This window comes from Clostridium sp. MCC328 (assembly GCF_018785465.1).
Taxonomy (GTDB): domain Bacteria; phylum Bacillota; class Clostridia; order Lachnospirales; family Lachnospiraceae; genus Pilosibacter; species Pilosibacter fragilis.
The window spans coordinates 62,390-120,060 of sequence record NZ_WQPW01000141.1 but is presented as its reverse complement, the minus strand read 5'-3'; the positions used below and the strand labels follow the sequence as shown (position 1 = coordinate 120,060).

General features: G+C 48.7%; 27 protein-coding genes (2 of these 27 running past the window's edge). 3 read left to right on the top strand and 24 right to left on the bottom strand.

Annotated features, from left to right (window positions below):
- The 16 genes from GPK83_RS16365 to GPK83_RS16290 all read right to left on the bottom strand — a co-directional run.
- Positions 1-71: the 5' portion of a hypothetical protein gene (locus GPK83_RS16365; protein ID WP_215705311.1), read on the bottom strand. It extends 754 nt beyond the left edge of the window; the window shows 71 of its 825 coding nt (coding positions 1-71); it begins with the start codon at positions 69-71; its stop codon lies beyond the left edge, outside the window.
- Positions 72-151: 80 nt separating this feature from the next.
- Positions 152-433, bottom strand: a complete 282-nt coding sequence (locus GPK83_RS16360) for a hypothetical protein (RefSeq protein ID WP_215630918.1) — start codon at positions 431-433, stop codon at positions 152-154.
- A 123-nt stretch (positions 434-556) separates the two neighbouring features.
- Entirely contained in the window at positions 557-1,156 is a 600-nt protein-coding gene (locus GPK83_RS16355; RefSeq protein ID WP_215705310.1) for a TerD family protein, read from the bottom strand.
- 85 nt (positions 1,157-1,241) lie between these two features.
- Positions 1,242-1,820 carry a TerD family protein gene (locus tag GPK83_RS16350; RefSeq protein ID WP_215630916.1) on the bottom strand — a complete coding sequence of 193 codons (579 nt, stop codon included), beginning with the start codon at positions 1,818-1,820 and terminating at the stop codon, positions 1,242-1,244.
- 108 nt (positions 1,821-1,928) lie between these two features.
- Entirely contained in the window at positions 1,929-2,507 is a 579-nt protein-coding gene (locus tag GPK83_RS16345) for a TerD family protein (protein WP_215705309.1), read from the bottom strand.
- 79 nt (positions 2,508-2,586) lie between these two features.
- Complete coding sequence (locus GPK83_RS16340) at positions 2,587-3,729, bottom strand: toxic anion resistance protein (protein ID WP_215630914.1); 1,143 nt, start codon at positions 3,727-3,729, stop codon at positions 2,587-2,589.
- 2 nt (positions 3,730-3,731) lie between these two features.
- Positions 3,732-5,990: a YceG family protein gene (locus tag GPK83_RS16335; protein WP_215705308.1), complete on the bottom strand. Its 2,259-nt coding sequence runs from the start codon at positions 5,988-5,990 to the stop codon at positions 3,732-3,734.
- Positions 5,991-6,119: 129 nt separating this feature from the next.
- The gene (locus GPK83_RS16330; RefSeq protein ID WP_215705307.1) at positions 6,120-8,717 is read right to left on the bottom strand and encodes a calcium-translocating P-type ATPase, PMCA-type; all 2,598 of its coding nucleotides are present in this window, start codon (positions 8,715-8,717) and stop codon (positions 6,120-6,122) included.
- A 112-nt stretch (positions 8,718-8,829) separates the two neighbouring features.
- Positions 8,830-15,381 (bottom strand): hypothetical protein, encoded by a 6,552-nt coding sequence (locus tag GPK83_RS16325; protein ID WP_215705306.1) that lies wholly within the window; start codon positions 15,379-15,381, stop codon positions 8,830-8,832.
- Positions 15,382-15,507: 126 nt separating this feature from the next.
- Positions 15,508-20,247, bottom strand: a complete 4,740-nt coding sequence (locus tag GPK83_RS16320; protein ID WP_215705305.1) for a hypothetical protein — start codon at positions 20,245-20,247, stop codon at positions 15,508-15,510.
- Between the two features lie 58 nt (positions 20,248-20,305).
- Positions 20,306-20,566, bottom strand: a complete 261-nt coding sequence (locus tag GPK83_RS16315) for a hypothetical protein (protein WP_215630909.1) — start codon at positions 20,564-20,566, stop codon at positions 20,306-20,308.
- Entirely contained in the window at positions 20,547-21,332 is a 786-nt protein-coding gene (locus GPK83_RS16310) for a class B sortase (RefSeq protein WP_215705304.1), read from the bottom strand. Before GPK83_RS16310 ends, GPK83_RS16315 begins: the two co-directional genes overlap by 20 nt.
- A 117-nt stretch (positions 21,333-21,449) precedes the next feature.
- Entirely contained in the window at positions 21,450-23,600 is a 2,151-nt protein-coding gene (locus tag GPK83_RS16305; protein WP_215705303.1) for a type IV secretory system conjugative DNA transfer family protein, read from the bottom strand.
- Positions 23,601-23,656: 56 nt separating this feature from the next.
- Positions 23,657-25,048, bottom strand: a complete 1,392-nt coding sequence (locus GPK83_RS16300) for a type IV secretory system conjugative DNA transfer family protein (RefSeq protein WP_215630906.1) — start codon at positions 25,046-25,048, stop codon at positions 23,657-23,659.
- A 47-nt stretch (positions 25,049-25,095) separates the two neighbouring features.
- Positions 25,096-25,602: a signal peptidase I gene (gene lepB / locus GPK83_RS16295; protein WP_215630905.1), complete on the bottom strand. Its 507-nt coding sequence runs from the start codon at positions 25,600-25,602 to the stop codon at positions 25,096-25,098.
- A 133-nt stretch (positions 25,603-25,735) separates the two neighbouring features.
- The gene (locus tag GPK83_RS16290) at positions 25,736-27,262 is read right to left on the bottom strand and encodes a hypothetical protein (RefSeq protein WP_215705302.1); all 1,527 of its coding nucleotides are present in this window, start codon (positions 27,260-27,262) and stop codon (positions 25,736-25,738) included.
- 289 nt (positions 27,263-27,551) lie between these two features.
- Here GPK83_RS16290 and GPK83_RS16285 point away from each other — a divergent pair, with 289 nt between their 5' ends.
- The 3 genes from GPK83_RS16285 (at position 27,552) to GPK83_RS16275 (ending at position 29,296) form a co-directional block, all read left to right on the top strand.
- Complete coding sequence (locus GPK83_RS16285; RefSeq protein WP_215705301.1) at positions 27,552-28,166, top strand: hypothetical protein; 615 nt, start codon at positions 27,552-27,554, stop codon at positions 28,164-28,166.
- Between the two features lie 236 nt (positions 28,167-28,402).
- Positions 28,403-28,603: a cold-shock protein gene (locus GPK83_RS16280; RefSeq protein WP_215630902.1), complete on the top strand. Its 201-nt coding sequence runs from the start codon at positions 28,403-28,405 to the stop codon at positions 28,601-28,603.
- A gap of 69 nt (positions 28,604-28,672) precedes the next feature.
- Positions 28,673-29,296, top strand: a complete 624-nt coding sequence (locus GPK83_RS16275; RefSeq protein ID WP_215705300.1) for a hypothetical protein — start codon at positions 28,673-28,675, stop codon at positions 29,294-29,296.
- Positions 29,297-29,452: 156 nt separating this feature from the next.
- Here the strand turns inward: GPK83_RS16275 and GPK83_RS16270 are convergent, their stop codons facing one another.
- The 8 genes from GPK83_RS16270 to GPK83_RS16235 all read right to left on the bottom strand — a co-directional run.
- Positions 29,453-30,952 carry an RRXRR domain-containing protein gene (locus GPK83_RS16270; protein WP_215705299.1) on the bottom strand — a complete coding sequence of 500 codons (1,500 nt, stop codon included), beginning with the start codon at positions 30,950-30,952 and terminating at the stop codon, positions 29,453-29,455.
- A gap of 197 nt (positions 30,953-31,149) precedes the next feature.
- Positions 31,150-31,470, bottom strand: coding sequence for a hypothetical protein (locus GPK83_RS16265; protein ID WP_215705298.1), 321 nt, complete (start codon positions 31,468-31,470; stop codon positions 31,150-31,152).
- Positions 31,471-31,486: 16 nt separating this feature from the next.
- Positions 31,487-32,725 carry a hypothetical protein gene (locus GPK83_RS16260; protein ID WP_215705297.1) on the bottom strand — a complete coding sequence of 413 codons (1,239 nt, stop codon included), beginning with the start codon at positions 32,723-32,725 and terminating at the stop codon, positions 31,487-31,489.
- 684 nt (positions 32,726-33,409) lie between these two features.
- The gene (locus tag GPK83_RS16255) at positions 33,410-33,694 is read right to left on the bottom strand and encodes a hypothetical protein (protein WP_215630898.1); all 285 of its coding nucleotides are present in this window, start codon (positions 33,692-33,694) and stop codon (positions 33,410-33,412) included.
- Between the two features lie 22 nt (positions 33,695-33,716).
- Positions 33,717-34,748 carry a sigma-70 family RNA polymerase sigma factor gene (locus tag GPK83_RS16250; protein WP_215705296.1) on the bottom strand — a complete coding sequence of 344 codons (1,032 nt, stop codon included), beginning with the start codon at positions 34,746-34,748 and terminating at the stop codon, positions 33,717-33,719.
- 212 nt (positions 34,749-34,960) lie between these two features.
- A complete protein-coding gene (locus GPK83_RS16245; protein WP_215705295.1) occupies positions 34,961-36,340 on the bottom strand; it encodes a hypothetical protein in 1,380 nt (459 codons plus the stop codon).
- Positions 36,318-48,914: a prealbumin-like fold domain-containing protein gene (locus GPK83_RS16240; protein WP_215705294.1), complete on the bottom strand. Its 12,597-nt coding sequence runs from the start codon at positions 48,912-48,914 to the stop codon at positions 36,318-36,320. Before GPK83_RS16240 ends, GPK83_RS16245 begins: the two co-directional genes overlap by 23 nt.
- 102 nt (positions 48,915-49,016) lie before the next feature.
- Positions 49,017-57,671: the 3' portion of a zinc ribbon domain-containing protein gene (locus GPK83_RS16235; protein ID WP_215705293.1), read on the bottom strand. The gene runs 24 nt beyond the window's last position; the window shows 8,655 of its 8,679 coding nt (coding positions 25-8,679); its start codon lies beyond the right edge, outside the window; the stop codon is at positions 49,017-49,019.

The window sequence follows — 57,671 nt, the reverse complement described above, 5'->3', positions numbered from 1 at the left end:
GCTTCCCGATACGCAACAATTTCCATTTGCAAATTTTTGTATGTACCGGTTTCGTGCAGTCGCGACTTCATTTTTTTCTCCTTTTTTCTCCAATTACGAATATGAGAAGCTCAGGCATAACCCAGGCTCCCCATATGTAAGATTGAACGGTTTAATTCCAAATATCTGCTTCCTGATCACTGTAAAAATCATAGCCGTCACGAAGCCTGTCTTTTTCCAGCTCCCGCAGCATTTCATTGTCTTCTTTTGAACGCAGACCGTATGCCGGAGCATGGTCGTAATCCAGTCCAAGTACTTTTTTATGGATTGCCGCAACCTCATCATCGGTATATTCTTCTTTGTCAGAACTTTCGATTTTCTTGATTGCTGCAATCACAGACTTTGTCTGTTTTTGTACCTTTAAGCTGTACAGTACTTTGTACTTACTTAACATTGTTTTATCCTCCTTATACTCGGATGCCTCATCATTGTTTCGTGAAAATTATGGCAGTGGATAACCGTAAAAAGAGCCGCCGGGTTTCCGGCGGCCCTATAGCAACACTTGTGCGCAAGCTGTTTAATAGATGTGGTTTGCCAAGGCATTGATAGAATTATCCTTGGTGCCCTGTCCGATGGCATTAAACTTCCACTCACTGCCTTCACGATAGATTTCGCCGAAGATCATTGCGGTCTGATTTGGGTAGGAATCAGTTAAATTGTATCTGCACATTTCCTCGTGTCTGTGCTCGTCCACCAGGCGGCAGAAAGCATTTTTGATCATGCCGAAATGCTGGTGACGCTGGGCTGCCTGGTAAATGTTTACCGTAATGACAAGACGGTCGTACTCCGGCGGCAGTTTGCTCAGATCGATCATGATCTGCTCATCATCGCCATCGCCGTCGCCAGTCAGGTTATCTCCCATGTGTTTGACCGCGCCTGATGCATGCTTCAGATTTCCAAAATATACAACATCCTTGCTGGATTCCAGGCGTCCGTTCTTTAATAAAATCACGGAAGCATCACAGTCGATGTTATGGGTACTACCTCCGCCGAACCCGAAAAGCCCGTGCTTCTTTACCTCCGCTGCGTCCCAGCCGAGTCCTACCATGATCTTACTTAATCCCTCACGATCCTTGGACAGGCTTACTCTCTGTCCCTTCTGAAGATTTACTGACATATCTTTTTCCTCCCATCAGTTTCTGTTTTTTATATAGATCCGCAGGATCCTGTTCGGTTCCTGCGGATAACTTTTTCTCTCTTTTTTACTCTACATCGATGCCGTAACGTCTGCACAGCCCAGCCAGGCCGCCCTGGTATCCGTCACCGATTGCGTGGAACTCCCATTCGCCATCATGACGATACAGCTCCGCCATGACTACCGCAGTCTCAATGGACGCTTCCTCATTCAGGTTATAACGGGTTAATTCTGCTCCGTCATTTTCATCCACAACGCGGCAGTAAGCATTTCTTACCATACCAAAGTTCTGACCGCGGCGCTCTGCATCGTCAATCGTGATCGTAAAGACGATTTTTTCGATATCTGCAGGAACTTTTGACAGGATCACCTTTACCTGCTCATCGTCGCCGTCTCCATCACCGGTGCGGTTATCACCCATATGGATAACAGAACCGGAGGGATGGTCAAGATTGTTATAAAAAACAAAATCCTTGTCCCTTCTGCATTTTCCGTTTGCGGCACACAGGAATGCAGATACATCCAGGTCAAATGCGTAGCCGCCTCCCTCCTGTGCATCCCATCCCAGGCCTACGGTTACTTCCTTTAATGACGGACGCTTCTTTGTCAGGCTGACTTTCTGGCCTTTTGATAAACTAACTGGCATATGTAATCTCCTTTCTATTCTTTCTATACAGACCCATACATAGAGTGGGTCGCACCCGCAGGAACACACTCGGTTCCTGCGGATAACTGTTTTTCCATTGTTGTTTCTTTATACTTCGAGACCGAAATGAGTGCAAAGTGCAGCCAGACCGCCCTGATAGCCGCTTCCGATCGCGTTAAACTTCCACTCGCCGTCATGACGGTAGAGTTCTGCCATGATAACGGCAGTCTCGATGGAGGCATCCTCGCCCAGATCGAAGCGCATCAGCTCCTCACCGTTATCCTCGTTGACGATACGGCAGTAGGCATTGGATACCATGCCGAAATTCTGGCCGCGGGTATCCGCCTGATCGATCGTTACGGTAAAAGCGATTTTTTCGATCTCTGCAGGTACCTTGGAAAGATCTACCTTTACCTGCTCATCGTCGCCGTTACCATCACCGGTACGGTTATCACCCATATGAATGACTGCGCCGGATGCATGCTCCTTGTGGTTGTAGAAAATGAAATCCTTTTCACCGCTGCACTTTCCATTTGCTCCGGTCATAAATACGGATACATCCAGGTCAAAATCATGACCGCCGTCATAGCGGTTAGTATCCCATCCGAGTCCTACAAGGATCTTTTTTAATCCCGGGTTATCTTTGGTCAGATTAATCTTCTGACCCTTTGCTAAACTGATTGGCATCTTTTAAAGCCCTCCTTTGTTCTTTGTACCGTAATTATGGAAGAGTTTCTGCCATTATTGGTTTTTTGCGGACCATACCTTATTTTTTCTGAAGCGCGCGGTATTCCTGTTTGATTGCATCCAGACGTTTTGCGTCCTCAACCCGTTTTGCCCTTGCGTTTTCCTGAATCTGTTTTGTTTCCTCAATGCCGTTTACAATGGTTCTCCAGGTGGTTTCCAGCGTCTCGATCTTAATAGAGCTGCCGGATGCGAGCTGTGTGGTCAGTTTGCTCTGCTCCACGGTATTCTGGGCATTTTTAATCAGCATTTCGTTTGTTTTAGCATCCAGCGCCGCCATGGATTCTGCCTGGATCCGCTGTCTCTTTAACATGATTGCCTGCGCCAGTGCCTGTTTGAATACCGGGAGGGTAATGATGAAGGCTGAGTTGATCTTGCGCACCAGGTTCATATTGGAAAATTCCATGGTCTTGATCATCGGAATGGACTGGATGGCTACGCTTTCCGCTGTCCTTAAATCCTGTGTTCTCTGTTCCAGGAGCATCAGTACCTGATTCAGATTGGAGATTTCAAACTGAATGGACTGGTCGCCGGATGCTTCCATGTCCTTTTTTCTCTGCTCAATATAAGCTTCGATCTCTTTACAGCCCTGCTCTCCTGCCAGAATGTACTTCACCAGTTCGTGGTAATAACCGACATTGGCTTCAAACAGCTGATTGAGTCTGCCATTGGAAGTTTTGATCTCCTCTTCGTACTGCTTCAGCTGCACATAAATCTTGTCCACTTCCCCACCCATGGTGTGATATTTGTCCAAGATCTTGTCGAGTTTCTTTTTGGCATTACCAAACCATTTTTCCAGAAATCCCGGATTGTCCTTGATCTCCTCGATATCAAACTGAGACATAATCTTGGATAACTCTGCAAGCATCTTGCCGGAATCATCAATCTGATTCATGCTCATGCTGTTTAAGACCACATCGGATGCTTTGGAGATCTCTTCGGCTACGGAAGCACCGAATGTCACGACGGATTCCATGTTGTTTACCTCAATGGTGCTGACGATGTCGTCCACCTCTTTGGAGCCGACCAGCGCTTTGGTCATATCCTGTCTGTCGGCCGCGATGTTATATTCCTTAACTTCCGGAAGTTCCGGGGCTGCCGGGGCGATTCCTGCTGCGGTCTGTGCCATGGTTTTTTCTGCTGTCTTACTGAAATCTACTGCCATTTTTAAAATCCTCCTAAAAATTTTCTAAACCACCCTTTTGTGGCTGTTTGCTGAAATGTTGTAAAATCCGGTATCCGCAGATCATACTGATATGGGCCGGACTGGTATTCCGTGATCTGAAAATCGTTCCAATATCGTTCCACACACCGGTATCCGGTCGGAATGAAAAACAAGATGTCGAATCCGATCAGATGAAGCAGTGCTGCCTCAATGGTGTCCCGAAGCGAAAGCTGTGTTTCTCCGGTGATCAGATAGATACGTTTCGGATTCTTTTTTGTAAAATCAAAATTCTGAATCAGCCGGAGTGTTTCCTTATCCAGACTGAGTGCTGATGCCACAATCGTATATTCTGTCCCGTTCTCCCATGTGCCGCGGATCCATCCGGTATCCAAAAGCTGCTGTGTCTTTTTTAAGATGTGGTTCTGCACTTCTTCTCGAAGAAACCCGTATGGGTAATCCGGGCTGTTTTTCATGGACTCTGTTCTGAGTTTCTTATTTTTTAAAAAAGCGGTGACGGGGATCTGCGCGCGTCCGGCTGTATCATCTGACATTTTGGGAATCTGCCGGATGACCTGTGTGTCCGCGGTGATGAGACGCTGGACCTTTTTCCAATACTCCTCCGTGTTGCTGTCCTTGACGCCGGAAATTTTTGCAAGGAAAACCGGCATCCGGACATTTCCTTCCGATGAAAATCCAGGGCGGTAACGAAGTTCCTGATCCCAGAGAATCGGGATTTCTTCTTCCATGGTCTGCAGGATGACGGAATCGGCCGTGGCAAACTGTTTTTCCCGGTACATACCGGTATCCTGGTACAGCCTGCTATCCAGTTCCTGTTCCGCGTGATACGCAACCGTTCCGATTTTCCCTCCTGTTTCTTCCGGGAACCATTCCATGCGTGCGGTATTGGGTAGGTGTACTTTAAAAAGTGCGCCGGATTCCGGCATTCCACCCTCTCCTGCTTCCGGGCGGAAAACAACCATGTCTACTGGAAGCATGGATAAAAGCCGAAAAAAGACCGCTTCTTTTTCATTTACGCTGCCGCCGAAACGATAAAAGGTTGCGACCTGCGGGAAGTGCATGTCTTTCCATAAGCGGTACGCATATGAACGAAGCCAGCAGATCATATAAACACCAAGAGCTGTCAGTCTGCCACCGTTCATTCCGCCAGCAGCCTCTTCTTCCATCGTGTGGCAGAACGCATCCCTCACCATTGTTTCCAACCAGTTGTTTTCCGGAAAACTGAAATTTCCAGCCAGAAGGCGGAATAAGGGACGACCGGAAAGTGCCGGGTCACGCTTGACTGCAGCAATCGCTGCGGCATCCGGTGTAGGGAGAGATTTATTTACAATAACCAGTCCATGTTTTTCTGACTTTCTGCCAGCAGCCAGCCTATAAAGCGTTTCCTGGTATGCGGCCGGAGAATCCACTCCTTCGATTTCACAGAATGCGTTGTAAAAGATGTTTTCTTCCTGACCACGTTCTTTGGCTGGTATAGAAAGATCGTGAAAAATATCTCCTGACATCCATGCGTTTGTGCATGGAGTGGGATACATGGATGATTGTGGTATGACTGTTGACGAAGGAACAGTAATTCTGCGCTTTTTCACAATTTCGTCCATGATGGAACGCACTCCGAATTTATCCGGGAACGGTTCTGGGTTGGTCGGGACTATCTCCAGCGTTTCGTCTTCTTTTGCACCGGATGTTTTAAAAAATGCATCACGGTCACGGGAAAGGATTACAACGCTACATCCTGCAAGGCACAATGCCCGCAAAAACAGAAATCCGTAGGTGGAAGGATCTCCCTCGTACAAAACCGCTGAGGCATTTCCATTCCGTTCCATCAGATTTCCAAGGCGGTAATACATCCAGCACATGAATTTCACAAACGTATTTTTTAATGCCCCTGCCGTCTTTCCTTCTTTTTGCAGCCTTGAAAAAATCTCAAGCATGGCATCTGTCAGCCGTTGCTTTTTCTCGGTTTTGCACCCCGGCAGCAATTTGCCGATTACACACTGGAAGAATTCCGCATCCATACGAAAGTCTTGTCCGGCCATTTCCGTATAATATTTCAGCTGTTCCGGCGTCGGGTTTGCCAAGCCTCCGGCAATGATGGCTCCGTTTTTCTGTGCTTCCGCACAGTATTCGGTAAGAAAACGGCGGATATCTTCCCCGTACCGGCATACCAGGGCAGGAAGTCTGCCGGAGGTGTTATCTACGGATATGAATTTTGTAAACTCTTCCGGTGTCATTGATGTCATCAGCCCTTTTCTCTCCTTTCTTTCTGATTGTTACGGTGTAATTATGGATAGGAAGCACCCGAAATTGGTTTTTTCTACCGTCTGGCAAAAAAAAGAAAGACACGGCCAGGCCGTGCCTTTCGAATATTTCTAATGTTTTCTGATAATCAGTTTGCGTGCTACATCGATCGGAATGACCATAAATGCCAAGATCAGACAGATCATCCAGGAATGGACACTCAGCCGTTCTACACTCAGTACTTCTCCACCGAATGTCACGAACACGAACTGCATCAGGAAGATTGCTCCCATGACAAGCAGGAAGTTTTTATTTCGTCCGATGTGCTCAAACGGGTTGATGTGCTCGGTTCTGGCATTGAAGCCATTGAAGGTAATTGCCATCATAAAGGTTGCAAACAGCGCAGATTTTAAATATGTCACATCCACATCGCCGAACAGATTCCGTACTGCCGGGACAAAAAGGATAGACAGACAGATGCCGGTGATATACAGGGCTCCGATCAGAATCTCCGTCATCATATTTTTGGTGATGATGCTTTCTTTTCTCGGAATCGGGCGGTCTTTCATATACTCTTCCAGCGCAGGCTCGCTTCCGAACGCGATCGCTGCCAGAGTATCCATGGCAAGGTTGATCATGAGCAGCTGGGTAACAGTTAAAATAGTATTTTCTCCAAGCAGAGGTCCGATAAAGCAGGTCAGGACAGCCGCTACGTTAACGGTCAGCTGGAAGATCAGGAACTTACGAATGCTCTTAAACATGGTGCGGCCATAAAGGATTGCTTTCTTGATGGAAGCGAAGTTATCGTCCAGAATGGTGATGTCACCCGCTTCTTTTGCTACTTCCGTGCCGCTTCCCATTGCGAAGCCTACATCTGCTTTCTTTAAAGCTGGAGAATCGTTGACGCCGTCACCGGTCATTCCAACAACTTCATCCAGTTCCTGAGCCAGTTTGACCAGACGGCTCTTATCCGTCGGCAGAGCTCTGGATACCACGCGCAGATGCGGCAGCAGAGCTTTCATTTCCTCATCGCTCTTCTCAGCCATTTCCGCAGATGTCAGGGCGATATCATCCGGATCCACAAGGAGTCCGGCTTCCTTTGCGATTGCAACAGCCGTTTCTTTTCGGTCTCCGGTTACCATAACAACCTGAATTCCGGCGCGCTGCACTTCGCGGATCGCATCTTTTGCTTCCATACGGACGTTATCACGGATACTGATAACGCACACCAGGGTCAAAGCACCTTCATCAGAATCACCGTTCCGTTTTGCCACGGCAAGCAGGCGCATGGAACGTTCAGCCTGTTCGTTCATATAGGTATCCAGATAACCGCGCTCTTTTAATTCTTTTTCTGTTCCGTTTTCATCCAGATATTTGTCGCAGCGCTCCAGGATCTTTTCCGGCGCGCCCTTGATATAGGTAACAGCCTGTCCGTTGCCACCGATCGTAACACTGGAATATTTCTTTGCGGAATCAAAGGAATTAAATTTAATGACATTTTCCTTATCCGCAAACTCAGTCTGCTTCGCATCAAGCAGGAAGGACATCAGCGCACGGTCCGTGCTGTTTCCGCCAATGACGGCATTATCAGAAATCGTGGCGCTGTTATTGATACCGATGCCGGTGACAATATCTTTTTTCAGAACATCCCCAACTTCTGACAGTTTTTTGAACTGCTTCACATCACCAGTGGCCATTTCCGTAACAGTCAGTTTGCCTTCTGTAATCGTACCGGTCTTATCACTGAAAAGAATGCTTAAGCTGCCTGCTGTTTCCAGGCCGTTGATCTTATGTACCAGAACATTATCTTTGATCATCCGGATGCTCTGGAAGGAAGACAGGATGGATGTTAATGACGGTAAGCCTTCCGGTACCGCGCATACAATGATGGTCACGGAAGTGGAAACGGCTGCGACAATTAAGAACATCCATGCGTGCCAGTTTTCCGGCATGTGTCCGGTCAGTACATTCTGCAGAATGATTGCAATCATAATACCGCAGGCGCCAACATAACCAAACTGGGAAATCTGTTTTGCAAGTTTGGCCAGTTTTACCTGTAACGGAGTCTGCCGGCTCTCCTCCTGCACTTCCAGTGCCAGCTGTCCAAACAGTGTCTGGTCGCCGACAACCTGTACATACATGTGGGCTTCGCCGCCGCACACAACAGTACCGCGGTATGCGTAGTATTTGTTTAACAGGTCTTTGGTGTCAAAAGACTCCCCGTTTTTGCGGGGCTCTTTGGTCGCTTCTTCGGTCTCGCCGTTTAAAGCTGCCTGATCCACTTTAATGCTGCCGTCAAGGATGATACCGTCTGCAGGAATTTTATCTCCGGCCTGCAGATATACGATATCTCCAGTCACTACATCGCTGACATGGATTTCCTTCATGTTGCCATCACGCAGTACCTTTGTTTTTTCCTTGGCAAGCTCCGCTTCTTTTAAGGCAGCTGCCTTTTTCTGCTGTTTGTTTTCACTGATGGATGAGACACCGTTGGAAAGAATGATGGCAATCACAATCCCAACCGGTTCATACCAGTCTGCTTCCCCCATGAAAAACATGACGATTTCCACAACCAGTGCCACCAAAAGGATCATGATCATCGGTTCCCTGAACCCTTCCATAATCTTTTTCCAGAGAGATTCCGGCGGAATCTGCGTAAGGGCGTTGCTGCCGTTCGTTTTCCGGCTTTCTTCCACTTCTTTTTCTGTTAATCCTTTGAGATCTGACATATTGTTTTTTCCTTTCTTATTTTTGATGTAAGAATTATGGATGTGATTTTGCAAAAATTGGTCAGAACAGGAAAATCCCCTTCCGAGAGGGAAGGGGATCCTGTTGAATCTATTATTTCTTTGTCTGTACAACACCGTTTACGGTCCACTGACCCTTTTCATTGACGGTATAGCCGTCCGGGGTTGTGGTTCCCTTATACAAGCGCCCACGTTTTCCGTCGGAAACCTCCTGGAAGTAATAGCATTCGGATACGCCGTCTCCGTTATCGTCAATCCAGGTCCAACCGGTGAGCATACGTCCAAGGGTGTTATCGGATACCGGGTTCAGATAGAAGACATCTCCGTTTGCGTCGGTGTACCAGCCGGTGGTCATAACGGAGTCCCTTCCGAAATGGAACCAGTCAAACTGAGACTGTCCCTTGGAAGTATCCGCATACGGATTCAGGATTGCGCCCCACTCATCCGTGTAGGTATGGTCAGTGGAGAAGAACCAGCGTCCCACGTTATCGCGGAGCCATGTACCGCCCTTGACTACATAGCCAGGCAGATTCGGTCCGGTTGCGTTTTTGGTTCCACCCGGTGTGGTAGATTTGGTGGAACCGCCACCGCCGCCACCACCACTGTGGGAACCGCCGCCTCCGCCTCCGCCGGAAGTGGTATAGGTGTTATCCACGTACTTGATGTTTAATTTCACGTTGCACTGATCGGCCATGCGTCCGTCCATGGAAGAAGCGGAAATCACAATAGCGCCGGAAGTGATCGCGTTGTTTGTGCTAGTCCAAGCATGCTTTAAAGCTTCCTTGATAAGTGCATGTGCATCACTTGAGAACTTACTGCCCTGTGCCTGTACCACTTTGCCGTTTGTATCCTTATCGGTCGGCAGTACCAGGGCCAGATGTCCGTTCTGATCTACAGATAACAGACCTGCGTCAGAAGTTGTCCACTTGAGGCCGTTCTCATTCGGGTTCGCGGAGTTTAAGACTGCAGACAGATCCGCTGCGGTTGCTCCGGTCACAGTGTAAGTCGGGTAGCTGCGGTTTCCGGTTGCGGTAATGGTTACGTCCATGTTCTTCGTATTCTCGGACATTTCCACATCCTCATACTGGAAGTTTACGGTTACATTGGCATGGTCTTTGGTTCCCATATCGCTGTTTGCCGCGATTGCTGCTACCTTCTTCTGGCCGCTGAACTGGTGTTTTGCAACGATATCAAGCTGCCACTGTGCGTCCACAACAGGCTGGATGTTTCCTGCATCATCCACGGTCAGGATACCGCTGTCTTCACTCTGCCAGGTTACCTTGTTGCTCTTTCCAGGCTCCACAAACGCTTTCGCATTAATCTTGCGGATATCGTTTCCGCTCCATACATAAGACGGATTGTTGGTTCTGGAAGTCTGGGTCATGATCAGGTTATAGGTTTCCGCAGTCTTATCCACGATGACCTTATCATAGCGGAAGTTTACCGTAATCTGGCATGTATCTGCAGTTGCTCCGGTGGTCGGGTGCTTTGCGGTTACGGTCACGGTTCTGCTGCCGGAATGAGTATCCTCATTGTAATCCTGTGCTTTTGCAATCATATCCGCAATCCAGGTATCCTTATTGACGCTGACGCGGCCGTCTGCATCCACAGTCACAATATCCGGATCGGAAGTTTCCCATACAGGAGTAACATCCAGACCGCTTTCATCGGAAATGTGTGCTTTCAGCTGAATCTTATCATCTCCGGTCCAATGGGACTTCACACTGTTGGTGCGGGAATCATCCGTGTACACCACATCAAAGGTTTCCTCGTTGGACTCCAGTACAGATTTATCGTAACGGAAGTTGATGGTTACCTTGTAGCTGTCGGATGTTGTCTTGCCGTCTACGGACTTGGTTGCAGTTACTACGCCGCTGACGCTGCCGCTTGTCTTGCCGGAGGCGATCACGTTATCCCACAGACCCTTGATCGGTACCAGATATCCATCCTTGTCTACTTTGCAGTAGTCCTTGATGTCTCCAGACAGTTCATATACAGCGTCGTCCGCCTTGACACCCTGGCTGGAATATGTGGTGTTGGAAAGCTTTGCGATACCATAGGACCATTTTCTGGTTCCCGGATTGTTAATGCTGTAGTTACCCTGAGTTGCCACAACACCGAGTGTGATCTGGCGATCCTTTACGGAAGCCTTTGCGGTATCGTAAGTATTTTCCGGTGTGGAAGCAGTGATCACATCCGGGGATGCCTCGTATCCTTCCGGCAGCGCGGAAACGGTTGCTGCGTCCATATCAACGCCGTCATAACGGAAGTTCACGGTTACCGGAACCTCGGAAACGGAAGAGCCGTTTGTGGTCTTTGCCTGTACCTTTACGGATACGCTTCCGCTGTTTCCGCTCTTGCGGTTTGTCATGATGTCCTTAATCCACTGTGCTCCCGTCTTGGCGGTAACGCTCTTGGTGTTCTTGTTGTCGGTATCTGACAGGGTAAGGATGGTGGTATTTACACTTCCGTCTTCATTCAGTACGGTAAAGCCTGGGACCTCACTGGTACCGGTTGCTGTTGCGGTTACGGTCTGCGGGTCGGTTCCGCTCCATCCTCCTGTTTCATTCACATCGGTGCCTGCCAGGCTGGTGCGTACGTTCTGGGTATAAACCAGATCAAAGTCCAGGTTCTCCTCGTCGCTGCTCATGGAGCCTGCGGTAAAGGTGACACGAATCGGTACATAATCTACCTTGCTGTTGTCGCGGGTGGACGTTGCGACCGCATTCAAGGTGACAGTCACGCCATTTAAGTTGCCTTTGGAGATCTGATCCTGAATCCACGGAGAGTATGCCATATCGGAAGAATCACCGCTCTCACCGTATCCGCGAACCGTAATCTGCCCGCTTACCGGGTCGATATCAAGTACATCATACGGGTCAAGGTTCGGCTGTGCGGTAATATCGCCATTCTGTAAGGACCAGCGCACCTGGTTGTCGTACGGAGTATGCACACCGTCTGCCGGATCGTAAACCGGGGAAACGGTTGCAGACAGCACCTCGCCGATACCGCCGGAAAGCTTGCTGTTTAAGCCGTTGGATACGGAATAGAGATTTCTTGCGGTTACGTCGGTTTTGGAATTACCCTTAAAGGTATAGATCACACTGTAATCTTTGACATTGCTCTTATTGTTGATCTCCACCTTTGCCGGCATGATCTCGGTCTCGTCCACAGTCTTAAAGTTGACGGTTACAAGGCAGGTGTCGGTTGCGGAGTTATTGTTCGCGTCCTTACCGGTTACCTTGATGAACTTCTGCATGGAATAATCCTTCTGCGGAATCTTTTTGTTTTCTTTTGTGTATTTACTGTCCTCGGTATCCGCGAGGTTCTTGATCCACGCATTATCGCAGGCGGAATCATGAACGCCCTTTAAGAATACTGCAGCATCTTTATAAGCGTTATCGCCGGTTCCGGTTACGGACACCTGGAGCGTGCCATCATCCTGTTTGTCACGGTCGCTGTCAACCGGTGACGCTTTTGCCTCAGCAGTCATTTCGCCACTTTCATCCAGATCATTTTCCTTTACCGCAGTCATATACCATGCTACATCCTGGTTGCTGAAATAGGACGGGTTGAAGGTAACGCCGAGTGCCGCGGTTGCCTCATCAGCGGAATCCGGACTTTCATTGTTGACCGTGTATTTGACGGTCGGATTTTTGCGGTCGCCGCTTAAAGTACGCACTACGTTGTAAGTGATCTTGTTTCTGGTCAGTGCCGCACCGGTGACGGATACGGAAGTCTGATCATCCACATTAAACTTAATGTCAACGTCAGTGTAGCCGATCGGAGGATTGGTTTTGTCCTCGGAATCATCGACCTGTGCTTTGGCACTGATAACGGAATGATACCAGTACGGAGATTTTGTGGACATATTGTCCTTGTAACCGCCGTCCTTCTGCTTATCCGCAAGCTCTTTTGCCTTATCTGCGATGGCGGAATCGGACAGGTTGAGGGTAAAATACGCTCTCTTTCCGTTGGTCAGTCCGCTTTCCACGGTCATGTTGGAAAGGATGTCGTTTGCTTCATCGTTGCTGGTGGACCAGCTTAAATTGAATTTATCGTTGTCCGCGCCGTTTACCAGGGAATTTAAGAAGAAACGGTCTTCCTGGTTTACATGCTCGGTGCCGTCCGGGTCCACGGTCATGATGACACGGTTCTCCCAGCGATTACCCTTTGCATCGGTAATGATGGAAGCGGAACCGTCTACGTCTTTGTTACCGTTATAAGCGGTTACCATGTACTTGATGGTCGGTTTTTCACGGCTTCCGGTACGCTGCTGGGTTACCTCGAACACGATTTTGGATGGGCTTAACGCAACAGCCTGCGATACCTGCTTATAGATAGCGCCAAGGGTTACGTCAGAATCCGGCATGGTGAAGTAATAGCCGGCGCCTTCGGTGATACCCTCTTTCACGGTATCGTCGGAATATACATAGAACTCGTCGTGCTTATGGTAATTGATGTACGGGTTATTTGCCTGGGTCTTATCCATCTGGAAGTATCCGGTGCCGTCTGACAGGGCCTGGAAAGATACATATACCTTATCGCCCGGTGCAAATGCACCCAGATCCTCGCTGGTCACATGCGGTTTATAGGAACCACTGATGTAAGCACTGATGTTCGCTGCCTTCGTGCCGCTTACGTGCGGGTCTTCGATCGTCAGAAGGAAACCTCTGGTCGGTTTACCCTGTGCATCCGCAGTAAAGTGGTTGATGGTATCAATGTTTCCATTCGGGTCTTCCTCACGGATCTTTAAGATTCCATCCTCCAACTCCTTATAGAAGTACTGTTCACCGCTGGTTACATTATCGCCGGACACGATAGTATAGTAATTGTCGCCCGTATGCCAATAACCGATATGGGCATCCTTTCCGAATTTGCCGTCATCCGCCACGCGGGAGCCGCAGATACCGGTATCGGCCTTTGTCTTGGTATCCGCGAACAGATACGCAAGATCGCCGTCAGCGCCATAGGTAAAGCCTGCGTTGTTGACGCGGGTTCCGATGAATGCTGCGGAATAGTTATTGGTGGAAGTCGGAATCAGTGCGGTTGCGGAGAAACAGGCTACCTTTACATGACCGTAGCAGTAACCGCCGACGATACCGCCGACTGCATAAGAGTTATTGGAGCCGATCTCGCCGTCGTGCACCTCGGTATTGTAAATATCGGAATGGTCGATTGCACCGGCAACGCCGCCGACGTACGCTCCGTTACCGTAAATATGGTTTCCGGAACCGGTATTGGTGCTGACGTAGGTATCGATAATGGAAGTGTTGGCTGCAAAACCGACAATACCACCCACACAGGAGTGGCCATTTAAAAACTCGGAGGTGAAAGTGACTGCTTCATTCGTGTAAGCCGCCACCTTATCCGCCTTACAATCCTCGATGATGGTGTTGCGATCGCCGGACTGCGTAGTGCTAGACTCCGCAAAGCCCACAAGACCGCCGACATAGCCCTTTCCTTTTACGACACCACTGACGGTACAGTTCTTAATGGTAGCATCCACCACATGTCCTGCAAGGATGCCTGCGTAGTCGCTGCCCTCAAGCGTATTGCGGCTGGTGTCGATGGACAGGTTGGTAATGGTTGCACCGGAGCCAACTTCACCGAAGAAACCGACAGCTTCCTGTTCCTGGATTTCTGCTACCATGGATGATGTAATGCCAAGCGTGGTATTAGCTTTGAAACCAAGGTTCCTGATGTTTGCCCCGTCTTCCGCTGTAATATGGCCATGGAACGCCACGGCATCACCGCCGCTGTTTCTCTGGAAACCTACCGGGATCCAAGAACCGTTCAGATCATAAGTACCATGCTCGATACGGTAGAAAGTATCCTCATTATGCAGGTTCTGTGCAATATTTGCCGCAAAGAAGCGGAGGTCTTCCACGGAATCGATGATGTACGGGCTTTCCTCAGTACCGTTACCGTGCTGATACAGGTCTGCACCTGCTCCGTAGTTATCCGGCCAGAGAGAACCGATTGCGGACAGAGTGGAAACGCCGCGCAGCATGTAAAGATTTAACACGAAGTTGTATGCGTCCTCTGTGTCCGCATGCTCGATCCAGTCCTGGATGATGTCGTTCTTATAGGAACGAATCTCGCCGTCCTCATTTCTGACAACCGCATTTTCCTCAAACCAATCCCAGAACTCATCACTGCCCTCTTCGCCACCGAAGGCAACGTATTCTTTTTCTGCGTCTGAAGCAGTGGCTACGCTGCTTTTTGCGATTGTGGCGTGCCATGCGAGGATTGCAGCTTTTGCATCCTCAGAAGTAAGATCTACATTTCCCTCCTCATCTTTATCGGTAAACAGGGAATCCATCCATGCCCAGAATGCAGAGGTACCGAATACCGGATAATCCGATTTCTTCTGTGTGCTGTCCGCAATCTCAACGTCAGCTATGATCTCTTCCGCATCGGACGGAGTCGCTTCTTCCTCATCTGGAAGAATATCACCATCTGCGATCAGGACATCTTCATCGTCCGGGTCCGCATCGCTTGGTGTTGCTTTTCCGGAGTCTGTCACATCTGCCGCTTCGCTCAGCTCCTTTGCAAAGACCTGAACAGCAGGTGCTGCCGCTGGCGCGGCCATGGACGCACTTAATGCTGCGGCCACGTAACGGCTGATTGCTCTCTTTCTCATAATAAATTCTCCTTTCACAGGCCTTTACCAGCCCGAATCTTTTTGACAGCGTAATTATGGAATTCTTTTTTGTAAAATTGGTAATAAAAAAGTACCGGCAGGATGATTCCTACCGGCACTTACAAGTCAGCTTCCCTGATACATTGCATACATCGGACGGATGCCGATATCACATAAATCATTGTTTTTGGTTGCTTTTACGGATCTCGGCTCAATGGCTCCGGTCTTTAAGTTGACGGTATAAACCATATCGTCTGTTCTGTATTCCGGAGTTCTCAGCCAATAAGAGCCGCAGTATTTTGTGATAATGCTTTCTGCATTATTTTCATTGGAATGATCCACTTTCCAAAGGTAATCTTTCATGGAAAGTGCCTCTTCCAGGGATGGGATGAAAAATCCCGAATAGAGTACCTGTGGGTTGGAACGGGCGTAACGTGAGAATGACTTCGCCGTCACACTGTCAAACAACCCTGTCGCGGAACTTCCGGTGTATTCATTCTTGATTCCGATATTCATGCGTACCAGATTATCTGTATCCGGGTTATTGGCTGTCAGCCATTCATGGATTGCGGAGTATTTATAGTTGTTCGTGCTTCCGAAGAATCTAGTTGACTGTGTGCCATCCGCTTCGTCAAACCCGAGTCCTTCATTGGACGGAATCACGGTGTCACAGAGGAACAGTGCCATGCTCTTGTCCGTAGAGGACTTATCCATATAGTTTTCATCCACGCAGCGGAACAGATAAAGTTTTCCGTTGATTTCACGTGCCTGCAGGTCGCCGACATTCCAGTGTTCCTCTTCCGCTTTCTGGTTTTCACCGGAACGATTCAGGAGGATGACCGGATGTGCTTCATAAGCAGATGCTTTTTCTTTGGAAACGGTTGTGCCATTTGTCAGGATTACTTCCGTATCTGAGTCTCCCTTTGTTAAGTAAATGCCTTCTGGGAAATCAAACTTGTTTTCTGCCTCTTCCCGGTAGTGATCATATTCTTCTTTGGTAAGAATGGAAACCGCATTCCCGTCGATCGAATTTAAGTTCAGACGGTTGGAAAGGCCATCCGCAAAGGCATCATCCAGGAACTGCTGAAGCATTGAGGATGTGTATGCTGCACTGTCGGCTGTTGTATAAGTTCCATACAGGTCGCTTCCGACTCCTTCGGATGCGATGAAGAGCATTTTCCCTGTACCGTTATAATCTGTGTCGATACAGGTAAAAGTATATTTCTTTGTGCCGAAGCCAAGAGAACCGGAATCCCAGGTTACTGCAATCGCATCTCCCAGGTTCTGCGATAACTGGACACCGCATGCGTCGCAACGTCCGTCATGGTCTTTATCTTTGTGCCCGGTGGCTGGGACCAGCACGGTCACTTCCTCGCCGCATTTGGCACATCGTACTGTATGGGAGGCTGTCGTTAAACAGTTGCCGCTCAGATCTTCCACGGCTTCCCAGTCATGCGTGCAGGCATTCTGTTCCCACTTACGGTAATAACGCACACGTGAAACGGTATAGGTTACGCCATCCAGTGTAAAGGTATCCACGACCTCATTGGAATATCCAGCGAGCCGGTATGCTGACATGGTGGCGCTGACTTCCGCCGTGGAGGTGTCGTATCCACGTCCGATTACATAGTATTCATGCTGGGAAGAATCATTGGTATGGGAAGCGAAATCATTTAAAATGCGGTTGAAACCCGTATTGTCTTCCACAATAAATTCTTCCTTTTTATTTACGTATGTTTTGTGGTAACGGACTGTCAGCTCATTTGCATCCATGGCACTCAGGACAAAATTCTTCGGGGATGTTTCGTCCGCTTCCCAACGGTTTCCGTCCGAATCCTGGAAAGATGACGGGAAATATACCGGGAAGTCAATACTTGAATTTCCCTTTACAAAAGCCGCATATCCGCTGTACGGATCAAACAGGTCATTGTCATCTTCGTCTACGATCCTGACTGTATATCCGCGCTTATTGTAATCCGATGATGTACCGCCGTTCGGTTTTTCATACTGGGCTGTTTGCGTTTTTCCGTCCGCATCCAGGGTAAAGGAACCAAGGTTTTCGGACGGAATATTCCATCCAGGGATATCTAGTGCTCCAATTTCTACCGTGGAATCTTTCGCTCCCATGCCGAACTGCAGTCCAATATCATTCCAGGAATTCTTTTCACGGTATGCGACAAAGAAATGGTACGGGGTCGTGCCGTAAAAGGTATCCTTCTTTTCCTGTGCCTTTGTTGTCCACTCATCCAGTTTGGTTTCAGATGTTTCTCCTGCCACATAGCGGATCACATACTGCTGGTATGTAGTCTGATCCGTATACTCGATATACGGTGACTGTGTCACGGCGCGGTATGTTACACCGTCTTTTTCAATGGTATCCGGATAGTCAAAACGCAGGCGGTCTCCTTTTACGGTAAAACCGCTGACGTTCGGCAGCAGCTGATTTCCATTATCATCCACAAAAAGGGCCAGCCATTCATATCCGTCATATTTCCCGGTGCTCGGATTTTTCTCCGGTCCCGGGAATTTGTTTCTTTTTAAAATCACTTCCACGGTGTTGCCGTCATCGGAAATTACATGATAGTTTCCGGATGTCTGTGCAAATCCATAGCTGTCCGAAGTATTCATATACGGGATCTGATCTCCTACATGCCCGATTCCAGTTGTGATTCCGAGCACGGAGCCGGTGTCTTCCGCCACGTATTTGATCGTGTATTTCCTTTCCGTATCGATCTCTTCTTGCTGTCCGGTCAGTTTGAATTCGATCGTAAAAATATTTGCTGCGCGGTCACTGACCGTAAAAATCTGCGGGCTGTCACCGATAGCGGTCCAGGTTCTTCCCTGCGCATCGTTGTAGACTTTGGCAAAATAATAAGGAAGTTTTTCACCCAATGTCCATGTTCCGGTCACATCGTTCATGACCATAGTATCGTTATCCCCATACGCACGGAACCGGATCGTATACGGAACCTCTTTTTTTACATCCGGCTTTTCCACAATTTTCTTATAATAAAGATAGATTGTGTTGTTGGATTCATTGGAAGAGATTGTGGCACTTTCTGGCAGTTCCCCGGCGGCTTCGTATCCGTCCGGGCAGATCCCGGCAAGGCTTACACTTTCTCCGGTATTTCCAGGAATTGTCTTCGTTTCAATGTCCGCCATTGTGTCGATGTCACGGCACACAACAGTCAGAGAACTGTTTGCGGTTTTCTTGTAACGGAGCGTAAAATTGTTTGCGCCATCCCTGGTTACGGTAATCTTTGCATCATCATCCAGTTCGTAGCCTTCCACATCATAAGAAGTTTTTACTGTGACCGGCTCATCCCCAACGGTGACGGTGCCGTGGAACACTTTTAATTCTGTCCCGTTTTCATCCACACAGGTCACGGTATATTTCACATCCTCGAAGTCCTCGTCTTCTCCTGTACGGATGAGATAGACCTTGAACATATTTTTACCGGTCCCCACTGTAAAGTGATAGCTGTCTGCATAACGGTATCCGTCAAAGTCCACGGACGGGATAATTTCTTCGTCCTCCTTAGCGGTACCGGTTTCTTTCATCAGGATTTCCCCAGTGTCGCGGTCGATATAGGATACGACGTAGGAGTATTCTTCCTTGTCCGCATTACTGTCTGTTGCTTTATGGTCGTCATCCACTTTATTTTTCCGGAACCGGATTACTGCTTCCGCACCGTTTTTGTCCACTTTCAGAGCGGAACGGTCCGTGATGCATGTATATCCGTCAAATGTTTTCTTTGGAATGGTGACGGAAGAACCTTTAACAGCGTTTCCGGATACAAGCTCCAGAATATTACCCGCTTCATCTTCATATCGGATCGTATAGGAACAGCTCTCTTCCTTCCGGTTAAAATAAAGCCGGATTACCATGCCGTCTCCGGTTACCGTGAAAGTCGGGGTATTGCCGGCAGCAGCCGTATATCCTTCCACGGAATTTCCTACGGATACTGTTTTTCCTTTTTTTTCACGGCCGGTGACGGCATTTAACGTATGGCCATCCTCGCTATCAATATAAAGCACAGTGTATGCACATTCGCTGCTTTCATCCGTGTTTCCGTTGTCTTTGTCACCATGGTCTGGCTGCCCTGCGGATTTTTTATAGGTCATCAGGAATGTAGCACCATCCTGTGTGACTTTCTGCGATCCGGGCTGGCCTTCGATGAACTCATATCCGTCAAACTGACGGGTGGCTATGGTAATGAAGGAATTGCGGACCGTTTCCCCTTCCGTGGTGGCCAGAAGATTGCCTTCCGTATCCAAATAACGTACCACGTAGGAATAATATACGGTTTTTGAAGAGGAACCACTTCCGGAACTGCTTCCGCCGCCACCGCCACCTCCACCGCCGGAGCTGCGCTTAACTGTTGCTGTCTGACCGGTTGCACTTCCGCCGGGTGATTTTGTGATGATGCCCTTTCCGGATACATATACTGCTTTCCCGTTTTCCATCCACTGTCCGTCGGCGTTTACAACGAAGCCGTCCGGAGTCGTGGTATTCGCATACATCTTTCCCTCCGCATCGAACAGATAGCAGTATCCATCAATCCACTGCCATTTTGATACCAGGGCACCTCCGAACGTGCCATCATGGACGGTATTAAAAAAATACCAGATGCCGTTAATCTGTTTCCAGCCGGAAAAGATCATTCCGTCATCATTAATATAGTATTTTTTCTTATCCGCAGGATCCGTGAACCATCCGCCCGGCTGTTTGGTACCGTCATCACGGACGTAGGACCACTGATTTTGCGGGGTTGAGACCCATGTACCTGCAAAAGATGTCATACACTGACTGGCGGCCAGCGCCAGCACCAGCGGTTTCACCATCTTTTTCTTTCTGATTCGCATTTTCCTTTCTCCTTTCTGTGATTTTTTTAATTATGTGTGCGGAACGCACATTTTTGGTTTAGCCAAGAAACCCAGCTTCCATAAAGAATGCGTGGAGCAGGTTCACAAAGACCTGCCTGAGCCCTGGATGAAGCATGGTCAAAAGCCCGATGGCTGCCAGAATACAGCACAGGGCCGTCCGCAGGATTCCGAGCACCGTCAGTATGGTCACGACCGGTCTTCGTTCCACAACCAGTTCTTCTTCCTGTTTCTTTTCATAACGGTCTTTTAAGCTCAGTCCGCTTTTTTGCAGCGCGGAACTAATCTGTTTTTGTGCCATCGGCAATTCCTCCTTTGATTTCTTGATATTTTTTGCACATCACATACAGGCGTTTATTTTTATCGCTTCCGGTACAGGTGGACAGCACCAGGAGTTTATCATCCCAGGTGAAATCTTCTCGGATCGCCCCGTTTTCCGTAATGTAAGTTTTCAGCTGATCAAATTCTTCCTGTGTGTACGGAATGGTACACTTCATCAGATCCAGATTCCGAACGGAACCATCATACACAGCACATACCTGGTAAATCTCCATGCCGTCCTTTGTGGTATACCGGACATTTTCATGGGAATTTGCGTATTCCGGGTCACGGTAGCGTTTTAAGCTTCCGAACATGGTACCGTTTTTCATGTTGTGTCCGTGCAGCAAAGTAACCGGCCCATTCTCATAACAGGCAGCGTCCACATAAATGCTGCCATAAACGGATCTGGTACCGTCAAAATCACGGGTCAGATAATATCCCGGTTCATCCGAGTGCATGACCGGGTAGGAAATGGCGGTATCCGGAATCTGTAAATAAGCGGCAACGTCCGGATTTACCCGCTGCAGACCTGCGATGTCTACAAGGTTTTCTGTATCAACAGAATACTGTACCTCATCGGACGATATCGGAACCGTGTAGGTATATTCTGCAATGACGGAATCCGCGTGTTTTAGCCCTTTGTCCGCTTTGGTATATCGCAACATTCCAAATGTCAGGCCAGCCGCAGAGACCACGATCAGTGCAATGGAAGCTGCGGATAACAAAATTCGGTATTTTTTCTGCAAAACTCTTTTCTCCTTTATCCACCAAAAAAGACCGCACCTGCCAGGACAGATACGGTCAATACAGGTTTCCCTGCAATTATGGAAATTTTTCTTTTGCAATTTGCCTATGTTTTGTCATTAGAACTCCACGTGGCTGAAGCGGTCAATCGCACTGCGTGCTCCCTCCATGCCGGACTGCGGCGGTGCAGTCGGTTTTGTGGCTGTATGTCCCACAACGGTACTTTTTCTGGAACTGGATGAATTTCTTTTTGCGACAGAAGCAATACCGTTCTTCACAGTCGTGATCGTAGCGCCCTTCGCGAGGGTGCTTTCCTTATCATACGCCATGGACGCGGTCTGTGCGGCAATCTGTTTTGCTTTTTCTGCCTGTTCCTCTGGTGTTGGCGGTTTGGTTTCCGGACGGGCTTCCCGACCGACGATTGGTTTTGCCCCCGGACGTTTTTCCTGCTCCGCTTTCTTCACGGCAGCTTCCTGCTTTGCTTTCAGTTTCCGTTCTTTGTCTGCTACGTTTTCCGGTCTGGTGTTACACTGATCAAATTGATACAGACCCACTCCACTTCCCAGATCTCCTAATAATTTTGCCTTTGGATGTTCAAAGGTGAAGTATTTTTCATCATAGAACGGATCCTCACCTTTAATTACCACGATGCAACAGCCTTTTTCCAGTCTTCTGATCTCATCCACAGTAAGCAGTTCTCGCTTGGTATACTTTATGGAATGGGAATCTGAACCGCCCTTGCCGCTCTTGGTATGGGAACTATCACGGACGCGGATCGTCTGCTGCCCGAGTTTCTTACTCAGGTCCTCCATGGAGGATAACTCGTTACCGCCGAGATAAACCAGTGTATCGCAGGCACCCATCAGGGTCTCCCAGTCATCCTCGTAGAGGTTTTTAATCTGGCCGACTGCCTGAATGAAGATCATAACGGAAAGACCATATTTTCTCATGGTGGTAAGTTTTACCTGGAAGTCCGGGATTACGCCGATGTTGGCAAACTCATCCAGGATGAAACGCACATCGTATTTCAGTCTCAGACCTTCACAGTCTGCTGCGGCATGGCTGTACAGGGAATCGAACATTTGGCTGTACATCATGTTAACCAGGAACGCATAAGGGTTATTACCCTGAGGCACGATGATATAAGTGATCGTTTTTTTGTCGCCAAGGCCGGACAAATCCATTTCATCCTTACATGTCAAGTCCTCCACGGCACTGACATTGAACGGCGCCAGTCTTACGGCTGCCGTGATCAGGATGGACTGCGCGGTTTTTTCGGAAGCCTGTTTGAAGATATCATACTGTTTCAGACAAATGTCATTCTTATTATAAGCACGTACCTCGTCAAAAATCTTATCCAGCTGGGAGGAAGTTGCCTGTGGGTCTGTTTTTGCCTGGCGCAGCAGTTTTGATACCATGGCAAAATTCTGCTTGTCTTTTTTCTGATAACGGATCAGGTAAAAGATGATCGCCTGTAAAAGCGCCGTCTCTGCTTTTTCCCAGAACGGATCCCCGCTCTTTCCTTTTCCCTCCGTGTTCTTAATCAGACAGGAAATCAGGGTCAGAACATCCTCTTCGCCGCGCAGATATTCAAACGGGTTATAGCAATTGGAATGCGGCATGTCGCACAGGTTGAAAACCTTGATCTCATATCCGGCATCTTCAAACATCCTTCCCGTGGTTGCCATCAGTTCTCCGGAAGGGTCCGTAATGACATAAGAACCATACATCTGCATCAGGTTCGGACGTACAATGTTTAATGATTTACCGGAGCCGGGGCCGCCGATGATCATGGAGTTGTTATTCAGTCCGGTCTGTCGGGTATTCATTGTCACAAAACAATTCTTGGAGTAGATGGTATTCTCATCTCCATCAGCAATCGGTTTCCCATAAGGGGCATTAAACTTTCGGTTAAACATTTTGATGGAACGCGGATTTTGCCACTTTGCCGTACCACACTGTTCTCCATCTTTGTAATGTGCGTTTAGGACTTTATGGTCGCGTGCCACCTGCGCAAGGATCACGATAACGATCAACCCAAGTCCAAACACACTGAAAAAAGTTTTGTTAAATGCCAAGGCAAACGGATTTTCCGACAAAGTCGGAATAACATAAACCATGGCAAGGAACATACTGGTCTGTCCGGTGGCATCCATGTAGTACGCGGTCCTCGCACACAGATATGTAAAGAAAATGAATCCGATACCGATCATGATGTACTGCAATTTGCGGTCGGATTCCTCTTTTTTTACGTTAAGATGTACTGCCAAACAGTTTCCTCCTTTCAGAAAACGGCCGGTTTTTATGCCGGCCGCTTAATATTTCGTTATTCCAGATATCCGCAGAATTTTTCATCCAATGTTGCCGGCATACCTTTCATGCATACCAGGCACATATCGTCCGGGATCTGGCAGATTCCCTCCTGCAAAACCAGCTTCGGCGCAGACTCATGGGCTGTCCTTGCGTTTTCCTCTTCAGGGTCAGATGACTGCGATTCTGTTTCTGTAATGGTGGCGCTGCCAAGTTTGTTTTTAATCCAGTTCCTGGTATTCTCATCGGCTGCCTGACATGATCCGCCCATATATACAACTGCTTCGCACGAAGCCAGGATCGTTTCTGTCTGCTTGTGATACAGACGTTTGATCTGCTCGACGCTCTGCGCCGCCATGACTACAGAAATCCAGGCCGTCCCACAGGCAAGACGGCTGCTCAGTTCAGGGACATAGCCGATATTGGGGAACTCATCCAAAAGCAAAGTCACATGTTCCTTCAGTTCACCTTCATCATATTCAAATGCCGCATGGTAGACCAGCGTATTGAACAACTGCGCGATAAGCATCGGGATCAGGACTTTCTGTTTTTCAGCTGCGTGGAATCCCGTCAGGAATAACGCTGTTTTCGCATCACCAAGTTCATCTAATGCGATGGTGTCGCAATAGCTGATATCTTCTAACGGTTTCCCGTTGAAGGCAGCCAAGCGTTCTGCTGCGGATGCACATACAGCTTTTGCGGTTTTCTCAGGCACAAGCCGGAACACGTCATAGCTTAAAACGGCTGGGTCATTTGGTTTCCTTTTGCGCGCTTCCTCAAACAAGGCATCAAATTCCCCTCCGCGCTCTGCTGCAATGGAAACCAGACGGTGCGCTTCATGCAGTGTACACTTTTCGCCTTGACGACGGCGCACCAGAAAGGCAAATACAGCATTAAATAAGGCTGTTTCGCTCTTTTCCCAAAACGGGTCGTTTACCTTGTTTCCCGGTTCCGTATTCTCAAGCAGACAACGGGTCAGATTCAGTGTATCTTCCGCATCTACGCTATACAGAAGTGGATTGTAGCCGTCAGAGGCCGCTGGATTTGCAAAATCCAGAACACGGATTGCATAGCCCTTTTGTCTAAGAGCTGCGCGGCTGCGTTTTAACAGTTCTCCGCTTGGATCCGCTACAACGTATGATCCGGAAGCATGCATCAGGTTCGGCAGTATGACGCAGGAGGTTTTTCCAGAAGCTGTGCTTCCAAGAACCAAAATATCGCTTCTACGTCTTGCCATGCTGTCATTCCATGAAAGGAAAATGTTTTTTGATACGAGCAGGTTATCTTCTCCCTGTGCATAGTCTTCTCCAAACGGGGAATTGTGGGTGCGGTTAAATTCTTTGATTTCATCTTCCGTCCAGCAGAGAGCTTCTGCGGACTGGCATACTTTTTCAATTTCTTTTTTCATGATTCCTTTTGCGGGAGATATGATTATCTCCCTCTCCTCCTTTTCTTTTAACTCACCGGCCCAAAAGACGGTACCGGCCAGTAACGCAGGACTGCCTTTCCGGTAATATTCTCTTCGTATACAATCTTGTTTTCCCAGTATCTTGCATCAAACGAATCATTCCGGTTATCGCCCATCATGAAATATCCGCTGTCCGGAACGGTAATGGAAAAGCTCTCATCTTTTCTCATTGTCTCCTTCAGGTATGGTTCCTCAAGTGGGGTGCCGTTTATGGATACGGTTCCGCCTTGAATGGTTACGGTATCGCCCGGCAGGCCGATGATCCGTTTAATCAGGTAATAGCCGCCGCCGTCCGGATCCGGGAAGATCACGATATCGCCGCGGTTATAATGTCTTATAAAACGCAGACCGATCACCCGGTCGCCGGTCATGATTGTGTTTTCCATGGAGCCGGACGGGATATAGGCATTGATCAGGACGTAATTCATCAGGAATGTCGTGACCAGGAAAATCAGCAGCATAAAACGAAGTGATTTGAAATTTTTTGAAAACATAAAAGATTCCTCCCTGTATGGTTCTCAGGGAGGCGACGCTTCCCTGTATGCCGGTTTGAGTTTCTATGTTTCTATACAGACCTGCGCATAAGGCGGGTCTACCAATCGACTACGAAAACTGTCGGTGGATGCTTTAGCGCTCCTCCTCCATCTCGTGGTCGTTGATTACTGCGGTAATGGTCTGTTCTTTCTCCAGATCAATCAGGATATCCTTCGGCCCGGCTTCCTCCAGCTCATATTTGATCTGTCTGGTTTCTTCCACGCTTTCCTCAATTTCCTGAATGAATGCCACTTTGACGGAACGGTCTTCTGCGGCAAGTGCGATCATAACTGGGTCTTTATCTGCTTCTTCCAGCATGGCCTGCAGGGCTACCGGATCTTCCAGGGTGGCGTAGCCAAGCGCACGCATACAGAATGCATGGATGAATTCCGAATCCCGCATATCCGCAAGATCCACGGTATTCACATCCCTCTTGCCGAACAGGGATTCCATATTGTCGCTGCGGTCGGATTTTAAACGCATCTCCAGATCGGAGTTGCCGGACTGGATCGCATGCCAGATGCTGTTATCCAGTCGTACCTGGTTATCTTTTGCCTGTGCTTTTTGTTCCAGATCCATGTTGTCCAGACGGAATTCCATGTGTGCTACAAGTTCACGCTTGTACATTTCAATCCGTTTCTCTGCATCCAGAACCGGGACTTCCTGTTTAAAGTTTTCAGGTTTCCCTGCTTCGCGGTTTTTTGTAAGATCATCAACCAGATGAATTTTTCCGTATCCACGGAGAATCTCATAAAGCCGGTCATCCCACCCCTGGTCCATGCGGGAGATCAGTTCCTCCTGTTTGCCGATGTGCAGATGGATTCCTTTTGAGTCGGAAGTGACATAGTGGTCCGGCGCATATGCGTCGTATACCACGCAGGACGCATGAGTATCCCCGAGCTTTGCAATGACATTTTCTATCTGTTTACCCCAGCTCTCGTCCCGTTCCATAATATTGGCACGTGCACTGGCGGAAAGGATTAAAGTCGCATACTTTAATTCACTCATTACCTTGTCCGCGTTGGCGGTTTCAAAATACAGCCTGCAGTTGTTGTTTTCCAGCGGAACACTACAATACGGCACCCGCAGGTCCCCGCGCTTTTCCATGTAGTCCAGTTTTTCCTGTTCCATGTCCACGGATGAAATACTGATGTTCTGCTCATTGCACCGGATGGCAAATGCCTTTGCATCCGTACGCATAATGGATTCCCGGGTGTTGAGTTTTTCCACGATTTCCCGGGCAAGTTCCTTATCCCTGGCGTCGATTACAAAATGACAAAGATTGGTCAAATGTCCATTCCGGTTGATACACTCTTCCGTCTGAACACGGCTGACCCGGTTGCGGTCAAGCTCTGCGATCACGCGGTCTTTCATGTAAGCACCGCAGGTAATCACCATACCGACGTTACGTTCCAGAATATCTTTGTTGATATGTCCGTCTTCCCCACGGGAGCGTTCCACAAAACTTAAACCACCAACATCTTCCAGCCGATCCTCAAATTTTACATCGTCATAGGACACACTGTATTTGCTCATGGCGTCATCCGCCATTTCAAACATGAGCTGTAATGTGCCCATCAGATACATGCCGACGTCTTTCATCGAAGCTTCCTGAGCCATAAAATGTTTACCTCCTTATTTTTTTCTCGTGGTAATTATGGAAAGGGAAGGTATGGTTCCCGCGGATACGGTTTAAGCAACAATTTAGGTTGCGCCCGGTATCTGCCATATATATAGGGCAGATTAAAATATGGCATTTTTTGTTATCCGCAGAAATCCACTTGCAGATTTTCAGGACCATAATTATAATGAAAATAGATATCCGCAGAAACGAAGTGAAAATTTCAGTTCGGCTTTATCCGCAAAAAAAATGAAACCGCTGATGTTTTTCAATGGGAGGAAAATATATATGGAAGATAAAAGAAAAATTGCTGCCAAATCCGGACAGCTGCGTTATTATACAGAAAGAAAATATGAGGAGAGCCCGATCTTAAAGTCTATGGACCCATACCGTCAGGATCTGCCGATCGGTTATGCAAAAAACTGCACGCGCAGAATGGATGTGCGTGAAAGCACCAAGGATTGCAGGGATGATCTCGGTTTTGGTATCATTCATGCCAGATATCTGGATATGCCTGCTGTCATGGACGGTGTGGATCATTACAATGCTTTCGCACTTCTTGATCTGATGGCAAACGTCTATGATGAGAATGACGCAAAGGCTCCGCAGAACAGTACGGTTCTTGATGCACTTGCTTATCTGGAGACCAGACCTGGTTATACCGTGGAAATGCTGCGCCGTTTTTATCCGAGCAACGCAAACTGGATGGACAGCCAGAGCGGCGAGGGGCCGAACAACAACCGCATCCTGGATCCGGTACAGCATTCCGTTATGATGAAACACCTGCAGGAACGTCCGGAAGTCAGGCAATCCATCCTTTGCGGCTCCCGTCATCATCAGTATTATAAGGATTACGAAAAAGATACGACATCCCAGGGATATGAACCGGCGTTTGATGAATAACTATATGTAAATGGCCTACCTTATGTGTGGGTCTGTATAGAAACTTTGACAGAATTAATCGTCACATGCTTGTGACTTCAGTCGTGAGAGATGGTTTCATGAATAATTTAGTGTAAAACCAATTTTCTCTGTTTTTGTTCCATAATTACTGTGTCGATGAGGATGGCTCCGATACACTGTCCTTGGACAATTGCATTACAGGTATAAAAATCAGAAACGAAAAGGAGACACAAGTTATGAATGGAACAGTAAAGTGGTTTGACACTCGCAAGGGATACGGATTTATCGTTGGTGATGACGGACAGGATTATTTTGTCCATTACAGTCAGATCCAGGCAGATGGCTACAAGACCCTGCACACTGATGAGCGTGTAAGCTTTACCGCTGGCAGCGATGCTTCCGGTCGTCCGGTTGCTACCTGTGTATCCGCAATCTAATCACAAAAAGATCCGGAATACCCGTCCTGTTATCAGGGCGGGTCTTTTGGTATTGAGAGGAGAATGTTTATGACAAACGAAGAGCTTACGCAGCTGTTTTTAAAACAGCAGGCAGAAGAACTGGCGGAGATCAGGCAGATTCAAAAGATTGCCGAGGGTGTCCTGGATGCATATCACATTGCCATTCCGATCAAGGATATTGATTCCGTTGTTGAAATGCTTGGTGGAAAAATTGAAGAGGCGAAAGACGTTTTCGGTCATGGTGTCATCAAAACTGGAGATTATACCTTTATCCTGAATCTCTGGCAGTACAAAGTTCCCATGGATGATCCAGTTGCCTGCTACAACTATGCGGCCACTAAGCTGCTTGGGCTGTTATTTATCGGTATGGGATTCCAAACGGATGAGGACTTGTGGCGGAGGCAACCGCTTGGACAAATTATCCATTTTCATGACCTTGGTCCTGGAAGTGATCCGGAGTGCCGGGCGCAGGCCTTTGCCAGGGCATTCATGATGCCGCGCAAACAGTTTCTGGACTTTGTGAAGAAGTCCAAAAATCAGAAAAAGCACCGGCTTAACGGTATGTTCAAGATTGATCGCGGCTGCAAATATTTTCATGTACCGCAGATTTGCATTGAGCAACGATACGGTATTGACCGGATTGCAGAACCAAAACAAAGATCGCCAAAATAACCATGCATAGAATTTGGCACAAGAAAAGCTTCCCCGCAAATCGAGGAAGCTTTTTCTTGCTGCGATGTTTATAGATAAGCGCGCTAAGACTCGTGACTTTAGTCATGAGATACAGCGCGCGAAACATGCAAGGAGGCTTTATGCTTCCTGCGTGTTTTACGCCACAAATACAAGCCCGGTATTCTTTGTGAGAATCCGTACTTTTACAGCCGGAAAATTCCGTTTTTCCTGGTCATAAGCACGATAATACTTTCCGTTCGTGATCTGGCCGGTCATCACATACCGTTTCCCTTCATACAGGAATACGGTTCCTGGCATCATGCGTCCCGGTGTATTGTAATATCTGGTGCTTTTGATGACAGCAAGCCTGGAACGCATGGCATCCGCCTGCGTCTTCCCATGTTCCTTGGCCATATCCACATACCAGTCTTCCAATGAATCCGTCTTCTGTTCCATCCGCTTCTTACGGTTTTTCGCCACCGTCACACCATCCAGCTTATAGGTGCGTTCCGTCTGGTGATGAATGATGGCACGGTTATGCTTCCGGAACTGCAGGATCTCAAACGGTTCGGTTTCCACCAGTGTCTCTTCCGGTTTTAGGTGGCTGCAGGCAATGCAGTAGGCATCCACGTCATGATCTTTCTCCAAATGGTGTTTCTCGCGGAATTCCTTCGTGTTCCATCCGTTTGTCACATGGAAATGGCCAGGGAACAGATCCGCCAGCGTTTCCACAAGTTTCGGAATGATCTGGTTTAATACCGATGTGCCGCCGTACTTCTTCGTGAGCCCGGTTTTCATCTCTGTCAGTCTCTCTGCGGTATCCGCATCCTTATGTACCAGTTCATGACACTTTGGACAAAGACCGGCGATGTTTGCAATCGTGTTGCTGCCACGGCGGCTTCTCGGCACGATATGGTGATAATGGCCGATAGACTCTTTTCCACACAGTAGGCACTTCCCATCCTGTTGTTCTTTCACTGCTGCTTCCAGTCCGCCGGTTCCGCATAACGGACCGTGGCAGAAATCAATCTCCCGTTTCTTCATCTCCGGATTATCCAGCTGCATAAATGCAAACTTGTTGAGTTCTATGGCCACGTCCGTGACCGGAAGGATCTTTGCCAGTCTTACGAACAGGTTGATGTGTGTTCTCAGCAGCTGCGTAGCCGTCGGCGTCAGCCATCCTTCCGGTCTCAGACGATTGTTAAACCGTGATTCCGTGTTGATGATGTCTTTGACCGCTATCGGTTCACTGCATCCTGGAAGCATTCTTCCTTCCAGATGCTTTGCCGTTGTATGCAGCTTTCTGGCGAGCCGTTTCCTTGCCAGGCGTTCTCCCCGTCGGGAAGCCCGTCTGGTCGCCATGCGGTCTGCCATCAGCTTCGGGATTTCCTTATTCCGGGTTAAGCAGTGGAACCGCCCCAGTTCCTTTCCGTCAAAACGGACGGCAGCCATTCCAATGTTGGTTCGTCCCGGATCCTGGCCTAACGTGACCGGCTGAAGGATACGGGTCCTTGGTTTGTAGGTAAGCTGAATGGTAAACGGCAAGGTATCCACTGCCTTTGCCCGATCGGATTTCAGCATCCGGCGTACCTTGCCGAAACGGCAGGTTGGCATGAGCGGTTTCCCGTCTACATCCAGTACATATACGTATCTCATCTAATAACTCCTTATTTGTTGTAAGCCGGTATGAGCGGAAAACCGCACATACCGTTAAAGTTTCCATAGCATGGGCATGTCTAGCCGGAGCGCGGAGCTTGGAATCACCCCGCGGCGAATGACATGTCACTGCTCTGCTCAGTAACCCTTTCTTCCATCAGGACCTGCATCTGCAAGCCCGTGATTTCAGTCATGGGTCATTGACTCGGTTCCGTAATACGCTCCGGCGCATAAAATACACGGTACAGCAGATCATACAGTTCCTCTTCCGTTTCTTTACGAATGGAGATTTGCCGCCCGTCCTGCAGAGTTGCGGCTACTACATAGTATTCTGGAAATGTTACACCAAATGCAACACACTGAGATTCGTTCTGCTTTTCTGCATAGTACAGAGTACCGCTCACACAACCGGGAAAATGCTCCGCCTGTTCTTTTGGGATCGGGGATGAACCGATTTCCATTCCTTTCTGTACCAGCGGTATGGTCTGAAACATGTTTTCGAATGTACTTTTAGTCATGTCAGAGCGCCCCTTCCTACTCTTTGATTTCATCCGGGATTATTTTCCGGTAAATGTCCGGTCGTTTCCCAAGCAGTTTTTTCACATCTTTCTTTTCCATGGTCACCAGCTCATCACTCCGCCCCATGATACTTAGGATCTTAAAGAAATAACCTGCCGGCATCCGATAATAAAATACTTTCATCTTCCCGTCGCGGATATCCTTCTCTTCTGCCAGATACTGTTCCGCTTTCTCTGTGTCATACAGAATATCATTCATAATAACACTGATTTTCGGTACGTGGGTGTTTAAATAGTAACGCTCCTTCTGCTGCTTGGAAGCAAAGCGGTTGAACCATGCTGTAAAACGCTTCGGATGATGTTCAAACATATAGGCGATCCATTCATCGGAGAGTACAGGCTTTCCCTTGACTTCTGTAAACATTTTCGGGACCTTTTCCGGCTCCTGTGCGTATCTCTCTTCGGCCTCTTCTTTCTGGCCACTTTCGTCTTTGGTGTCTGTCTGGTCCAAAGTGTCCTGGGCCGATTTTATCGTTTCGGATGCGGCGGTCTCTTCTTTGGAAATTTCCTGTTTCCCGTTATCGTTTCTATACGTTTCGTTGTGTTTGGTTGGAACTTCATGCTCCGTCACACTCGAATTTTTGGGCTGCTTTGATTCTGTTTCTTCCGCTGGCACATTCCTATCAGGCTTCTCCTCGTTTTCCCTTGAGTCTTCTTTAGCGGCACCATCTTCTTTCTTCGGTTTGGTTTTCTGAACATCCTTTTTCTGAAGCACTACTCCCCCATTGGTTTTGACGCTATCCACATCGTCAGGTTTCCCATCTTCGCCTGTTTGTTTTGGGCGGAACTCTTGAAGCTCCTCGGGGTCTGTATCCAGATTTACTTCCGGTACTTCTTTTTCCTGTTCCGGTTCATCGGCTTTATCAGGTTGTAAGGTTTCTTCTTCTGTTTCCTTTTCTTCCTCTTTCTGTTCTCCTGCGGCGCCCTGGAACGCTTTCTTTACTCGCGACGCTACATGTGCAAAAAAGCTCTGCTTGTTATCCGCGGGCATTTTCTCTAGCTGTCCCTCTTTTTCTTTTTCAGATTCTTCTGAAAGAATGCCGGGTGTATTTGGTCTTCCCGTTTCCTGATTACCGGATGTGTCAGGAGTGTCATCTTCCCAGAACTGTACCATGCAGGTTCCAAGTTTTTCGTAACCGCAGTACGGACAACGATATGATACTGCTTCTCCGTGGTAACGGTAAATACCCCACATAAATTCGTGCAGACCTTCTTCTCTGGCCATTTCGGCGCCGCAGATCTCACATAATTTTTTTTCAGTTTCTATGATGGTTTCCTCCCTTCTGATCTCTATTTTTTAGTTTCTAATTTCGAGTTTCGAGTCTCTATACAGACCCGCACATAAGGCGGGTCGCACCGTGCAGGTCCCAAGTTTTTCGTAACCACGTTTCTATACAGACCCATGTTTAAGGCGGATCTTCCTTACCCACCACATGTGCCGGATCATAATAGTTTCTATACAGCCCCACGCTCAAGGTGGGTCCCTCACTATCTGGTGTTTTCTGATAAACCTATCAGGTTTCTATACAGCCCCACGCCTAAGGTGGGTCTACCGGCTTGCCGCATCTCTTCCAGAGACTGCGTTTCTATACAGCCCCACGCCTAAGGTGGGTCCCGTTTTCATAGAACAGGCCACGGTATGTAAGTTTCTATACAGACCCACGTCTAAGGTGGGTCTTTGGTAAGGTGATGATCCATCCGCAACCAGTAAAACTAGAGTCTGGGCGATTGGAATATAAGTATAGTGAAACCGTTTCTCATGACTGAAGTCACGAGCTCCCAGTATCCGGGTGAACTACCCGCCACTTAGGCTTATGCCTTGAAGTGTGGGCTTCGGCTCCGAAGAACCTTTGTTTTTCTCGCCTACGAGGAGTCAAGTTTACTTTCCCGAATCTTCCGCTGTATAACCGATGGACTGATTGAAGTCGTCCATGAACTCATAAAACATCTGCTTCGTTTTGTCGTGTGCAGCAGGCGCCTCAACAGAATCGACACCTTTCTGCATTTCTTCCATCGTATCAATATCCGCCAAGGTATCCGGATCATCCTTGTAAATATCACGCAGATACTCGAAGTATCTATGCCGTCCGTTTTCCTCTCCCTTGAAGCTGCGCAGGACAAATACCTGCTGGCGATTCAACTGTTTTCTCATCTTCTTTGTCATTTTTTTCTCCTTTCTATGCTACCTACCGCAGGTTAATCTGCAGTTTGTATTTCGGGTTTTTCATTTTTTTGAGTGCCTTCGCTTCGATCTGGCGGACGCGCTCACGGGTGACGTGCATGATCAATCCGACTTCTTCCAGCGTCAGTGGTTTGGAACCATCCAGACCAAATCGGTAATTCACTACCTCTCGCTCCCGATCAGTCAGGCAAGAATCCATGCAATCCATGATTGTTTCGTGGATATTGGCACGAATTGCTGCTTCTTCTGGAGAAATACCGACAGAATCTGGAACAAAATCTCCAAGAGTGCTGTCCGAATCTCCATCATCATTACCGATTGGAGTATCAAGAGAAACAGTATCCTGCCGATACGCCATAAGCTCCAATACTCTTTCCCTGGTAAATCCGGTATATTCACAGATAAACTGCATCTCTGCCTCTGCACCGAGCATCTGCTGTTTTGCCTGCGCTTCCGCCTTTCTTAATCGGCTAAGGCTTTCATGCAAATGTACCGGGATGCGGATTGTCCGGCTCTGATCGGCAATCGCCCTTGTGATCTTCTGACGGATCCACCAGGTTGCATAGGTTGTAAACCGATACCCTTTCGTATAATCAAATCGTTCTGCTGCCATCATCAGCCCCATGGCTCCTTCCTGGGCAATATCATCCTGAGTCAGGCCGATGCTGGTAAAATGATGCGCAATCTTTAATACGTAACGCATGTTATGTTCAATTAATTTGGTCCTGCCGAGTTTCCGTTCCTCTTCATTTTTTCCATCTTTTGCAAGCTTCGCCCAGTACAGTTCCTCTTCTACCGAAAGAATCGGAATACTGCGGATCATACGTGTATAATAATCATTGATTTCAATTTTGCCGTCATCCATGAGTTCTCTATCCGGCTCGCGTTCCAGTTCCTTATCCAGTTCCGCTTCGGTGTCCGGATCAAATTCTGTATCTGTTTGTAATTCCTGAAAAGCCTGTTCTTCCCGGTCTTTGTTTTCTGCCTGGAAAACGGCGTTTGCACATTCCTGCCAAATGCTTTTATTCTTCAACATCTATCTCATTCCTTTTTCTGCTCGTCTTATTGCTGCACCAATTATGGAATTTTTTCCCCGTCTTTCGGTATGAATAGGTCATCGATGCACGACATTTTTCGGCTAACCGCAATACGCGCTTGAAAATCGGCCACATGGAATGAAAAAACGGCCACAGATATTTCTGCGACCGTTGTATGAAAACATCGTCATTTTTTTGTCAAGTTCTTTTGTCAGACACTGTTTCTTTGTCTGTAATGTGGGCAACTCTTACAGATATCCTTGTTGTGTTTCTTATACAGACACTTCATTTCTCCGTTGTAAATGCAGCGGTTCCGTACTTTCCTTGTGATCAGGAAAGCAATAAATGCTGCTGCCAGGATCACCGGAATGGATGTAATGACCGGATGTTCCTCAAACGCTGCAGCTGCTGCCTGGTACGCTGCCGTAATGAAACCGACAACCGCATCCTTGACCCGTTCAAACAGACTTTTTGACTGGGCCGTGCCATCCCCCTTTTCATAGGAAACCGTCACGGACATCGTATAGATAGTCTGTTCCTCGTCCGGGATTTTTTCTTCATATAAGCAGCTCCATGTTTTTCCGGAAATGGATGGGAGTGTTACGGTGCCACTATAGACTGCATCAATGTCCCTGACCAGTTTGCTTCCATACGCAGTTGCGGTACGGATATCGCTTTCTCCTTCGACCGGTTGCAGGTCGATGGAGTTGATCCGGTATGCAGACGGATTCAGATGCAGGATGGCAAGAAGATCATCTTTATAGTCCATCAGATCGGAATCCTTTGGAATTTCTTTTCCGTTTAACACCAGGATATCCGCATCGTAGCCGTGGATCGTGATATCGAACTGGAACGTGTCATCCCAATACTCTTTTTTGACTGTCTGGCTCACAAGATTCAGAGGTGCCTTTACGGTCTGGCCTGTGTCCGTGTCCTGGAATTCGATTTCTTTTTTGTCCTGAATCTGTACACCTGCCTCAACACTTTTATAGGACACTGTGGTTTCCTTGTATTCCGACCGTTCTTTTGTAGTCTGCATATTCAGCGTTTTGGATTGCAACACATAGTTAAGTCCATCTTCTCCGGTCACTTCCTGTTCCGGCATATGTTCCGCTTCGTCCCCGGTAAACACTTCGCTTTCATAGGACATGGTTCTTGGCCGCGTCGCTTCCTTGGAAACAACCAGCGGCGTCTTCCATTCCAGCACATGATAGGTTTCTCCATTGACTTCCACGGTTTCCGGGAGGTGCGCCGCGGCATTCTCGTCCGGATCATAGGTCTGGTAAGTCACTTTTGTACTAAACTGATCCGCGCCAGCTTCCACACCGTCCGTTTTTACTGCTGCGATGCCATCGTTTTCAAGTCTTGTCAAGGCGATATTTTCCAGGGTCTCACCCCCTGATTCTTTCGTTGTTTCTCCGGTTCCGTCCGTTTCCATCACCGGGGCTGGTTCCACCACAGCAGCCCTTTCAGTACCGGTCATGGGAAACGGTTCTGCCATATCTGCCCAGGCGGTTCCAGCCTGGCACCCTGCAATGAGGGTGCCGGCCAGGATGACCGCGCAGGTTCTATTTTTCAGTGTTCTGCGCATGCTTTTCTCCTTTCTTTCTTCTGGACATTGTAAATCCAATCAGGCCAAGTGCCAGCATTGCGGACAAAGTCATGAACGGGAAATAATCACCGGTCTTATCTTTTCCCGCAAACGGGTGCCAGTTGCCGTCACGGTCGAACCAGCCGTTTCCATAACCGTTGGCATCATTGTTGTAGGTTGCATCAATGAAGCCTTTCTTGCCTGGCTCCGGAAGTTTCGGTTTGTCCTTTTTGGTGTTATAGAAGGTGGTTTCACCTTCCACGCCGCTTGCCTTCACGGTAAATGTGATGTATCCATCAGAAATTTCGTATTCATCCGGTACTTTGGTTTCTCTTACTGCATATGCGCCGTACTGTCCCGGTTTGAAGCTGATCAAGCCATATTCATCGGTTGTTCCTTTGTATACAACCTTGCCGGATTCATCCGTGATCTCGAACCGTACGCCCTTGATGCTTTCTCCTGTCTCCGCATCCGCTTTCTTGATCGTCACGGTACGCGGTGTTTCGTAGTTTGCCACGTTTTCCATGCGGTTTGTGGAAGAAGTGATTTCCAGTTCGTAAACGGTTTCATTTGCCTCGTATCCGTCCGGAGCTTTGGTTTCCTTGTAAGTGTATTTTCCGGTCTTCCCGAACGATACAGCAGCGTATCCGCTCTGTCCGGTCTTCACTGTCTTGTAAACCTTTCCGTCCGCATCGTAAATGGTAAATTCCGCTCCCTCCAGGGCTTTTAAGGTCATTCCGTCATATTTATGGAAGGTAACGGTCGGCGTGGATGATTTTCCGCCGCCACCGCCGCCATGGCTGCCGCCGCCACCCGGTTTCTTATGGTCCACCATGGTTACGGTAAGGATATTGCCAGGTTTTGTGACCGGCACGGTAAATTCCATATCCGAAGAGATCTGGTATCCGCTCGGCGCCTCAATCTCATGGAAGAGGTAGGTGACGCCAGCTTCCAGTCTTTCCGTAAACTGCAGGGAACCATCCAGACTGAATTCCGGCACGGCAATTTCCCCGTTATCCTTGCGGATGATTGAGAATTTACCACCGCTTAATTCCTTGCCGTTTTCATTCGTCTTCACTACTTTGATTTCTGTCGGTTCATCGACCATGCGGATTACCTGTGTTTCCGGCGAATTGGTAACAGTAAAGGTTACAGGGTCTGCCTTATAGTAGCCGGTCGGCGCGGTATCCTCTTCCAGCGTATATGTCTTACCAACATCCAGGACGCCTTCTACGTCATGCGGGTTCCCATCGGTCTCCCATGCATCAATTACGTCACCGTTTTCTGCGCGGAGTACCAGCTTTGCACCCCTGACAGCGGTTCCATTGCGGTCTACCTTCAGGAAACGCATCTTGGTCGGCGCGTCTTTCATATGGATCGCATTGTCCGTAACCGGAATGTCTTTCTGCACGCCTTTGGCAAGTACGGTTCCATCCGGAAGTACGGCATTACCGTTTTCGTCAATGGTCACGGTTGTCTCGCCGTTTTTCAGGGTGCCGTCCGGTTTTACGGTAATGGATGTGGTATAGCCGTTTTCATCATACAGTAAGGTATTGCCGTTCTTATCCACGTAGTGAGCATCCGATACGGTACCGTCCTTTCCAACAGTAAACTCAATGTCCTCGGAGTAATTGTAACCCTTCGGCGCATTTTCCTCGTGGAAACGGTAGGTTTCCCCGGCAATCAGTTTTTCCTGTAATACATGCGGCACATCGGTGCTTCTCCATGCATCTACTGTAGTCAGTTCGCCGTTTTTGCCCACTTTCTTTAATTCACAGTAAGCACCAGGAACTTCCTGTCCGGCAAAATTCTCTTTTGTCAGTGTCACTTTGGTTCCTTCATCGCTCATCGGAACTTCCATGCTCTCGCCGTAGTGGCTGACGGTAAATTTCACATCTTCCGCAGCGGTATAACCATCCGGCGGGGTTACCTCATGCAGCCAGTAAGTATGGTCTGCTTTCAGTACCACATCCCACTCCTTCCAGATGCCTTCCATCTCAAAGGTGTCGATCAGCACTTCGCTCTTATCCTCTGACAGGATCTGGAACTTGCCACCCGTCAGGATATGGTCCGGATCGCCGACACTGTGCTTTAACAGCCAGATGATCGGGTAATCCGGCGTCTCATGTTCCGGCTTATCGCCCTGCACCGGGGTATGTGCATCATCTTCCTTATCCCCGATTCCCGGATACTCCTTGGAATCTCCTGTGGTGCCGTCCGGTTTTTCAGCCTTTACACCGTAGGTACGCGCGGTATTCAAGTAACCAAGTCCATCATCCTTTGCTGCGTTGGACAAACGTTCCGCTGCATCTTTGGTAATAACTGCCTGGAAGACAACAACCGCTTCTGCATCCGGTTCGATTCGGATCTTCGCAACCTGGTATCCGACTCCTTCGCCGTATTCCGACAGGTCTTCGCCGCGGATTTCGGAAATCTTCAAATCCTTGAAGTATTTGCTGATCTCCGGTGCATAGGCATCGGTTACATACATGGTTAACGGCATGGTGCCGGTGTTTTTGATGCGGGTCTCATAGCTTACGGCCGTGCCAGGCTTAAATCCGAATTTTCCGGTATCGCCCTTGGCAGGTGCATCTTCCACTCTTCTCTTATCCATGCTGTAGGAAGGGTATTCCTTATCCGGTTTCTGCACCGGAGTATTTGCGTCGTCTTTCTTGTCTCCAAGTTCATCCGGGTAATCTTTTTTCGTTACGGTTACTTCGGTCTTTTCATCCCCCTTGCCGTCACCGTCCTTGTCCTCGCCACTGTATTCATAATACTTACCGATGACATTGGTGGTGGTTGCAGTATTTAAGTAGCCCAGTCCGTCATCCGGTGCGGAATTGGACAGGTTCTCTTTATCCGTCAGGACGGTAGCTTTATAGGTGACCACTGCGTAAGAGCCGGCTTTCAGTGTGATATTGGCTTTGGAGCCGTTCACGCTGTTTAAGGTGCCCATGGAGCTGTTTAAGCGTCCGCTGGCCAGGCCGTAGAAACGGACTGCGTCAACTTCCGGAGTCGTGAAACGATCCAGCTCTTCGAAGGCATCGTTCACATCCATGGTCAGAGTCATGGAACCAGTATTCTTAATAGTGACGTCGTATGTTACGATATCGCCCTTAAAGAAACCGAACTTGTCCGTTCCGGTTTTCTCCGGAGCTTCCGTTACACGCTCTTTTTCCATCTCGTATTTCGGTTCCTTGCCTTCCGGTACGTGATCCGGCGGGTTCTCATCCGGCGGATTGACCACAACGATCGGTCGGTTTTTCATGGTAACGGTCTGACGGTCTCCGTTTTCATTGACGGTGAATTTCACGTCATAGCTGTAGTAGTACCCGTCAATGGTCTCTACCTCATGGAGCGTATATTCTTCGCCTGCGATCAGTTCTCCGCTTACGATGAACTCGCCGCCTGCGTCCGTTGTCCACTCCTTAACGACCTGGTTGTTTCTGTCAATGATCTGCAGCAGGACTCCGGCCAGAGGTTTCTTTGTGACAGCGTCCACCTTGCGGATATCAACATCGGTCGGTTTATCCGTCATGGCCGCTTCCACCTGCTCTCCGTAATGGCTGACGGTGAATTTTACGTCCTCGGCTTTTGAGTAGCCTGCCGGAGGAGTCACTTCATGCAGCCAGTAAGTATGGTCTGCTTTCAGTACCACATCCCATTCCTGCCAGGTGCCGTCCATGGTAAAGTTGTCGATCAGGACTTCCGATTTATCTTCGGAAAGCACCTGGAAGGTTCCGCCCGGAAGAATGTGTTCCGGATCGTCCACGCTGTCTTTTAACAGCCAGATGATCGGGTATACTTTCTTATCCGGTTCCGGTGTATCCGGTTTTTCGTCCGGTTTATCCGGCGTGCCAGGTTTATCCGGGGTCTCCGGTGTCTGTACCGGGGTGTGTGCGTCATCTTCCTTATCCGGAATCTGCGGATATTCATCTTTGCCACCTTCCGTTCCGTCCGGTTTTTCGGCAATAACATTATAGGTTCTGGCAGTATTCAGATATCCTCTTCCGTCATCCGCTTCTGTCCAGGAAAGGCGCTCCGGTGCTGTATCTGATACAGTTGCCTGATAGGTAATAACCGCTTCCTTACCCGGTTCAATACGGATTCGTGCAGTCCGCGTTCCAATGCCGTGTCCTGCAGCGGAAATATTCTCTCCTTCAATGGCAGTGATTACCGGAGTTGTAAAGTATTTGCTTACGGACGGCGCATAGGCATCCGTTACGAACATCTTTAACGGGAGATCACCGGTGTTTACGATCCGTACCTGGTAGGTAACGGTGTCTCCGCGGTGGAAGCCGAATTTATCGGTCTCTGCCTTTGGTGCTGCAGGGCTGATTCTGGTCTTGTCCATCTGGTAGGATGGATTTTCCGGTGTATCCGGTTTTTGTACCGGAGTGTTCGCATCGTCTTTTTTATCTTCCAGTTCTTTCGGGAAATCTTCTTTGGTTACGGTTACCTCGGTCTTTTCATCTCCCTTGCCATCGCCGTCATGGTCTTCCCCACTGTATTCGTAGTATTTACCGATGACGTTGGTGGTGGTTGCAGTATTTAAGTAGCCCAGTCCATCATCCGGTGCGGAATTGGACAGGTTCTCTTCATCCGTCAGCACATATGCTTCGTAGGTTACCACAGCATAGCCGCCGGTGCGGATCGTGATGTTAGCCACGGAACCGTTCATGCTGTTGATGCTGCCGCACTCCATATTCTGGCGCACGCTGCCGTTTAAGTAGAATTTCACGGCTTTCACCTGCGGGGTACTGAACAGCTCCGGCTTCTCAAATGTATCATTCACATCCATGGTCAGGTCCATGGAACCGGTATTTACAATGGTTACGTCATATTCCACACGATCTCCCTTAAAGAAACCAAATTTCTTTGTTCCTTCTTTTGCCGGGGCCGGTGTGGTGCGCTCCTTTTCCATGGTGTAATCCGGGTTCGGAGTTTCCGGTGTCGGCGGCTCTACCTTTGGATATTCATCCGGCGGTGTTACCACCTTGATCTCGCGGTTGCGCATCTGTACTGTCTGCGGTTTTCCGTCACGGTTGACGGTAAAGGTTACGTCATAGCTGTAATAATAGCCATCCACGGTTTCTTTCTCATGCAGGGTATAGGATTCTCCTGCAATCAGAGTTTCTTTTAAATCAAATGCGCCTGTTTCATCGGTTGTCCATTCGGAAACAACCGTACCATTCTTATCAATGACCTGAAGTACGGCACCTGCCAGACTCTTCCCGGTTGTGGAATCCACCTTGTCAAAGTGGATATCGGTCGATGCATCTTTCATGATGATCACGTTATCCTTGATCTGCATGTCGGATTTTACTCCGCCCGCAAGCACGGTTCCGTTTTCATCCACTGCATCACCGTTTTCGTTCACGGTAACCGGTTTACCGTCTTTTTCAAATGTGCCGTCTTCCTTCACGATGATATCGGTCTGGTATCCTTCTTTATCATACAGGAGTTTATTGCCATCTTTGTCCACGTAGTGGGCGCTTTCAATGTGTCCGTTGCGGTCAATCGTAAACTCGATGTCTTGGGAGAATCCGTATCCATCCGGGGCTTTTTCCTCATGGTAACGGTACGTTGCTCCTGCAGACAGCTTCTCTCCGATCTCGTGGTCTTTTCCTTCTTCGGAAACCCAGCGGTCGATCTGGGCGGTGGTTCCGTCCTTATTGACACGGGAAATCACGCAGAGAGCTCCCGGCAGTTCTTTTCCGGCAAAATCTTCCTTGCGTAAGGTAGTGTCAAACGGAGCATCTTTCATTTTCAGAATATTATCAGCAACTTCGATTTCTTTTTTGGCACCTTTTACAAGGATTTCCCCGTTATTTCCAACAATGTCGTCTCCCTGGCGGGTTACCTGTGCTTCCCCGTTCCAGTAAGTTTCCATGCCACTCTCATCGGTTCTTACGACGATATCGGAAGGATTACCGTCCTCATCATAAACCACGGTCTCGCCGCTTTCATTGATATAATGAGCATTTTTGACGTTACCGTCGCGGTCCAGGGTAAACGCAATGTCAAGGCAGTAGGTGTATCCATCCGGAGCGCCTTCCTCATGGAACATATAGGTTTTTTCCGGTGTCAGTTTTCCCTCAATGACATGTGGTGTTGTACCGGATACCCAGGCGTCAATCACCTCACTGTTTCCATTTTCTTTTAATTCCTTCAGTTCGCAGGACGCACCCGGGATTTCTGCACCGGCAAAGTCTTCCTTGGAGAAGGAAACAACGGTCGGCTTATCCTGCATGACAACCTTATCAATGGTTCCGTCCTCGGAAACTGTAAAAGTCACATCCTCAGAATATCCGTAGCCGTCCGGAGCCTTTTCCTCATGGAAACGGTAGGTCTTGCCGGCTTCCAGAACACCAGTGAATTTCTTCGGTTCTTTTGTAGATACCCATTCCATTGGGTTTCCGAGTTCATCGGTCAGGACATTTCCGTCCTCATCCGTGATGCGACAGGTTGCCCCTTCCAGCTCTTCACAGTCCGTCCAGTCTGTTTTAGTGAACCATACCTCTGTTTTCTTATTCAGCATGGTCACGTTCTTGACCTGGCATTTTTCGCCGAAGCTGAACTCGTACTGGTTCAGGACCATTGGCTCAGCCTTTGCAAACAGCAGGTTCTCCTTTAACGTGTAGTCTGCGTTTTTCTGGAATACCGTACGTTTGCTGGTCTCATTTCTTGTATTGGTAAACAGTACATTGGTTACGGCATTTTTTGAAGTTTTTCCTTCCGTATTGCTGCTTGCAACCGTAAATGGATCGTTCTCTGCCACAATGCGTGTTACAGCGTACTTCGTATTGTACGGCAGGTCATTGATCAAAAGGAAATCATTGCCGCTTAAGGTTACGGTAAAGTCCGTCTCTTTTCCTGCTGCACGGAATACGCCATCAGAGTAACGCGTGCGATAATCATATAATCCATCCAGTGCTTCTCCATTCTCTCCGGTCAGAGTCACATGATATGTAAACTCTGCATTCTCATTTTCCAGATGGGTGCCGGAAACAACGTTTGTCAGCACCAGTTTTGAGGTATTCTCAAACAGGCCGCTACCCTTATTGACAGCAACTACATTCAAATAAGAATAGCTTCTTTCTCCGATGAAAACCTTCTGGTTGATATAGCCGGATGCATTGTCATCGATTTCGGCAACGATGGTATAGCTGCCATCCTCTTTTTCCGTTGTTGCCTTATAGTAGCCGGATCCATCTTTTTTCAGGTCATCCGTGCTTAAATAAGTCAGTCCGTCTGCTGGAACCAGAATCACATCCTGGCCTGCGCCGTGATAGGTAATGCGGTAACGGATCTGTTTTCCCGGCTGCGCCGCCGCGTGGTTCACGCCATTCGTGCTGGTCAGACTGCGTACAACAGTCAACTCATTCGGGTCAGCCTCCAGCGGATTGGCAACGGTATAAGTGCCATTCCCGTCCGGGGTGTAGGTTACAACCGGTTTCCCGTCTGCGTCCATGACTTCCACGTTCAGCCCGGTTACTGCATCGTTCAGATCAATCTGCATCCAGTCATGATACAGTTTGGCATTGAATGTTGTGGTACTTAACCGGTCTGTTGCTCCATTGGTGTATTTTACATACTCGGATGCGCGGTAACGGTTTCCGTCCATTACATTATCGGAAGAAAGGTTTAAAACGCCGGTCTTTAATGTACCGAGGTTTTTCTCCGTGCCGTCCGTCAAATCCTCAAGCACGACATAAGTTCCGAGTACAGAATGGGTCGTAAAGGTCACGCTTTCCACGGCACCTGTATTGTCGGCAGTAAAGTCGATCATGTTCTGCTCTTTCGGATCATACCAGGTCTTGCTGATTCCGGTTCCATCCGCAGAGATCTGGAAGAACATATCATCGGCTTTCGTGTAGCCGGCCGGAGCTTCTTCCTCACGCAGGACATAAGTTCCGCCAGCGGTCAGCCCGGTGACTGCATGGGTCTTTTCGTTTTCCTTTACATTCCAGGTCCAGTCCTCTTTCATGGATTTTCCATTGCTCTTCCAGGTTCCGTTTTTCTGTACTGCTTCATAAATGACCAGTTTTGCCCCAGGAACCGCGGTACCGTCTTTAAAATCAGCTTTTGAAACTGTCAGCTGGGACTCTTCATCTGTTACGGTCAGGACACCGTCTTTGATTGCGGCATCTTTCGTGTTTACCATAATGGCCGCAGAACCGCCGTCCGCTTTCTTGGTATCCATGGTAAATTCATGGATGGTCGGGTCCAGCGTGTACCCGGCCGGAGCGCTAACCTCTGTGATCGTAAAGATATATGGGTCGAGTTTTCCATCTGCTGCAAAGCGTGCGGTATCGGTAATGTTTAACGCTGCGTTGCCGTCTGCGTCTGTGGTCATTGTACCCACTTCGATGCCACCAAGGGTTTTATTCTTCACAGAAAAAGTCGCGCCGGCCAGCGGGCTTCCTTCTTTGTTTTTCTTCACAACCTTTACGGCAACCGGGAGCGGTTTATCCACAACGCGGATTCCGGTCAGAGCATCCGCTGTGCTTAAATCCGTCACATGGATTTCCTGTACCGGCGCTGTTTCATAATATGCCGGAGCGGAAACCTCCACGAGATAATAATAGCCGTTCTTTAAGTCCGTTACCGTGTGCGGGCGGTAGTCGCCGATCTGGTCCTTCCGGATCAGTTCCGCTTTATATTCCGCTTCCGTATAAACGCCATCCTTGCCGGTTTCAAAACTTTCCGCCAGGACTGCACTGCCGGGGACTTTACCGTCTGCAAAAGCGGTTTCATAATCCGCAATCTCGGTTTCGCTGTAATAAAGGTTCATGGAAGCTCCCGGGATGACTGCGGCATGCTGCGCATCTTCCTCGCTGAGCGCGGAACCATTCTGGGTCCCGGTGTAGTATGTCTGATCTTTCTGCCCGATTTTTGCAACGGACAGCTGTTTCTCTTTATTCTCTAAGGTATATCTCTGAACGGCATCCATGTTTTCAACCGTTACCTGCTTATCGGCGGCGGTCACATAGCCGGATGGAGTTTCGGTCTCGCGGAGGATATAGTTGCCTTCCGGGATGTAATCAAAGCGGTGCATACCGTCAACCGTATCATAGGTCACCATATTGGCATATTTTCCTGTATATCCGTCGGTGTAGTTAAAACCGAAGGAAACGCCGTATGCCTGGCTGCCGGATTCATTTCCGTCATTAAGCGGATAGATACTGATGTGCATTCTGGTGCCGTTGCTGACATTCCATACCTGGTCGGACAGGGTTCTGGAGGCAGCTTCGTCCTTTTCCGCTGACATGGTTTCCTGATAGGTAAAGCTTCCTTCTTCCTGGTTTCTCTTTGCATATGCCTCACGGAATGCCTCCGGCGCATCGTCCGGCGCATTCCCTGACAGGCAGGTGATTCTTGTGCCGTCGGAAATGATCCAGATCTCCTTTTCAGCAGTGGAAGTGCCGGAGCGCACTGCTTCCCTGGTTACTTCCCAGGAAAACTGCGTCATGTCCGTATTTCCATTCTGAACCTGTTCCGTAAAACTTTCCACAAAACTTGTCTTTGCGGATTTGCCGGTGAAGAAATTCGCAATGCGTGTCCACACAGATGTGGATGTTTTCTTTTCCGTGTTGTTGGTATAATCGGAAAGATCATCCGTTTTCCATTCCGCCACGGTATTGCCGTCCTGGTCGATCAGGGACAGGCCTGCTCGGTTGGTATTCGGCATATGACGGTTCTGCATGCCGTCATAATAGAATTTTTCGATTTCCAGTCTGGTATGCTCATCGGTCATGCCGAAGATCTGCACGCCGCTTTCCCCGGTAATGGTCAGATTCTGCGGTTCCATGGTTACGTAGCCATCTGGGGTTTTAACCTCGGTTACGGTGTAGTTTCCGGCCGGGATGCCCTCTAAGAACAGCGGGGATGAGGTATCAAATTCCAGATACCAGGAACCGTTTTCTTCTTTTTTCGTAATCTCTTTATTGCCGGTTACCTTGACCCAGTCGCTGAAACTTTTCTTTGTTTTGGTATCCGCAGCTTTTAATGCAAGAACCGCACCGTTCACATGCTTAAAATACCACTGCCCCTTTGTTTCCTTTACAGTTACGGCCGCTCCAGCGTCATTCTTTTCCTGTTCGCCGTTTACATACAGATCTTTCTCGTATCCGTTTGGAGCATCCACTTTGATAAACTCCGCTTTGACAGTGGTATCGGTCATTTCTGACGTCTGTACATCCGTGCTTTCATTGACTGTCACGCCGACCGGCAACCCTTTTGCATAGCCGTCCGGAGCTTTACGCTCTTCCATGATGTAGGTGCCCTGGTTGACACGCTTTAACATGTCAGCCTGTCCGCCGGATTTGGTATCGGAATATACATCATTTCCGGTTTTCCCGTCAGCACTGATGGTGTTCTTTCCATCCGCAGTGTTTTCCACGGTATCCACTTTCTGGGTGTCAAACGGGTCATTCGGAGTATTTTCTCCGGTTGTCCATACGTTTTCCATCAGATAGGCGTCGCCGAGTCTGCGGTAAAGCAGATTATCCGTGGAATGGATGTCACCGGAACCACTCTTAAACTCACCGCCGTTTGCGTCAAAGGTCACGGTAACGGTCTCTGTTTTCCCGGTTGCTGCACGGTCGGAATACCACTGGGTATTCTCGGTTTCATCCATGCCACTTCCGTCCGCATTCTGCCAGCGCGCTACTGCTGTTTTTTTCGCGGTCAGGCGGTTCGGTTCAATCAGCCATCCGGCAAACACATGGTTTTCCCTTACCGGGACAGGAACGGTACTCTTTCCGTTTACGATATAGTTTCCGTCCATGTCGATAATGACTTTCACATCCTGCTTGTCCGAATACTGGTAATGGGTACTCTGGTCAAACGGGTTGTCATCGTCCCCGTTGTACAGTTTTTCATGGTCGTTGATCTTATAGGCATTCTCATTTTCGGTATCCAGGGAATCCTTATAGGTGTACCCGATATACTCGTCGCCATCATAATCATAGCGGTCTTCGCCCTTGACGTAGGTTTTATCGGATTTCCGGTAGTAGACCGGATGCCCGTAAATATCCAGAACCGGGTTCATGCTCTTCTCAAAAGAAGCGCCATTCAATGTTCCGGTGGTATATTCCTGCGCGGTATCCGCATTTATGGTAGCGATTCTGGTGGTCAGGATCTTCTGGAAGGTGCGGGAACCGGACTGATTGCCCTGGCTCGCACCGGAACCGTCATAAAAGACATTGACCGGCCAGACGAATAACTTGGTATTTTCCGTGCTGTCCGTATCGTTGACATCATGGATATTGTCGTGGCCTGCCTGCGGTTCGATCTTTTCCTCAATATACGCAATACCGGTCTGCGGATCTACCATGGCGTCACGGTTGCCGTCCTCGTCCAGGTGGTACATGACGGTGTCTTTTCCGACCCGGATGGTCTTATTCGGCAGGCTGTATCTGATCTCGTTAAAATCGCCGCCGACAAATTCATAGACCGGGCGTGCACTTCCAGCTTCATACGCATAAATGGAAAAATCACGCTCGTCCTTCTGATCAATGTTTACCACGTTTCCGTCTTTGTCAAAACCATACAGCGCATTCGCTTTATTGTATCGTTCCGTGCCGTATACTTCGTCCACTTTGGAAGTATTAGTCAGTCCAATGGATGTGTATTCATCATTGGAAGTCACATGAAGGTTATCCAGGCTGTAAAACAGGATCGGGGTGTCCTCGCGTTCGATGGTTTTTGCGATCCATACGCCGTCGCCGGAGTCATTGATCTCGTCCTGGTAGTTGTAGTTATCGTCCACTACTTTACCAGTACTGTCGATCTCGATCTTGCTTCCATCCTCTTTCTGAAGGACGTACATAGTCTGGTTTCCGGCATGTCCCTTATTCACGTAAACACTGGTGACGTTATTGGAACCGGAGTCGCGGACAACGGTTACGCCGGTGAAACGATCATCTTCCCCATAGTATTCCCCGTCCCTGGTTACTTCCGGATTACGGAAGATCTCCACGGCATCATACAGTGCCATTTCGGCACCGGCAACGTAGCGGTTGGCATCGTCTGCGGTTTCCAATGTCCGTGTTACATAGGCATAGCCTTCGAACACGCCTTGGGCATTATACATGATCTGCATGGTCTCATTGAGCCCCTGTGCCTTCCGGTTCATGAGATATTCCAGGGTACCCTTGAGCCATCCGTAACCCAGATAGGCATTGTTTGAAGAATAAGCCAGCTCGATGTGGTCTGCGCCGTAATCCCGCAGCAGATCTGCGGCCGCACCTTCCACACGACCGGAAATTTTATAGGTGACTGTGTTTTTCTGTGGTGCGTCCGTCTTATCCGGAGCGATGCCTTCATGGCCGCCCACTTCTGTTTTTACCTTAGATACCTGCAGGCGCGCAGGGGTATCATTGATGTATGTTCCCTCCGTGTTGATGGTATCCTGTGGTTTGTTTCCGTTCGGCGTTGTTCCGTCCGGATTGACGGGCCTTTGCGCATCCACGGCATAGGCAGTCATGCTTGGCGCGATGTTACCAAATATCAGAGCTGTGGATAACAAAAGCCCTGTCACTCGTCTGATCCCTGTTTTGAACAACATGATCGTTCCTCCTTTAATTTTGATGTCCTAATTATGGATGGAAATTCCAGGATTTTGGTATGGAAAACCGCCCGACATGTTTCCACGCCGGACGGTTTTTCTTTAATGCTTATAATTGATGTCTGTCAGTAAATTTCCTTCGTAGCGTACCGCGTCGGTCTTGCTGTACATATCGCCGTCCACGTAATAGCTGGTTTTATCGGAATATACCTCGTATGCGACCGGTTTGCTTCTGACGTAGCCCGCCGGTGCCTTGATTTCGGCCAGAACGTATACGCCTGCCCCGATCGGCTGCGGTGTTACAAAATAACCGGTATTCTGGTTTACATACTCTTTTGCATCTGCATTTTCTTCCGTTGTCACTTCCACGTCGTTCATGGTGGAGTAGACGGTCATCTGACCGGTACGGTTTCCGATTTTATCCGTCAGCATGATGCGTTCGCTCTCCACACAGATCGGAGTTCCTTTCGGAACGATACCAGTATAGGTCTCGCCGGCCCCAGTGGAGGTTTCCACGATACTTCTTCCTCTTGCTGTTGCCTTGATGTCATGGGCACCCATGGCTTTTAAGAACTCCATACTGCCTTCGATCATGGTATCCTGCAGATAGAACTTTGCATCGCCTGGTTTAAACTGTGCCAGGAACTTCTCCCGCTCCGTTGTATCCGTGATGAGTTTTGCATCTTCCTCGATCTCCTCAAAACTCTGGTAGCGGCTTCCTGCGTAGAGTGCGAAAATCGCATCATCGTGCAGAATGTATTCGCCGGTCTCGGAGTCCGTCTTGTTGATCCGCAGGAAAGTGGTGAAGAAACCATTCCGTTCATTGACATCCGCATAACCATTGAATTTGGAAGCGTCATAGGCTTTCGCGTCCGCCGGTTCTGTTACGGTCCACGGTACAAGCATCTGGGCATAGCGTCCGGAATAAGCAGTCAGCTCGCCGGTCATGGAAACCACACCGTCTTTCCACTGCATACCGGATGCATTGTTGTCATCCGTCTGTCCACCCTTGTACATGACATCATTGGCGGCACCACGGTCTTCGGATATGCCCGCGTAGAAGAAACGATCCTGCAGCACTTTCCCGTCATAGTTCGTTCCGTTTGCGGTGTCCACTCCGTCCGTACGGTCAATGGCCATATAATCGGAAGCGTTATTCCCACCGTTCTCCGCGCCAATCTTTGCGGTTCCTGCTTCGCCGCGGTGTTCCGTGTCGTAATAGTCCTTTAATGGATCAGTCTCTTCCTGGGTGTATTTCCAACCGTTATACAGGAATGAATCCCCATAATGAATGCCATCATAACCGCGTTCCCCACTGTTTAACAGGTCAATATCAAGACCGTACTTATAAATCTCGTAATCACCGTAATAGTTGTGGGCACGGATGACGTAGTGGCGTTCATCCTGTCCGGCATTCGCCGTTTCATCAGACCATTCCTCGCCGAAACGGATCATGTAATTGGCTGCCTTTGCCTGTTCTTCGGTCGGCATGGTCTCATCGTAGCTGTAATGTGCGTTGTAGTTATCCGTGGTATCATTGCTTTCTCCTGCGTCATACAGGCTCGGTACCAGGACTTCCTTCGGTTTCTCGATGCTGTAGCTTCTGTTCTCCCAGTCATTTACGGAACCGTCCCGTCTTGCAGGCTGCTGTTCCACGATTACATAGGTACCATACGGCAGATATGCGGATCTCGCGCTGTGCTCATCTCCATCATCAAAATCAATGGACAAGGTCGTTACATCGGAATCAGAACCACCGTTTTCCGCACTGTCCCACTCAACACTGTAAATGGTGTCAAGATCGTAGGTGTAGAACGGCTTTAAGTAGTTGTAGGATTTCGCAATCGCCTCAAACAAAGCGTGGTCGTAAACTTCCTCATCATATTTAATGGTTCCGTCGTTATCCGCAGAAATGTTTTCGTCGTTTCCATTATTGGTCATCAGCTTCGCAGCTTCCTGTTTTAAATACCATTTGGTTGCGAACTGACGTACCGCATCGGATGCTTCGGCATTGGCCCTTGCGTAATCGGAAGTGCTCATTACGGTTTCTGTGTTGACACCGTTATGCTCTGCCGGATACTTTTCATAATCCGCGCGGTCACCGAAGACTTTCTCACGGATCCAGCGGAACGGCTTGAAAGAGGTATCATGGTCTCCGCCCGCTGTGCCGTCCTGATCAGTACCGTCCGTATTTTCCATGGTATGTCCCGGTTCTGTGTCATCCTTCTGGTACTTCTCATAGAATGTCTCGAACCAGCGCTGCCCCGGATAGTTCGCCATGGCATTGCCCGTAAAGGTGGAATGCATGTCGTCATCCCAGATGTCGGTATTGGCTGCCTGTACGGCGTCGAAAAATTTCTCGTAGTTATATTCTTCCACATCCCTGGTTCCGGTTCCGTCTTCTACGGTATGGAGCGTGGTTTCCAGGAGTCTGGTCGGGCTGTTTGCGGCATTCTCCGTATCGTGGATACGGTCACTTTCTGCCACATCGGTATTCTTTCCGGTGTACTGGTACAGGGAAGCTCCCGTTCTTACTGTCTCGCCGGAAGCATCACCAGGGTTGCCTGCCGCATCCGTACGCTCTGATGTGGAGAATTCTTCTTTTTCGCCCATCTCATAGGAACCGCCAGTCTGCGGGTTTCCGTACTCGGCCCACACGTTGTTTGCCCTTGCGGAAGTGGTCTTTGAACCTTCCTTATGCGGAATCTCCGTGTAGATCTTCTGGACGTTGGCTGAATCCAACGCCGTACCGTTTGTCTTGTCCTTTTCCGGGAAATTCACGGTCTTTCCATTGTAGGCATCCGCATATTTCCAGGTAAAGGTGTCGTAATTTCCATCGCCGTTTGTATCCTCGTACTGCGGAGTCATGACATTGCCGTTGCGGTCCATCCAGACGATGTTTCCATCTTCATCGCGGTAGAGGCGTTCCAGGTTACTCTTTAAGTATGCCTTGAAGCGGAAGTTCGGGATATCTGTTGCGGATTCCCCGTCCACTTCGCCGCCCATCAATTTCGTCAGCCAGTCTTTTACGGTGTCGTAAAGTCCGGCATCCCTCTTTGCGGAAATGTTTTCCAAATGCACGGCGGAATAGGTATCATGTGCATACTTGATGGTTTTTGTCTCTTCCGTAGTACGCTCATGGCCGCATGTTTCACAGGTATCCCTACCGTCCTCGTTCTCGGTGCCGCAGTTTAAGCAGTACCATACGTTCTTCGGCTCTGCCAGGGTCTGGATATCCTTGAATACTTTGACTTTCTGGCGGATCGGACGCTCCTGTACCGGGATCGGGGTCTCAATAGTGCCATGCCCCGGTGTGCCGGTTCCATCCTGGAAGGTCTTATCCTGCCCCGGATAGGTCAGCTCGGCCTCAACCACGTACGTGCCTTTTTTTGCTTCCTGTTTCTTTGCATAGTCCAGATATACGGAAGCCTTGGCATTTAATGCTTCCACTTCATAAAATCCGCTGGATACCTGATCGCCCGGCTGCAGGCGTTCCTGGTCATCCCTGGAAAGCGCCTCCCAGTCATCCTGGGTCAGTATATGTTTGGTTTTCGGGCATACCGCCTTCAGTGCGATGTCCAGTGTTTTATCTGCATCGGTCTGTACGTTTCCGTAGGAATCTGTGTACGGCATGTCGATGTGGATCACATAGTTTCCGGTTGCTGCATCATAAGCGGCGTCCAGTTTGGCCCACTGGGTTTTTAATACATTGGATGTCACATCGCCGTATTTCGGTACACGTTCGGTCTCCGGAACCTTGTTGCCATCCTTATCATATACGAATTCGCCTTTCTTGTAATACTTCGGTCTGGTTGCATATTTGGTCATGATGCTTCCATCCCCGTTCACAACGGAGTCCGGTGTACACATGGCATTTAAGTAGGTGTAGGAGCTGGATGTCGCGGTCTTTAAGTTGGTGTAGTAACCGAACGCATCATCTTCGTTTCCATCCTCGGTATATTTCACATAAACATAGTACGGCTCAAAGTTTGTGTCATCCGGAACAAATTCTTTCCGTACATAGATGTCGTATCCATTGCCGTCATCCGATACGGTTGCGAATGCACCATCCGTTGTGTAGAGATCGGATGCGTACAGATAGAGATCCACACGGTCAGAATGCTCTTTGTAGCTGTCAAGTCCGCCGAAATTATACTGCGGATTGTCAATGTAGTACTGGATCAGGTTACGGATCATATCTTCCGTGGTCAGAGCCTGTCCGTTTGCCGCTTTACTAATGGTGACCTTTACGATCTGCGGACCATATGCCGTCGTCTTTGCAATTTCGCCCGGGTTTACGCCGGAAACACCGTAAATATCCACTTCGCCCTTGCGGACACCGCGGGAGTAAACGGAATAGTTTTCCGATGAAAAGGTTTTCTTGCCGTTTACATAGGTAGATGGTGTTGTGACGCTTCCGCCGCCGCGGATCGCAGTCTCCAGTTTGGCTTTCATGAGTCCCCAGTCATTGGAGCTCCATACCCTGGAAAGACGTACCTGATCCGGATAATACACAGTCCCGTCTGGATTTACTGCGGAATTTCCACGGAGGAAGTTATCAATCTTCTCCTGGCTGAAGGTTCTCTTTTTCTTCACGGCCACATTATTTGCTCCGATCGTTGCCGGAATCTTTTCGGTCAGTGTCGTATAAGTTCCATCGCCGACATAGATCGGGTCAGATGTATCGGAGGATGCTCTCTTATAAATAATGTTGCCGTTCGCATCCGTCTTATTGACTACTTCCCATCCGATCTGCTGTTTTGTTGTTTCCTGTGTGGACAGGGAATCCTGACGGTAGAATTCGGTACCCTCCGGCAGTTTGGAAACCACAATATCAAATCCACCGTTTGCCGCGGTTCCATCGGAAGTCACGTTAAAGAACGGCTCATTCTCGGCGCCGATTGCTTCCTGTCCGTTGATATAAAGGTTTCTGGATACGGAAACGGTTCCCTTTCCGTCTTCCGCGCGGTTTACTTCATAAACGGAATCTGGATTTTCCGGATCATAGTTGGTATAGGCATTTGCCTTGCCGTTTACGGACAGCTCGTATCCTTCGGAACGGGAAAGTTCCTTAATATAATACTTACCGAGAATCAGCGGTCTACCAATCCAACTGTTGCCGTTGTTCTCCTCGTTGGCGTCATACACGCGCTCCGTGCGGCCGGCGATAATGTGTTCTTCTTTGTCATCTGTGTAGTCATCCACTGTCCAGCTGGTGTCATGGAAGTCGTTGACCACTGCATGGTTTTCTTCCTCGATCGGCTTTGCATCTTCACGGAAACGGTTCTTCGGTGCGCTGTCGTACCAGGCAGTTTTTTCGATCTTACCGGTCTTGTAGTTGTACACCACTCCCGGCGCTTCTGTATAGGCCATGAAAGAACCGTCGCCGTTGCGGTCGGTTGTTGCAACTGCCACAAGATCGCCCTCTTTATAGACCGTGCCAGTCTTGCCGTCCGGATGCACAATATCTTCATCCGCAAACAGACCGTATACAGCCCCTTCCAGGGAACCGTCACCGTTTTCCTGGGCGTAGGAATCGAACTGCTCAGACTGTGCATTGTCAAGGTTCAGGTCACGTTTATTGAAGTGAATCTCACCTTCCGTACGATGGTCGTAAACGCGCCATGCGTTTCCTTCGCCGTCGCGGTCGTCACAATGGGACCAGTTATCTTCCGGTCCAAGTTCCACTGCAAAATCATCGGTCTGTGCATCGGTAAATGCTTTTTCAAATACAGACTCAAAATCTGCAGAACCGTCCGAACCGCCGTCTCCATCGCCGTCATCATCGTCATCGGATGCGAGGCTGATGCTGTCCTCTGCGGAAAGGCCACGGAAGTTCAGAATGGAAGCGAGGAAGGATTTCTTTTCCGATGTTTTGTTTTCTGCACTCTCTTCAGTCGGCGCCTGTGTTTCCGCAGATGCGAAAGTTTCTTTTTCCACAGCAACGGTTGTTTCGCTGCTTACCGATGCTTCTGTCTGTTTTTCTTTTTCGGTTTCTTTGCTTTCTGTCTCTGCTTCTGTTTCTGTTCCTTCAGCAGTTTCCGTCTCGGTTTCTGCAGATACGATCTCTTCTGTTTCTGCTGAAGTCCCTTCTGCCGCATATGCCTTGATTGTCAGCAGGTCGGAAACACCGTCTTTGATTGCTGTGCCGACATTCTCTGCTTTTCCAAACAGGTCGAGATCCGGGACGGTGATGTTGTCGTCCTCATCCTCTTCTGCTTCGGAATCCGTTGCGTTGGAAGGGGTGGCAAAGGAACCGGTCAGGAATTTGACTGCGTCGAGGATCTTCTCCTTAAAAGCACTGAAGCCGGTCTTTTCAAAACCGTAATCTTCGCGGATATACGGCTCCAGCATGTACGCACTGTTATCATCGGTTTCATCCGTATCCACCGCGAATGCGGAAGACAACAGGGAAAGCATGGTAGTGCTGCCTTCATCATCTCCACCCGCGCTGACAGGTGCATTCACGCTGTCATTGATGGTGATGAACTTGTCGTATTTCTCATCGCCGATCGCGAACGTGGAATTTGCGCCGTTCTGAGAAGAATCGGTGGTGATCGCTTCGATCAGAACATCATCCGTATGGGTGTCATGGACGATATATCCCTCTCTGGCTTTTTCCTCTTTCCATGTGTAGGTATATTTTAAGGAAATGAACTTGTCATAGGTGTCCTCAGTATCCTGCTTACAGCCGGAACCTTCATAGGACGCTTCTTTATCAAAGCATTCGGTCGGTCCGCCGTTCGGTGTGGTGTCTTCGTCTCCGCCGCTTCCGGCAATCTCGCGGATCTTGCTTTCGTCCACGCCATCACCGAGCCAGTGGAAATGAACACCGTCGCGCTCTTCTGCTTTTTCCTGGCAACCTTCATAGTAACCGATCCATTTTTTAGCTGCAGCACGGTTCTGTTCTTTTGCTGCTTTCACTTCGTCGCTGTTATCCTCTCCGGTTTCCGGATCTGATTCCAGTTCCGGAACCGCCGTGAATTTCGGCGCCGGGTGACCATCGCAGTATGTCTTTTCATAATGATAGTTCTTTGGTACATCCGTCTCGATATGGCCGTTTCCATCCGTGGTGTAGGAGTTTACTTTGCGGAAATCATCCCACAGAACCGGTGACGAGGTGTACCCGGACTGCCAGTCATTGTCCGGATATTCGCCGGACTCAGATCCTTCGTAAAGCTGAACAGCGCCGTCATTGTCTGTATTGATCTCGTCCTGATCGTCGAATTTCTCGTACAGGTTGAACACGGAACCTTCCAGCGGTTCGCCTGTCTCATAATCCTTTTTATCCAGCTGCACGTTGTAGTCGGTCTGCCAGTCTTCCTGGTGACGGAATACACAGAAATGCAGATCGGTTTCCACTGGAACTGGGTCCGTGCTTGCGCCAAGGACGAAACACGGGTAGGTGTTTGTTAATGGGAGTGAATGTATTTTAATAAATGTCTGGTGTTTATCGGTTGGTCTGCGGTTTGTCGGGCAAAGCGCACATTTATACACTTCCATGATATCCGCAGCAAAATCCAACGGAGAATCCCAGGTTGTGTCCTCAACGGATACAAACGATCCTTTTGGAATCTCAAAATAACCATAAAGTGCCGGCGCCGCTCCGCTACCGTTATAGGTTGCTTCGAAATACGGGGCCGTGTCTCCGGATGCCGGGTGTCCTTGTATGGTCCAGCTGCCGATCTGCACAGGTGTCTGATCCAGGACAGAAAGGTTCTGCCACATTTGTCCGTTCCACAATTTTAATGATGCGGCATTATTATAGAACCATTCGGACATATTGATGTAATAAGTGTTCTGGCCGGTTTTTTTGATGTTTGAGGAACCGGAATCATCGGAATCGTTAGAGTCATCCACGTCATTGTCGAGATCTTCATCCCCATCATCCCTTCCAGGCTTACTGGAAGAATCGCCGGAACTGTTTTTAATCAGGTTCTTTTTGCTATCCAGTTTACCGGTTGTGTAATATGCCGCGTTATCCTTGATAGCGAGAGCGTTTTGCTGTACCATTTCAAGGGTTACTTCCTGACCGTCCGGAACAGAAACGATGTGCTTCTGCATATCAACCGGCCACTGGGCATAACCACCCTCACCGTATTCGTCAGCTGTGTAGGATTGACGCCAGCCGGTACCCATTCGTGGCAGGAGCCAACGAGTGCCGCGATCGTTGATGTAACTTTGACCGTTTCCAGGAAACAGGTAATCGTAATCGCACAATGCTGCTAAAAGTGGATCTCTCTGAATAATCGCTTCGCCCGCTGCACCATGGCGAACGATACCAAGTTCCGTTTCGGTCAGCGGCGAAAAACTGGTTGGGATATTATCCCAATAATTATGCCTAATAGAATCTCCTACGTTTTTCTCAATCTCATTTGCCCAGAACTTTGCTTCTGCAATAGCATCATCACTTAACCCGCCAGTTCCGGTTGTTGTTGCTGCTGCGATAGCGGCCCACAAGGTTTTTAAAACAATACGTTCATCGCCATTTCCAATCGTTTCCAGTAACTTCTGCTTATTAAACTCGATCGCTTTTTTCCAGTCATCCGATCCATGCGTAAGACCTTGGGTGAGGGTTGTTACGCACACGTACTGGTCTGCTTTACAGTTAGCACCTGCATCGCTGTACAGATGATTGTCTGTACAAATACCATAATCCTTGCTGTAGGCATATGATGTTAGTGATGCAAACTGGCTGATGTCAATCGTACCGGCCGCGAGTAATACCGCAAGTAGTCCGGCAACTGGACGCTTCCA

What these genes read in the sequence shown, in the direction of transcription:
- GPK83_RS16345 (WP_215705309.1), bottom strand. Translation starts at nt 2,507, where the DNA reads ATGCCAATCAGTTTAGCAAAGGGTCAGAAGATTAATCTGACCAAAGAT.
- GPK83_RS16285 (WP_215705301.1), top strand. Translation starts at nt 27,552, where the DNA reads ATGGAAGATAAAAGAAAAATTGCTGCCAAATCCGGACAGCTGCGTTAT.
- GPK83_RS16250 (WP_215705296.1), bottom strand. Translation starts at nt 34,748, where the DNA reads ATGTTGAAGAATAAAAGCATTTGGCAGGAATGTGCAAACGCCGTTTTC.
- GPK83_RS16340 (WP_215630914.1), bottom strand. Translation starts at nt 3,729, where the DNA reads ATGGCAGTAGATTTCAGTAAGACAGCAGAAAAAACCATGGCACAGACC.
- GPK83_RS16270 (WP_215705299.1), bottom strand. Translation starts at nt 30,952, where the DNA reads ATGAGATACGTATATGTACTGGATGTAGACGGGAAACCGCTCATGCCA.
- GPK83_RS16330 (WP_215705307.1), bottom strand. Translation starts at nt 8,717, where the DNA reads ATGTCAGATCTCAAAGGATTAACAGAAAAAGAAGTGGAAGAAAGCCGG.
- GPK83_RS16290 (WP_215705302.1), bottom strand. Translation starts at nt 27,262, where the DNA reads ATGGCTCAGGAAGCTTCGATGAAAGACGTCGGCATGTATCTGATGGGC.
- GPK83_RS16245 (WP_215705295.1), bottom strand. Translation starts at nt 36,340, where the DNA reads ATGCGCAGAACACTGAAAAATAGAACCTGCGCGGTCATCCTGGCCGGC.
- GPK83_RS16275 (WP_215705300.1), top strand. Translation starts at nt 28,673, where the DNA reads ATGACAAACGAAGAGCTTACGCAGCTGTTTTTAAAACAGCAGGCAGAA.
- GPK83_RS16260 (WP_215705297.1), bottom strand. Translation starts at nt 32,725, where the DNA reads ATGTGGGGTATTTACCGTTACCACGGAGAAGCAGTATCATATCGTTGT.
- GPK83_RS16350 (WP_215630916.1), bottom strand. Translation starts at nt 1,820, where the DNA reads ATGCCAGTTAGTTTATCAAAAGGCCAGAAAGTCAGCCTGACAAAGAAG.
- GPK83_RS16325 (WP_215705306.1), bottom strand. Translation starts at nt 15,381, where the DNA reads ATGAGAAAGAGAGCAATCAGCCGTTACGTGGCCGCAGCATTAAGTGCG.
- GPK83_RS16315 (WP_215630909.1), bottom strand. Translation starts at nt 20,566, where the DNA reads ATGGCACAAAAACAGATTAGTTCCGCGCTGCAAAAAAGCGGACTGAGC.
- GPK83_RS16240 (WP_215705294.1), bottom strand. Translation starts at nt 48,914, where the DNA reads ATGTTGTTCAAAACAGGGATCAGACGAGTGACAGGGCTTTTGTTATCC.
- GPK83_RS16355 (WP_215705310.1), bottom strand. Translation starts at nt 1,156, where the DNA reads ATGTCAGTAAATCTTCAGAAGGGACAGAGAGTAAGCCTGTCCAAGGAT.
- GPK83_RS16320 (WP_215705305.1), bottom strand. Translation starts at nt 20,247, where the DNA reads ATGCGAATCAGAAAGAAAAAGATGGTGAAACCGCTGGTGCTGGCGCTG.
- GPK83_RS16335 (WP_215705308.1), bottom strand. Translation starts at nt 5,990, where the DNA reads ATGACATCAATGACACCGGAAGAGTTTACAAAATTCATATCCGTAGAT.
- GPK83_RS16265 (WP_215705298.1), bottom strand. Translation starts at nt 31,470, where the DNA reads ATGACTAAAAGTACATTCGAAAACATGTTTCAGACCATACCGCTGGTA.
- GPK83_RS16360 (WP_215630918.1), bottom strand. Translation starts at nt 433, where the DNA reads ATGTTAAGTAAGTACAAAGTACTGTACAGCTTAAAGGTACAAAAACAG.
- GPK83_RS16280 (WP_215630902.1), top strand. Translation starts at nt 28,403, where the DNA reads ATGAATGGAACAGTAAAGTGGTTTGACACTCGCAAGGGATACGGATTT.
- GPK83_RS16300 (WP_215630906.1), bottom strand. Translation starts at nt 25,048, where the DNA reads ATGAAAAAAGAAATTGAAAAAGTATGCCAGTCCGCAGAAGCTCTCTGC.
- GPK83_RS16255 (WP_215630898.1), bottom strand. Translation starts at nt 33,694, where the DNA reads ATGACAAAGAAGATGAGAAAACAGTTGAATCGCCAGCAGGTATTTGTC.
- lepB (WP_215630905.1), bottom strand. Translation starts at nt 25,602, where the DNA reads ATGTTTTCAAAAAATTTCAAATCACTTCGTTTTATGCTGCTGATTTTC.